Here is a 55,100-nt window from a genome sequence, read left to right as displayed (position 1 = left end):
AGGCCGGCGCGAAGTGCCCCGGTCCGCAGGCCGCCGCGCAATCGGAGGCCGGGCTGCCCATGCTGTGCCTGGGTGACCGCGGGTGGCAGGAAGGATGGTTCACCGGGGCAGGGTTCTTCCCGCCCAGCGGATGATCGGCGCCGCCATGAGCCCGGCCCCCTGTGAGCGCAGTCGGACCGCCGAGTCCGGCAAACCGCTGGTGCCTCGCTGGCTGCGGTTCGTGCTGGCCTCGGATCGCGCCGGGTCGGCCTGGTACATCGGCACCGGCTTCTTCTTCGCGCCGGTGCTGGCGGTGCTCTCGCCCTGGCCCGTCGTCACCGCTGTGCTGTGGGGTGTCATTGCCCTGGCCGGGCTGTGGCTGGGACTGCTGGGCATCGCGATGGCCGTCGGGCTGGCCCGGATAATGCGCTCCGGGGCCGAAATCCCCGAGGACTACTGGCGCTCCCTGGTGCACTACTAGGCCCACTGTCGGCCCGTTGCCTTTACCGATGGGCCCTCCGGCGCCGGCGAGAAATGCCCCCCCCCCGACCCGTCTAGAGTTCCGTCTAGGGTCAGGGCGACGGCCCTGCGATAAGTCCTGTGACAAAAGGAGACTCGAGATGGCCTTCAACCCCAAGGATGCGGTCGACGCGGCGCGGGACATCGCGACCAACGCGGTGGAGAAAGCCTCCGACATCGTCGAGCACGCCAGCGACATCATCCGCGGCGACATCGCCGGCGGCGCCAGCGGCATCGTGCAGAACTCCATCGACATCGGCACCTACGCGGTGGACCGGACGAAGGAAGTCTTCACCGGCCGGCACGACGTCGACGACGTCGACGAGGTCTAGCCCGTCGGTCAGACGGACGCGGCCTCGTTCAGCTCGTCCAGCCGGTTGGTCGCTTCCAGGTACTCCTGCACCCAGCGCTCGATGACGGTCGCCGTCTTCTCCACCTTGGTGAACTGCCCGACCACCTGACCGACCGGGTTGAACGCCACGTCGACCGATTCGTTCGGGTACTTGTTGGTGGCCCGCACTGCCATGCCGGAAACCATGTACTGCAACGGCATCCCGAGCGGCTTGGGGTTGCCCGGCGCCTCCCAGGCCTCGGTCCAGTCGTTGCGCAGCATGCGGGCCGGCTTGCCCGTGAACGAACGGCTGCGCACGGTGTCGCGGCTGCCCGCCTTGGCGTAGGCCGCCTGCTGGACCGGGGTGTTCGAGGACTCCTCAACCATCAACCACTGCGAGCCGGTCCACGCGCCCTGCGCGCCCAATGCCAGGGCCGCGGCGATCTGCTGGCCGCTGCCGATGCCGCCGGCAGCCAGCACCGGCAGCGGGGCGACCTCCTTGACCACCTGTGGCCACAGCACGATCGAGCCCACCTCGCCGCAGTGCCCGCCGGCCTCGCCGCCCTGCGCGATGATGATGTCCACGCCGGCGTCGGCGTGCTTGCGCGCCTGCGAGGGGGAGCCGCACAGCGCCGCCACCTTGAGCCCGGCGTCGTGGATGTGCTTGATCATGTCGGCCGGCGGGGTGCCGAGCGCGTTGGCGATCATCTTGACCTTGGGGTGCTTGAGCGCCACCTCCACCTGGGGCGTGGCCGTCGCCTCCGTCCAGCCGAGCAGCTGCAGGCTGTCGCTGTCGCTGTCCTCGATCGGCACACCGTGGTCGGCCAGGATCTTCTTCCCGAAGTCCAGGTGCTCCTGGGGCACCATCTTGCGCAGCGTCTCGGCCAACTCTTCGGCGGACAGGTGGGAGTCCATGCCCTCGTATTTGTTCGGGATCACGATGTCGACCCCGTACGGGTGGTCGCCGATGTTCTCGTCGATCCACTTCAGCTCGATCTCCAGCTGCTCGGGGGTGAAACCGACGGCGCCGAGCACGCCGAACCCGCCGGCCTTGCTCACCGCCACCACGACGTCGCGGCAGTGGGTGAACGCGAAGATCGGAAACTCGATACCAAGCTCATCGCAGATAGCGGTGTGCATGCCTACTCCCTGGGCGGTGGCGGAATTGAAACGTGTTCTAGTTTAGTACGGAGCGCACTGACGTGGCCAGCGGGTCCTGACCTGCGTTTTGGTACTACGGCCCGTCGCCATCGGCTGGCTTGTCGGCGCATCGAGTTACCATTCGCACATGCGTTCGATCATCGGCCGCGAGGACATCCAGGACGACTATGACGTCCTGCGCGCCGTGGTCGCACGCATCCAGCGGCATTCCTACGATGCGCTGACCAACCCGGAACGCATCCGGCTGCTCGAGGTCCTCGAATACCAGACGCGCCGACTTCAAGTTCCCGGTCACCAACTGATCAACCAGATCGAGCAGGACGCCACGCCCGCCGAGATCGGCGGCAAACTCGCCCATGTGCTGGCCGACCGATTGCTCATCACCCGCGCCGAGGCTGCCCGCCGCATCGACGACGCCCGAGATCTCGGCGTCCGGCGCACCCTGACCGGCGAGCCGTTGCCGCCACGGTATGCGGCCACCGCCGCCGCCCAGCGGGACGGGCGCATCGGCGCCTCGCACGTCGCGGTCATCCGCCGCTTCTTCGACCAGTTGCCATGCTGGGTGGACGCTCCCACCCGGGACGCCGCCGAGGCCGACCTGGCCCGCTGGGCCGGCGAGCACCGCCCCGAAAGCCTGCGCAAGGTGGCCGACCGGATCGCCTGCTACCTCAATCCCGACGGGGTGTTCCACGACGAGGATCGGTTGCGTCACCGCGGACTGACCCTGGGCGCCCAACAACCCGACGGCATGTCGCAGCTGCGCGGCTGGTTGACGCCCGAGGCCCGGGCGACCGTCGAGGCCGTGCTGGCCAAACTGGCCGCGCCGGGGATGTGCAACCCCGACGACGACGCGCCGGTGGTGGACGGGCCGCCGCCGGAAGCGGCGTCGCAGCGCGACAGCCGCAGCGCGGCCCAGCGCAACCACGACGGCCTCAACGCCGCCCTTCGTGCGCTGCTGGCCGGCGGAAAACTGGGGCAGCACAACGGGTTACCAGCATCGATCATCGTCACCACCACCCTGCGGGACCTCGAGTCCGCGGCCGGTAAGGGGCTGACGGCCGGCGGCACCCTGCTGCCGATGTCCGAGGTGATCCGGCTGGCCCGCCACGCCCACCATTACCTCGCCGTCTTCGACAACGGCAAGCCGCTGGCGCTGTACCACACGAAACGCCTGGCCTCGCCGGGGCAGCGAATCGTGTTGTACGCCAAGGACCGTGGCTGTTCGCACCCGGGCTGCGACGTTTCGGGCTATTACTGCGAAGTCCACCATGTCACCGGTTACGCCAAATGCGGCCGCACCGACATCGACCAACTGACCTTCGCCTGCGGCGGCCATCACCCGCTGGCCGAGCAGGGCTGGATCACCCGCAAGAACGGCCGAGGCGAGACCGNATGTCACCGGTTACGCCAAATGCGGCCGCACCGACATCGACCAACTGACCTTCGCCTGCGGCGGCCATCACCCGCTGGCCGAGCAGGGCTGGATCACCCGCAAGAACGGCCGAGGCGAGACCGAATGGATCCCACCACCGCATCTCGACCACGGCCGGCCGCGGACCAACGCCTTCCATCACCCCGAGAAGCTGGTCGCGGACAGCGATAACGACACCGGCGACGACACGTCCGACGCCCCCGACGACCCGCAGCCGCCGATCCCTTGATCCGGCGCCGAGCGACCGGGTAGCGTAGTGCTGCAATTACGAAACGATGCGTAGCGTAATTGGGGCTACGGGACCATCACGTATCCGACCATTACCTATGCGACCATCGAGAGGACATCGGCTTGATGCGCAGCCGCTACGCCGGCGAACCGTTCACCACCTCCACGGCCGAGATCGCCGCCGCCCTCGAGGATGTCAGCATCCCGACGCTGTTGCTCTCGCTCGTCCACATCACCGGCGACCCACGCTTCATCCGCGACTTCAAGCAGATGGGCATCTTCCTCAACGAGGTCCAGGGGTTCATGTCCGAGGAGGACAAGGCTCGGGCCCGCGCCGAGGCGCTCTCGGTCATCACCGACTACCGCGACCGCGGTTGCCCCGAACCCGAGCCGCTCAGCCCCGAGCTCATCCGGGAAATGATGGACTGGGCCGCCTGCGAACACGTGCCCGACGACTACCTACCGCTGATCTGCGAAGAGCTGGACCTCGACGGCGTCGACCCGCGCCGCCCCGCCGCCTTGCCGGCCGAACGCGCGGCCGGGCTCCCGGTGCTCGTCGTCGGCTGCGGCGAGTCCGGCATCCTGGCCGGCGTCCGCCTCAAGCAGGCCAACATTCCGTTCACCATCGTCGAGAAGAACGCCGGCCCGGGCGGAACATGGTGGGAGAACAGCTATCCCGGCGCCCGGGTGGACGTGGCCAACCATTTCTATTGCTACAGCTTCGAACCCAACAACGACTGGACCCATTTCTTCGCCGAGCAATACGAGCTGCAGGACTACTTCACCAAGGTCATCCACCAACACGACCTGGCCGGCCAGGTGCGCTGGCAGACCGAGGTGCTCGCGGCCGAATGGGACGACGGCCACGGCACCTGGACGGTGTCGCTGCGCTCGGCCGACGGCCACACCGAAACAATGCGGGCGCGGGCGCTCATCACCGCGGTGGGACAGCTGAACCGGCCCAACATCCCGGCCGTCGACGGCGCGCAGACCTTCCGGGGCCCGTCGTTCCATTCGGCGGTCTGGGATCACTCGGTGGAGCTGAAGGGCAAGCGGGTTGCTCTCGTCGGCGCCGGCGCCAGCGGATTTCAGATCGCACCGGCGATCGCCGCGGATGTCAAGCGGCTCACCGTGTTCCAGCGCACCGCGCAGTGGATGTTCCCCAACCCGATGTATCACGACGAGGTCGGCGACGGAGTGCGCTGGGCGATGCGCCATCTGCCGTTCTACGGCCGGTGGTATCGCTTCCTGGTGTTGTGGCCCGGCTCCGACAAGGGCCTGGACGCTGCCGAGGCCGACCCGAACTACGCCGACCAGGAGCACGCCGTCAGCGACGTCAACGCCGCTGCCCACATGATGTTCTCGCAATGGATCACCAGCCAGGTCGGCGAGGATTCGGAGTTGCTGGCCAAGGTGATGCCCGACTATCCCGCCTGCGGTAAAAGGACCCTGCAGGACAACGGCAGCTGGCTGCGCACCCTGCAGCGCGACAACGTCGAACTGGTGCGCACGCCCATCGACAAGATCACGCCGCACGGCATCGTCACCGTCGACGGGACGGCGTACGACGCCGATGTCATCGTGTACGCCACCGGATTCCGGCACACCGATGTGCTGTGGCCCCTGAAGGTGACCGGCCGCAACGGGGTCGACCTGCACCAAATGTGGGGGAGCCGGCCGTATGCCTACCTGGGCATCACCGTGCCGGAATTCCCGAACTTCTTCATCATCTACGGCCCGGGAACCCACCTCGCTCACGGCGGCAGCCTGATCTTCCAGTCCGAGCTGCAGATGCGCTACATCGACCAATGCCTGGCGCGGCTGTGCGAGCCTGGTGTGCATTCCATCGAACCGAAACCCGACGCCGCCATCGATTGGCACCGGCGCACCCAGGCCCAGATCAAGAAGATGGTGTGGTCACACCCGGCGGTCAAGCACTCCTATTTCAAGAACGCCGACGGCGAGATTCACAAGGTGAGCCCATGGCGTCTCAACGAGTACTGGTCCGCGGTGCGCGAACCCGATTGGTCGCAGTTCATGGTGCGGACGAACGATGCTGTGCCACAAGGAAATAGATAGGGAAAGCGATAAGGAAAGTGAGCGCGACACTATGCGCACCGTAGTCGTCGACGGGCCCCGCAGCATCCGGGTGGACACCCGCCCCGATCCCGTGCTTCCCGGTCCCGACGGGGCCATCGTCGAGGTGAGCGCGGCCGGTATCTGCGGATCCGACCTGCACTTCTACGAGGCCGACTTCCCGATGCCGGACCCGATTGCGCTGGGCCACGAGGCGATCGGCACCGTGGTGGAGGCCGGGCCGCAGGTGCGCAACGTCAAGGTCGGCGATCAGGTCATGGTGTCCTCGGTCGCCGGCTGCGGCAGCTGCGCTGGCTGCGCCACCCGGGATCCGGTGCTGTGCCACTCCGGTTTCCAGATCTTCGGGGGTGGTGTGCTGGGCGGCGCGCAGGCCGATCTGCTGGCGGTGCCCGCGGCCGACTTCCAGCTGCTGAAGATCCCCGAGGGCATCAGCACCGAGCAGGCGCTGCTGCTCACCGACAATCTGGCCACCGGCTGGGCCGCCGCGCAGCGGGCCGACATTCCCTTCGGTGGCACGGTGGCGGTCATCGGGCTGGGCGCGGTCGGCTTGTGCGCACTGCGCAGCGCGCTGTTCCAGGGCGCGGCAACGGTTTTCGCGGTCGATCAGGTTGACGGCCGGCTGGCGCGTGCCGCCCGGTGGGGGGCGACGCCCCTCAAGGCGCCGGCGCTCGAGGCGATCCTCGCGGCCACCGGCGGCCGCGGCGCCGACGCGGTGATCGACGCCGTCGCCACAGACGCCTCCCTGACCGAGGCGCTCAACGCGGTGCGGCCGGGCGGCACGGTCTCGGTGGTCGGCGTGCACGACATGAACCCGTTCCCGCTCAACGCGCTGGGCTGCCTGATTCGCAGCATCACGCTGCGGATGACCACGGCGCCGGTGCAGCGCACCTGGCCGGAACTGATTCCGCTGTTGCAGTCAGGCCGGCTGGACGTCGACGGAATCTTCACCACGACAATGCCTTTGGACGAGGCGGCCATCGGGTATGCGACCGCGGGGTCGCGGTCGGGCGACGACGTCAAGATCCTGCTGAAACCGTAGCGGTGTTCACCGGGCCGCGGTGATGTACTGCGACCGCATGAAGCCGTCGATCTTGACGTCCACCTCCGGCGGTGTCATGCCGTAACCGGCTTGCAGATCAAGCGTGTTGCGGACGGGGTCGACCACCCAGCCGTGCGCGGCCAGCCATTCCGCGGGGTCGGACTGCGGTTCGTACGTCAACGCCGAGAAATCGACATTCCCGGACACGTCGACCCCGGGGTGACTTTCCTCCAGGGCGTGCAACTGGTCGTGGTCCAGGCGCGACCCCAGCGCGCCGATGGCGATTCGGCTGCCCGGCGCGCTGAGCCCGCTGATTCGGGTGAACAGCGCGTGTTGGGCTTCGTCGGTCAGGTAGGGCAGCAGCCCCTCCACCGACCAGGCGCTCGGGCTCTCCACGTCGAACCCGGCCGCTTCCAGCGGCCGGGACCAGTCGGCGCGCAAGTCGGCGGCGACCTCGACCCTGCGCGCCTTCGGCACGGCGCCCTGCTCGCCGAGCACCCGCGCCTTGAACTCGAGGACCTTGGCTAAATCGACTTCGAAAACCGTTGTCGCTGGTGGCCATTCGAGACGGTAGGCCCGCGAATCCAGTCCGGCGGCGATGATGACCGCCTGTCGTATGCCCGCCGCGCCCGCGGCGTCGAAGAAGTCGTCGAAGAACCGGGTCTGCACGCCGTACAGGCGCGGGAAGGCAAGCTCGTCCTCCGACGTCCCCGGATTGGCAAGCACCCCAGTCAAATACGGATCCCCTGACGCGGCGATGAAGGTCTTCGCGTAGTCGTCGCGCACCAACGGCCGCGGGCTCACCGCGTGCAGGGCGCGCCATCCCGCCACGAGCAGCGCGGTGTATCCGACGCTGCTCACGATGTCCCAGTTGTCATCGTCGGAACGTTGGGAGCCGAACTGCGGTGTGGTCATAGCAGTCAAACCTACCCCGCGGCTGGGGCGCTCACAGCTCGAGAAGCACGGTGACCGGACCGTCGTTCACCAGCTCGACCTGCATGTTCGCCCCGAACACCCCGGTCTGCACGTCGGCGCCCAGTCCCTGCAGGGCCGCCGCGAACTCGGTCACCAGCGGCTCGGCGACCGCCGCGGGCGCGGCCGCATTCCAGGACGGGCGGCGGCCCTTGGCGGTGTCGGCGTACAGGGTGAACTGACTGACCACCAGAATCGGCGCACCGACGTCGGACGCGGATCGCTCATCGGCGAGAATCCGCAGCTTCCAGAGCTTTTCGGCGAGCCTTCGCGCCTTGTCGCGGTCGTCGGAATGGGTGACGCCGACGAACGCCAACAAACCCTGGGCATCGGGCCGGATGGCGCCGACCACCGCGCCCTCGACCGTCACCGCCGCCGACGAGACACGTTGCACCAACACCCGCATGGGCTTCGATGGTGCCAGACCGGGCCACCACCCCCAGACCCTTGGCGGCGACCCAGACCTCCCGTCGTTGGGTACGCTCGGTCGGGTGTCCGTGCTCGTCGCGTTCTCCGTCACCCCGCTGGGCGTGGGTGAGGGTGTCGGCGAGATCGTCGCCGAAGCGGTTCGGGTGGTTCGCGATTCCGGTCTGCCCAACAAGACCGACTCCATGTTCACCGTGATCGAAGGCGAGACGTGGGAAGAGGTCATGGCGGTCGTGCAGCGCGCGGTGGAGGCGGTGGCCGCCCGGGCGCCGCGGGTCAGCACGGTGATCAAGGCCGACTGGCGCGCCGGGGTCAGCGACGCGATGACGCACAAGGTCGCCTCGGTCGAGCGCTACCTGTCCGACGGCTAGCCTGACACCGCCGCGCGAAACGGCTGCTCGGCCGCGTCGGCACACCCATCAGTAGGCTCGTGCCGGTGAGCGCACGCGCAGGCATCGTTGTCACCGGAACCGAGGTCCTCACCGGCCGTGTCCAGGACGCCAACGGCCCCTGGATCGCCGATCGGCTTTTGGAGCTCGGCGTCGAGCTGGCGCACATCACCATCTGCGGCGACCGCCCGCACGACATCGAAGCCCAGCTGCGCTTCCTCGCCGACCAAGGCGTGGATCTGATCGTCACCAGCGGCGGACTGGGGCCCACGGCCGACGATATGACGGTCGAAGTGGTGGCGCGTTTCTGCGGCCGCGAGCTGGTGCTGGACGCCGAGGTCGAAGAGAAGATCGCGAACATCCTCAAGAAGCTCATGGCGCGCAACCCCGCGTTCCAATCCGCCTTGGATCCCGGCACATTCGAGTCGCTGCGGGCCGCCAACCGCAAGCAGGCGATGGTTCCGGCCGGAGCGCAGGTGCTCGACCCGGTCGGCACCGCGCCCGGCGTCGTGGTGCCCGGCAAGCCGGCGGTGATCGTGCTCCCGGGGCCGCCCCGGGAGCTGCAGCCGATGTGGCACACGGCCATCCAGACCCCGGCGGCGCAGCAGGCGATCGCCGGCCGGACGGTGTATCGGCAGGAGATGCTGCGCATGTTCGGGCTGCCGGAGTCCGGGCTTGCCGAAACGCTGCGCGAGGCCGAGGCGGCCGTCCCGGGGTTCGGGCAACTCGAGATCACCACCTGCCTGCGGCGTGGCGAGATCGAAATGGTCACCCGCTACGAGCCGACCGCCGCGACGGCCTACGCGCAGCTGACCAAGCTGCTGCGGGACAAGCACGGTGACCAGCTGTACTCCGAGGACGGTTCCCGGGTCGACGATCTGGTGGCGCGGCTGCTGGCCGGCCGCCGGATCGCGACGGCGGAGTCCTGCACCGCGGGGTTGCTGGCGGCGCGACTGACCGACCGGCCCGGATCGTCGGACTACGTGGCCGGCGGTGTGGTCGCCTACTCGAACGAGGCGAAGGCCGAGTTACTCGGCGTCGACCCGGCGTTGATCGAGACGCACGGCGCCGTGTCCGAACCAGTTGCTCAGGCGATGGCCGCGGGCGCGCGGCAACGCTTTGCCGCCGACACCGCCGTGGCGATCACTGGCATCGCCGGCCCCGGCGGGGGTACCGAGGAGAAGCCGGTGGGAACGGTGTGCTTCAGCGTGCAGGTCGGCCCACCCGGTGCCACGGCCCGCTCGGACACCCGCACCCTGCGGCTTCCGGGCAACCGGTTGGACATCCGCGAGCGCTCGACGACGGTGGCCATGCACCTGCTGCGGCGCCTGCTGACCGACGCCTGAGGCCGAGCGTCACGCCAGTGTGGCCGCGGCGGCCCGGCGTCACGCTGGCGTGACGCTCGGGGCCGGTTGGTGCGCCGTCACGTCATTTCGGTTGGCAGGAAAGCGCTTTCGCTGGTCGCGAAGCGTATGCCGGTGGCGTCCTTGCCGATCAGCGTCAGCACCGCGACGGTGATCAACACCGGCACGATCGTCGCCGCCAACGCGAACGGGTAGCCATGGGTCTCGGCGAGGCGCTCCTGAATCGGTAAATTGAACGCCGCCAACAGGTTTCCGAGTTGATAGGTCACGCCGGGGTAGAGGCCGCGGATCGCATCGGGCGACATCTCGGTGAGGTGGGCGGGAATCACGCCCCAGGCGCCCTGCACGAACAACTGCATCAAAAACGATCCCAGACACAGCATCGCCGCGGTGCGCGAGTAGGCGAACAGCGGCACGATCGGCAGCGCCAACATGGCGCAGAACACCACGGTGTAGCGGCGGCTGAAGCGCTGGGACAGCGTGCCGAAGACGAGTCCGCCGATGATGGCGCCGACGTTGTACACCACCACGATCCACTTGACCGTCGTGCTGGACAGACCGGCGCCGTGATTGGCGTGCGCCCCCAGGAACGTCGGGTAGACGTCCTGCGTCCCGTGGCTCATCCAGTTGAAGGCCGTCATCAGCAGGACCAGGTAGACGAATCGGCGGATGATCGCGCCGTTGCGCAGCACGTCGCGGATCCGGGTGCTGGTGAGCCGCAGCTGATCCTGCGCGGCCTCCCACACCTCGGACTCTTCCACCCGGTAGCGGATGATCAGGCTGATCAGCGCGGGCACGATGCTCAGACCGAACAGCCAGCGCCACGACAACTCCAGCCAGTCCATCACCACCAGCGAGGCGACGCTGGCCAACAGGTAACCGAACGCGTAGCCCTCCTGCAGCAGTCCGGAGAAGAACCCGCGCCGCTCGACCGGCACTTTCTCCATGGCCAGCGCGGCGCCCAGCCCCCACTCGCCGCCCATGCCGATGCCGTACAGCAGCCGCAGAATCACCAGCACGGTGAAGTTGGGCGCGAACGCGCACAGGAACCCGACGACGGAGTAGAACATCACGTCGACCATCAACGGCAGCCGCCGTCCTACCCGGTCCGCCCACAGCCCGAACACCAGGGCACCGACCGGCCGCATGATCAGCGTGGCCGTGGTGACGAAGGCGACCTCGGCCTTGCTGTGGTGGAACGTCTTTGCGATGTCGGCGTAGACGAGCACGACGATGAAGTAGTCGAAGGCGTCCATCGTCCAGCCCAACAACGCGGCGATGAAGGAATTACGCTGGTCGGCGGTCAACTTCCGGCCGGGACTTGGTTTGGTCACGTCAGCATCGTGGCCTACCCGGGCCGTCGGCGCGACCCGTTCCGCCGGGCGCGGCGCGGGAGTAAGTTCGCCAGACATGCGGATCATCGACGCCGACGGTCACGTCGCCGAGAATTCCTCGCTGGCGATCGAGGCGATCCAGCGGTGGCCGGAGCACGTCAAGCCCGGCCGGCACGGGCGACTCGGCCTGATGATCGAGGGCCGCAACTACCCCGAGGACGGCGGCCCGGGCGCCGGGTGTCCGCCCGAGCACGGCATCAGCGACGCCCCCGACATCAACTGCCGGTCCGCCGAAGGCGTGCTGGGCGACGCCGACCGCGATCACATCGACACCATGGTGCTCTATCCCAGCCTTGGCTTGTGCGCACCGAGCCTGCGCGACCCCGAGTTCGCCGCCGGGTTCGCCCGGCTGTACAACCGGTGGATCGCCGACTACTGCGCCCAGTCGGGCGGACGGCTGCGCGGCGTCGCGGTCACGCCGATCGAACACGGCCAACTGGCGATCGACGTCATGAGGGAAGCCAAAGACCTTGGGCTGGTGGCAACGTTGGTGCCGCCGGCGCTGCAGAGCCGCAACCTCGACCACCCCGATCTCGACCCGTTCTACGCCGCCGCCGTCGAACTCGGAATGCCGCTGGGCGTGCACGGCGCGCCCGGCATCCATCTGCCCAAGATCGGCGTGGACCGCTTCACCAATTACATTCAGGTGCACTGCATCAGCTTCCCGTTCGACCAGATGACCGCGATGACCGCGATGGTGTCCGGCGGTGTCTTCGAGCGGCACCCGAAGTTGCGGGTCGCCTTCTTGGAGGCGGGCGCGGGCTGGGTGCCGTTCTTCATCGATCGCCTGCACGAGCACTACGAGAAGCGCGGCGACTGGGTCGAGCGCGGCTGGCGCCGCGATCCGCACGAATACCTCAAGGCGGGCAACATCTTTGTGACGTGCGAGCCGGAGGAACCGATCCTGCCCGGGGTGATCGACGTGCTGGGCGCCGATTTCATCATGTTCGCCAGCGACTACCCGCACTGGGACGGCGAATGGCCGGAGAGCACCAAGCATCTGCGCACCCGCGCCGATATCAGCGAGGAAACCCGGGAGAAGATCGGCGGCTTGAACGCGCAACGCTTCTACAACCTGAACTGACCTGATCGGGGTGCCCACGCGGGCGACGGGTGACAGGATGGCGGCATGGGCCCTTTTGTGCTGCGCGCGGCATTGACCGGATTCGCGCTGTGGATCGTCACCCTGTTCGTGCACGGCCTGACGTTCGTCGGCGGTGACACGAAGCTGCAGCGGGTCGGCATCATTTTCGTCGTCGCCGTGATCTTCGGTCTGGTCAACGCGTTCATCAAGCCGATCGTCCAGATCCTGTCCATCCCGCTCTACATCCTGACGCTGGGTCTGATCCATATCGTGATCAACGCCCTGATGCTCTGGATCACCGCGTGGATCACCGAGCACACCACCCACTGGGGCCTGCAGATCGACCACTTCTGGTGGACCGCGATCTGGGCCGCCATCGTGTTGTCGATAGTGAGTTGGCTACTGTCCCTTGTGATTCGACGCACCGCCGGCTGAGGTCAGCGAGCGTCGTCCACCAGGGCCAGCACGTCACGCGCGCAACCCCAGGACAGGGTGACGCCGTTGCTGCTGTGCCCGTAATTGTGGATGCAGCGTGCCCGTCGGAGCGGTTCGGCCTGCAGGCGCACCGACGGACGGTCCGGCCGCAGCCCGGTGATCACCTCGATCACCTCGGCTTCGCCCAGTCGTGGCTCGATTCGGCGGCAGCGCTGCAGAATCCGTTCGGTCACGGCGGGGTCCGCGGTGGTGTCCCAGCGGCCGGCAATGCTGATGCCGCCGCACACCACCCGCTGCGGGTGCGGAAAGTAGCAGGTCCACTCGGGGCCGTCGTTGAGTTCCATAAACAGTTGGCGCACACCGGGATTGGTGAGCACGACGTGCTGACCGAACAGCGGCCGGACGGTGTCGTCTCCGGTGAGCGCGCCCGCGCGCAGGCCCGCGCAGTTGACGACGATGTCGGCGTGGTCGGCGACCTCGTCCAGCGAGCCAACCCGGTGCTCCTCGATCTCGCCTCCGGCCGCCGTCAGCCGCCGGGTCAGATAGCCGAGATAGTGCGGCATGTCGATCATCGGCACGGTGGCGTGAAATCCGGTTCGATAGCCGGGCGGGAGGTCGGCCGGGTCGGCCGGGCGCAGCTCGGGGATCAGCGAGGCCGCCGTCGACATCGCCTCGGAGGCGGTCAGCTCGCCGACAGCCAGCGCCGGCGCCAGCTGCACACCCGAATCGGGGTCGCGGGCGAGTTCGGTGAACACCCGCAACGAGTGCTCGGTCCAGCGCAGCGTCTCGGCCGCGCGTTCGGCGGGCCGCGGCGGTGCCCAGACGGCGCCGGCCACCGCCGAGGTCGTGTCCGCCGGCATCGTGTCCGCCCACACGCGGACCGGCCATCCCGCCTCGGCCAGACAGATGGCCGACGTCAGTCCGCTCACGCCGGCCCCGATCACGACGATCTGCTGGTTCCGGGCCATTGCGGGGCTCACCGGGTCGCGACGGGCCGGTCAGGGATGAGCGGCTTGCGGGGCCGGTGCGGCCGCGGGCGACTGCGCGCCGGACGGCGGAGCGGCGGGCGCCGATGGGGCCGACGGGGCCTGCTGTCCGGCTCCCCCCAGCAGGCCGTTGAGAATACCGAGCGTGCCCTGCACCCCGGCGGGCGGGGCGCTGGGCGGCGGAACCGCGTCCGGGGTCAGCTGCCAGGGCTGACAACCCGACGTCTTGAACGATTTGTCGCCCGGATCGATCTGGACGACCTGCGGCTTTTTGGTCATCGCGTTGTCGATCACGGCGCCGTCCGGGTTGCCCATCCGCTTCCAGTAGCAGGTGCCGTTGCCGACGGGTCCGCCGGAACTGTAGACGCCCGGCGCGATGTCGGTTCCCACCGCGTAGATGCCGTCCTTGTCGATGGTGGTCTTCGGTGCCGCCGGCGCGGGTGCGGGGGAGGCACTCGGCGACGGGGAGGCGGCGGGGGACGGGGAGGCCGAAGGCGCTGGTGACGGTGTCGCGGCGGGACCGGGCGCCGGTCCGTGCGTCTCGTCCGGGTCGGCGCCGGCAACGACCGTCGACGCGGCCCAGCCGGCCGCCATGAGACTGGCGGCGGCCGTCCTCGCCGCGATGGCTACTGCACGCATAGAAGTCGAGGGTACCGGGGCCGACGAGCTAATTCATGTCCCTGTGAAATCGCCCGCCGGCGGGCGGCCGCCGAGCCGACGCGCCTAATGGGGCCGGCTAATCGAGGCGCCTAATCGAGGCGCCGCACGCGCCCCGCATGGCCGAGCGCACGCTGATAGGTTTCGAGGTTGTCGCGGGAGATCTTCGCGTGCACGGGGCGCTCGAGGAGGAACCGCAGCACCGGGTTGTAGGCGTGGTAGGTCTCGTGGAAGGTGCTGTCTAGGGCGCGCCGTCGCGGTGCAGAATGCGCTGTGCTGCACGGACCATCTCGGCGACGATCTCCGCGGCGGGACGAACCTCTCGGATGACCCCCACCGCTTCGCCGATGAGGATCGCTGCGGTGTCGAAATCCTCTGCGGCTACCGCTTTTTCGTAGGCATCGATCGCTTCGGGCAGCCGCGCCGACAGCTCGGCCTCGTTGCCGTGCCAGGTACCCAGGAAGGCGTTGTTCAGGGCCCGCACCGTGTATCCGGCGGGCCAATCGAGGCGGCGCACAACGTCGTAGACCCGAGTGCGCACGGTGTCGTCGCCGCCGGCCGCCACGGCACGCTGCTGCGCTTTAGGCGAGACGAGCGCTTCCGGCGTCGCCCAGAACCGGGTCCCGACGACGGCGCCGTCGGCTCCCAACGCCAGCGCGGCGGCCAACCCGCGGCCATCGCCGACCCCACCCGCCGCCGCCACCAACGTGGCCGGAGAGCGGTCCGCCACGACGTCGACGACGTCGGGCACCAGGGTGAACGTCGACCGCACGCTCATGCCGTGTCCGCCGGCCTCGCAGCCCTGCGCCACGATGACTTCCGCGCCGGCATCGAGGGCGCGACGGGCCTGATCGAGGTTCTGCACCTGCGCGATCAGCGGAACGCCGGCCGCATGGATGCGATCGGCGAAGGGCGCCAACTCGCCGAACGACAGCATCACCGCCGCCGGGCCCCGGTCCAGCGCGAGGTCGAGCACCCCCGGGTTGCGGGCCAGGCTCCAGGTGATGAACCCGTATCCCACCCGGGCGCCCTCGGCCCGGTCGATCTGCGTCTGCAGCCATTCGGCGTCGGGATAGCCCCCACCGATGAGCCCCAGCCCGCCCGCCCGCGTCACCGCCGCCGCGAGTCGGCCCCCGGAGACCAGGGCCATCGGCGCGAGCAGGATCGGCTGCTCGATCCCGAATAGGTCGGTCAGGCGTGTCGGCAAACCCGTGGCGGCGCTCACGTGAGTTCACCGGTCAGGAACTGAGCCCTCCCGTGGCCGAAAGACCAGTCCTCGTCGTCGTTTTCGGTGATCGAGACGATCAGGTCGGCGGGGTCGAGCCCGCACCGGCCGGCGAGGCGCGACGCCAGCAGCTCATAGAACTTCTGCTTGAGCTCACGCGGCCGCCGTCGGCTCACCACGTGCAAGACCACCTGGCGAGACGACCGATCGATGCCCAGACCGGTGTCCAGCGTAACGATTTCGTGTGCCGGGTGGGTATGCACCACCTGGTAGCGATCCCGCGGCGGAACGCCGAACGCCTCGACGACCGTGTCGTGGATCGCGTCCAGCAGGGCACTGACCTCCGAGGGCGTCCGACCCTCGATGAGGTCGATATACAACAGCGGCATTTGTCCTCCTGCGAACAACAGCGCGGATTGCGCTTCCAGTGCAACCGACGTTAGGTCTCCGGGAATCCCGCGTGAAATGCCTTGTGTGAAGGATCTATGCTCATCGGGCATGGACGTGGTGCAGGCCGGCCGAGTCGAGTTGCGTCACCTCCGCGCGTTCGAAGCGGTGGCGCGCCTCGAATCGTTCACGCTGGCCGCGCAGGAACTCAGCATCACCCAGCCCGCGCTGAGCCGAACCATCAAACAGCTCGAAGACGCGCTGGAAGCGTCGCTGCTGGACCGCACTTCGCGCCACGTGGCGACCACCCCGGCCGGGCGGGTCTTCCTCGGTCACGTCGAGCGGATCCTGACCGAGCTGGGGCGTGGCGTCGACGCGGTCCGGCAACAGGCGAGCATGCGCCTCGGATTCAGCTGGCTGCTGCCCGATCCGTGGGCACAGGACACCGTCGCGCGGTTCGAGCGGACCACCCGGACCACCGTCAGCCTGATCCGCACTGACGACGCGCTCGGGGCGGTCCAGCAGGGCCGGGTGGACATCGCCCTGGTGCGCGGGCACGTGACCTCGACCGCCGTTCGCATCGTGCATCTTTTCGATGAGCCCCGGGTGGCGGTGTGTTCGGTGCATTCGCCCCTGGCCAAGCGGGCGAAGCTGGACTGGGCCGAGGTGCCGCGCTGGCCACTGGTGGTCAACACGGCCAGTGGCACCACCGGACCCTGGTCGTGGCCGGCGGGGGACAGGCCCGAAACCATAGTCGAGACAACGAATTTCGACGAGTGGATCGAATCCGTCGCGGCCGACCGCGGCATCGGGGTCATTCCCGACGTGGCGATCAGGCGCAACATCCACCCCGGCGTGCGGTTCGTCGCGCTGCGGGACGCGCCCGACATTCCCGTCGCGTTGGCGTTTGTGAAGCGGGCCAGCGGCCCCGTACTGCGGCGCTTCATCGAGGCGGCCGTGGACGCCGCGGCAAACCAGTGATTCGGGCGTGGGCGGCCGTCAGGCCAGCGGCGCCAGGCCGGAGCGGATCAGAGCCAGACTCGCGGTGACGTCGTCGCCGAGCTCACCGGAACAACCTCTGCGGCCCCAATTCTCCACCGCGGCAACCAGTGCCGCGGCGACCGCGGAACCCGCAACCTCGGCGAACAGATCGATGTTCGCTAGCTGCGGGTTGCGTGCCCTGACGAAGTCCGTGAGCACGCGGGCGAACGAGGACTGCACGACTCGCAGGTGACCGGCAATCCGCTCGGCGCTGATCAGTTCCGCACGGGCGGTCGCGGCTTGGCGCACCACTTCGAGGTCGTGCGGGAAGGCGGCGACGCTGGCCAGCACGGCATCGAACAGCGATTCCGACGGCGGGCGCTGGGCGAGCGCTTCGGCCAGCCACTCCAACTGGGTCTCGTAGTCCTGGAAGAGCACGGATTCCTTGGTCGGGAAATGCCGGAAGAAGGTGCGTTCGGTGACACCGGCCTCGCGGGCCAGCTCCGTGACGGTGACGTTGGCAAACCCCTTGCGCGCGAAGCTCTTCAACGCCGCTTGGCGAAGCGCCTCGTGCGTCGATCGTCGTCGTTGTTCATGACGGTTGCCCGGGCCGGTCATCAGCGGCGATCGTATCCCAGGCGAGCGGGTCAGAACTGACATCTTCCAATTGCGTCAGTACTGACATATCCTGGCACGCGGTTGCCGGATGGAAACGAGGGCCCGAATATGAGCGACACGAACTACGACGCGATCGTGGTGGGCGCCGGGCACAACGGGCTGACCGCCGCGGCGATCCTGCAGCGGGCCGGCTTGCGCACCGTTTGCTTGGAAGCCAACACGTATGCGGGCGGCATGGCGGCGACGGTCGAATTGATCGACGGCTTCCGGTACGAGATCGCCGGTTCGGTGTAGTTCCCCATGGCAGCCCAGCTCGCCAAAGACCTCGGGCTGGACACGCTGCCGGCGGTGGAGCCCGACGTGATGTCGACGAACATCGGTGAGCACGGCGAAGAGCCGATGATCTTCTACCGCGACCCGGTGCGGCTGATGACGCATCTGAGCGACAAGCACGGGCTGAACGCGGTCACCGGCATGGCCGACTTGATCGGCTGGAGTCGGGGACCGGCGAAGGCGCTGGGCCGCTTCGACGTCCGCCAACCGCCCAAGACCCTCGACGAGATGTATGCCTCCGCGGTCGACGACAACGAACGCCGGGCGATCCACGAGATGCTTTTCGGCTCGGCCATGGACGTGATCGACCGCTATCTGCCCGACCGGGACACGCACGCGGTCATGCGTGGGATGCTGGCATTCCTGGCCGTCAACTCGACGTACCGCGGCCCATACACGCCGGGCAGCGCAGCATGTTTGGCGTTCGCGCTGGCCGTACCGGACGACAGCACCGCGATGATGACCAAGCTGCGGGGCGGCATCGGCGCGCTCACCGAACACCTGCGTGAGCTCTTCGTCTCCCAGGGCGGCGAAATCCGGTTCCGCACCAAGGTCGAGGAGATCCTGGTCACCGGGCGGCAGGTGACCGGCGTGCGGCTACGCGACGAGTCGACGGTCTCGGCGCCGATCGTGGTGTCCAACCTGTCGCCCGACATCACGCTGACCGAGCTGATCGCGCCCGAACACGTTCCCGCACAACTGGTCTCGCGAGTCTCCGGCCGCGACCACCGGGCCTCGTTCGTGCAGATCCACTTCGCGCTAGACGGGCTGCCCGAATTTGCCCCGCCCCACGAGTTCCTCAATGAGGAAGGCATGCAACAGTCGGTCGGAATCTTCGGGTCACCCGAGGAGCAACAGCTGCAGTGGGAAAACTGCCGCCGGGGCGTCGTTCCGGACAACCCGTCGATGGGCATGCAGATTCCGTCGGTGCACGACCCCAGCATGGCTCCGCCCGGCAAGCACGCGGCCAGCGCGTTCGCTTACGCGTTCCCGGTCGAAGTCGCCCGCGACCAGCATGGCCATCTCAAAAACGCTATGGCGCAACGGGTTATCGACAAGATCACCCGGTTGGCGCCGAACTTCAAGGACATCGTGATCCGCCACATCACCTTCGCGCCCTACCACATGAACACCATGTTCGGCGCGCCCTCGGGCGACTTCTGCCACGGGCTGCTGCACCCCGACCTGATGGGCCCGAACCGGCCCGGCCCGAAGGGCTTTGTCGACATGCCCATCGAAATCGACGGTCTCTATCTCGCCGGCGCTGGATGCCACGGCGGGCCCGGCATCACGTTCACACCCGGTTACAACGCCGCCTATCAGGTTCTCGACGACGCATCGTGACGGGCCCGATCAGCCGCCGAACACCCCGGTGAGCTGAGCCTGCGCGGTCGCGGCGGCGCCGATCGTCTGCGCCGCCTGCGCCCCCGCCAGGCCGGCGGGCAGCTGATAGTCGTTGGGCAGCTGATAGAGGGTGAACCGGTAGTGGTGGGTGCCCGTTCCGGCGGGCGGACACGGCCCCTGGTAGCCGGCCTGTCCGGCGGTGTTCGGCAAAGTCGTTGTGCCGGGCGGCGTTTGGCCCGCGGACGTGCTGCCGGAGCCCGGGGCGATGCCGGTCACCACCCAGTGCACGTACGGCCCCGCCGGGGCGTCGGGGTCGTCGACGACCAGGGCCGCACCCGTCGGCGCCGACCACGCCAGCGGCGGTGCGATGCCCTCGCCCTTGCAGGTGTACCGCGGCGGGATCGGGGCGCCGTCGGTGAATGCCGGGCTGGTGATTGTCAACGGCCCGCCGGCCGGGGCGTTCGGCGCCGTGCGGCCCAGGGTGGTCACCCTGGGTGTCGACGGAGTCGTCGTCGGGCCATGACCGTGGCCGCCGCAACCGACCGCGCCCGCCGGCAGCGCCAGCGCGCAGATGATCGTGCCGATCCGGCGAGAGGTGTCCACCAGCGTCGCTTCCATACCGCACAGTCTGACGCGCCGGTGGGCGCCGCGGAAGCATCCCTTCCCGGCCGGGCGATGGCGCCGGGCCACAGCGAAGAGCAACGGTTATGAGGCCGCGCGCTTCTTGACCTCCGCCACCCGCTTGCGCAGGCCTTCGGTGGCGGTGTCCATCAGGCTCTTGGACCCCTTCTTGATGAGGAATCCCGGCACCGGCATCACCAGGTCGACGGTGAGCTCGAAGTGCACGCGCGTGGCGTCGCCTTCGGGCGTCAGGGTGTAGCGACCCTGTTGAGCGCGTTGCTGTTTGGAGCTGACCAGCGTCCAGCCCACACCGTCGTCGTAAATGGTGTACGCGAGTTCCTGTTCGTCGCTGATGCCGACGAGCTTGACCACCTGCCTGGACCTGATGGGGTGGTTCTCCTCGTCGCGCTCGAGCACCTCGACCTTCTGGTGTGCCGGCGACCACTCGGTCAGCGACTCGAGGTCGAACAGCACGTCCAGGATCTCCTCCGGTGTCGCTTCGATGACGACTTCGCGGGAATCGGTGATAGCCATGCCCGGGAGATAGCCGGTGCGGTGCCGCCCGAAACCCGTGGCATCGGCAGCTAGTCGACGGCGACCCGGGCGAGACGGGGGAGCACGGTGTCGCGCCAGCCCGGGCCCATCTGTTCGAAGGCCCGGGCCATGCGGGCGTCGTCAAGGTCAAATCCGCTGTGTTCCAAGAAGACTCGGGTTCCCTCGCCTTCGGCTTCCAGCCGCCAGGTCAATGTCCAGGCCGCGGTGAAGGTGTAGACGAAGCGGCGCGGCGGGTCAACCTCGAGCACCTGGCACGGCTGCTTGCCGTAGCCAGGCATGTCGAGCGTGAATCGATGTCCCACCACCGCGGCGACCTGCCCCTCGGCCCACCACAGTTTCATCAGCTCGGGTTCGGTCAGCATCCGCCACACCTTCGCCGGTGGCGCCGCCACGAATTGGTCCACCCGGATCGTCGCGAACCTGGACGTGTCCGTCATTCCAGCTCCTCTGCTACCTCGGCGAGCCGGCGCAGTCGTGTGCGCCAGAACTTCTCGAATGGATGCAGCCACTCGCCGAGCTCGGCCAGCGGCTCCGCGGTCAGGTGGTAGATGCGCTGGCGGCCGCGCCGCTCGTCGGCCACCAGGTCGGCCTCGCGCAACACCTTGAGGTGCTCGGCGACCGCGGGCCGGCTGAGCTCGAACCGTTCGCTGAGTTCCCCAGCCGAGAGCGGATGGCGGGCGAGGAGCTGCAGCAGTTCGCGGCGCACCGGGTTGGCCAGGGCGAGAAAGACGCGATCGACGCCGGTCACGACCACCAAGATACGTCGGACATTTCCGACATGTCAACTTTTTCCGACACATCGGCCGGGCGCGAACCCGGCGCATCGGCGGGGTGCGGACCCGGCGCGGGCGGCCCTGCTGCGGCTACCTTGCTGGTGTGCATTTCGCGTGGGAACGGCTGACCGGCAGTGTGCATCGCTGCCGGCTCCCGTTCTGCGACGTCACCGTCGGGCTGATCTGCGGCCGCAGCGGAACCCTCCTCGTCGACACCGGAACCACGCTGACCGAAGCGGCCGCGATCGACGCCGACGTCCACCGGCTCGCCCGACGGCCGGTGAGCCATATTGCCTTGACGCACAAGCACTTCGACCACGTGCTAGGTTCGTCGTTGTTCACCGGCGCCGAGGTCTACTGCGCGCCGGAGGTGGTCGAGTATCTCGGGGCGGCGACGGATCAAATCCGCGACGACGCGCTGCGCCATGGCGCCGACGCCGCCGAGGTGGATGCCGCCATCGCGGCCCTGCGGCCCGTGCAGCACGGGATCCGCGACGCCCGGATCGACCTGGGGGACCGCACGGTGACGATCACCCACCTGGGCGCCGGCCATACCGCGTCGGACCTGGCGCTGATCGTGCCCGCGGCGCGCGACGGCGAACCCACGGTGGTGTTCACCGGTGATCTGGTCGAGGAGTCCGGCGACCCCGCGATCGACGCCGACTCCGATGTGACGGCCTGGCCGGCCACCCTGGACCGGCTGCTGGCGCTCGGCGGGCCCGGGGCCCGTTACGTGCCCGGGCACGGCAGGGTCGTCGACGCCGCGTTCGTCCGTCGTCAGCGCGACTGGTTGCGCGCCCGCGCGGCCACCCGGTGAACGGCGCCCGCGTTCAATGCCGAAAGGCGTGGCGAAAAGTGTTGTGTCCCAAGGGTTGACGCCAACGACCGACCCGCCGTCGAACCCGACCGCACCGACGGCCGCAAGTACCGGATGCGGCAACAGTTTTGGTTCAACTCCTGCGACTCCTGATTGAACGGCCCTTTCCGGGGATAGACTCGCGGTCAGGGGAATCGTGCCGAGAGGAGCGTAAGACCATGGCGATCATCGACAAAGAGACGCAAGTCCGGCCATCGTTCGACGACGAGGTAGCCGCCACGCAGCGCTACTTCGACGACCCCCGCTTCGCCCGCATCACGCGCCTCTACACCGCTCGGCAGGTGGCCGAGCAGCGCGGCACCATCCGCACCGACTACACCGTGGCACGCGACGCGGCGGCCGCGTTCTACGAGCGGCTGCGCGAGCTGTTCGCCCAGAAGAAGAGCATCACCACCTTCGGCCCGTACTCGCCCGGCCAGGCGGTCACCATGAAGCGGATGGGCATCGAGGGCATCTACCTCGGCGGGTGGGCCACCTCGGCCAAGGGCTCCACCACCGAGGACCCGGGGCCCGACCTCGCCAGCTACCCGCTGAGCCAGGTGCCCGACGACGCCGCGGTGTTGGTGCGCGCGCTGCTCACCGCCGACCGCAACCAGCAGTACCTGCGGCTGCAGATGAGCGAACAGCAGCGCGCCGCCACCAAGGAGTACGACTACCGGCCGTTCATCATCGCCGACGCCGACACCGGCCACGGGGGAGACCCGCACGTGCGGAACCTGATCCGCCGTTTCGTCGAGGTCGGGGTGCCCGGCTACCACATCGAGGACCAGCGGCCCGGCACCAAGAAGTGTGGCCACCAGGGCGGCAAGGTCTTGGTGCCGTCCGACGAGCAGATCAAGCGGCTCAACGCCGCGCGCTTCCAGCTCGACATCATGCGGGTGCCCGGGATCATCGTCGCCCGCACCGACGCCGAAGCGGCCAACCTGCTGGACAGCCGCGCCGACGAGCGCGACCAGCCGTTCCTGCTGGGCGCCACAAACCTCGACATCCCGTCGTACAAGGCGTGCTTCCTGGCGATGGTGCGCCGCTTCTACGAGCTGGGTGTCAAGGACCTCAACGGCCACCTGCTCTACGCGCTGCCGGAGGCGGAGTACGCCGAGGCCACCGCCTGGCTCGAGCGTCAGGGCATCCAGGGCGTCATCTCCGACGCCGTCAACACCTGGCGCGAGAACGGGCAACAGTCCATCGACGACCTGTTCGACCAGGTGGAGTCGCGGTTCGTGGCGGCCTGGGAGGACGACGCCGGGCTGATGACCTACGGCGAGGCCGTCGCCGAGGTGCTGGAGTTCGCCGCGAGCGAGGGCGAGCCGGCCGACATGAGCGCCGACGAGTGGCGGGCCTTCGCGGCGCGCGCCTCGCTCTACTCCGCCAAGGCCAAGGCGAAGGAGTTGGGCTTCGACCCGGGCTGGGACTGCGAGCTGGCCAAGACCCCCGAGGGCTACTACCAGATCCGCGGCGGCATCCCGTACGCCATCGCCAAGTCGCTGGCCGCCGCGCCGTTCGCCGACATCCTGTGGATGGAGACCAAGACCGCCGACCTGGCCGACGCCAAGCAGTTCGCCGACGCCATCCACGCCGAGTTCCCCGACCAGATGCTGGCCTACAACCTGTCGCCGTCGTTCAACTGGGACACCACCGGCATGACCGACGAGCAGATGAAGCAGTTCCCCGAGGAACTCGGCAAGATGGGCTTCGTCTTCAACTTCATCACCTACGGCGGACACCAGATCGACGGCGTGGCCGCCGAGGAGTTCGCCACCTCGCTGCAACAGGACGGCATGCTGGCGCTGGCCCGCTTGCAGCGCAAGATGCGTCTGGTCGAATCCCCTTACCGCACACCGCAAACGCTGGTCGGCGGGCCGCGCAGCGATGCCGCACTGGCCGCCTCGTCGGGCCGCACCGCGACCACCAAGGCGATGGGCGAGGGCTCGACCCAGCATCAGCATCTGGTGCAGACCGAGGTGCCCAAGAAGCTGCTCGAGGAGTGGCTGGCGATGTGGAGCGAGAACTACCACCTCGGCGAGAAGCTCCGCGTGCAGTTGCGGCCCCGCCGGGCGGGTTCGGACGTGCTGGAACTCGGCATCTACGGCGATGGCGACGAGCAACTGGCCAACGTCGTCGTCGACCCGATCAAGGACCGGCACGGCCGCAGCATCCTTCAGGTGCGCGACCAGAACACCTTCGCCGAAAAGCTCCGGCAGAAGCGGCTGATGACGTTGATCCACCTGTGGCTGGTGCACCGCTTCAAGGCCGACGCGGTGATCTACGTGACGCCGACCGAGGACAACCTGTACCAGACCTCGAAGATGAAGTCGCACGGCATCTTCAGCGAGGTGTACCAGGAGGTCGGCGAGATCATCGTCGCCGAGGTGAACCGGCCCCGCATCGCCGAACTGCTGCAGCCCGACCGGGTGGCGCTGCGCAAGCTGATCACCAAAGAGGGTTAACCGCCGGCCCGGACCGGAGTTTGCACGCCCGCGCCCCCGGGTAAGAAACAGGGGGCGTCGCGGCGCGGCGCCCCTTCGAGATTGGGGTTGCGATGAGATCTGGACCGAGGACGACGGTCGCCGTGTTCGGCGGCGCGGCGATGCTCGTGCTGGCGGTCGGCTGCGGCGGCGGCCATAAGGGCGGCCCGAGCACCACCAGCACCACCACCCCGACGACGACGCCGTCGACGAGCGTCGTGCCGTCCACCACACCCGGCGGCGGTGGCACCGTGCCCGGCGGCCCGACCGGTGGCGGCGGCCCCGGCGGCGGCGGTGGCAGCATCCCCGGTGGCCCGACCGGTGGCGGCGGCCCCGGCGGCGGTGGCGGCAGCATCCCCGGTGGCCCGACCGGTGGCGGCGGCCCCGGCGGCGGTGGCGGCAGCATCCCGGGTGTCGGCGGGGGCGGCGGCGGACCGGGTGGCGGCGGCGGTTGCGTGGGCAACGTCTGCGGCGGCTACCCGTGATCGCCCACCGCCGTTGAGTCGGCGCGGTTGACCCCGCGCTTTCTGTAGCTCCCTCGCTTGTTTCGCTAGCCGGTGGGGCCATGTTCATCTGGCCCCACCGGCTGATACCTTTTCGGGTTTTTGCTTCCGGCTCGGCGTCGGGCACGGCTATGGTTCGGGGGACTCGACTGCAAGGGGAACCCCATGGGCAAGCTCAGGTTTGGTTACTTCATCGCCCCGTTCCACCGTGCGGGCACCAATCCGACGCTGGCCCTGCAACGCGACCTGGAATTCATCGAGCATCTCGATGCCCTCGGTTTCGACGAGGTCTGGTTGGGCGAACACCACTCGGCGGGCAGCGAAATCATCAGCTCCCCGGAGATCTTCATCGCCGCCGCGGCCGAGCGCGCGAAGCGCATCCGGTTCGGCACCGGCGTCATCTCGCTGTCGTATCACAACCCGCTGTGGGTGGCGGACCGGCTGATGCTGCTGGACCACCTCACGCACGGCCGCATCATCGGCGGGGTGGGTCCGGGCTCGCTGCCCACCGACTCGTCCATGATCGGGCTGACTCCCACCGACACCCGCGAGCTGCTGGAGACCAATCTCGACATCGTGGTCCGGCTGTTGGCGGGGGAGACGGTCAGCGCCAAGACGGCCACTCACCAATTGTTCGACGCCAAGTTGCAGTTGGGCCCGTACTCCGACGGCGGCATCCCGCTGGCGGTGGCCGCCGTCGCGTCGCCGACCGGCGCCCGGCTGGCGGGCAAGCACGGCATCGGGCTGCTGTCCATCGGGGCGACGCTGACCGTCGAGGGTTTCAATGCGCTGTCCTACCACTGGGGCATCGTCGAGGAGCGGGCGGCGGCCTTCGGCACCCAGGTCGACCGCACGAATTGGAGCCTGGTCGGTTTGTTTCATCTGGCCGAGACCGAGAAGCAGGCCCGCGAAGAGGTCAAGTTCGGCATCGAGCCGTGGTTCCGGTACTTCCAGAAGGTGGCCGCCTTCCCGCAGATGACGATGCCGGGCGATCAGCTCGACGAGATGATCGACGTCATCAACGAGAACGGGGCGGGCGTGATCGGCACGCCCGAGCGGGCGCGCGAACAGGTGCAGCGGTGCTGGGATCAATCCGGCGGGTTCGGCTGCATGCTGCAGATGGGTCACGAGTGGGCCAACCCGGCCGCGACCAAGCGCTCCGCCGAACTGTTCGCCGCCGAAGTGATGCCGCATTTCCAGGGCCAGGCGCAGCCGACGCTGGATGCGGCCGCGCGCGCCGGCCAGGCCCGCGACAGCCTCGCGCAGTCGCAGTTGGACGCCGTCGCGCACATGACGAAGAAGTATCAGGGCGAGGTCGAGTCCAAGTAGCCGCCGGTACACGAATTAGCTTGGGGCTGAACGAGACCGGGTCAGCGCGCCTGGCCGGCTTCCCGCTCGGCGGCCTTCACCAGCCGGCCCGCGAAAAACTTCACCGCGCCGCCCATGGCCGCCCGCATCAGCGGGCCCGTCCCGCGCACGCCCTCGGTGAACGAGCCGGTCCAGCGGATGTCGGTGCCGCCGGCCGGATTCGGCGTGAAGACCACCTCGCCGGTGTAGTCCTTGGCCGGGCTGGGCGGCCCCACCAGCTTGTAGGCGTGACGGCGATCGGGCTCGTACTCCGTGGTCTCCTCCTGAACCAGCACCGGCCACAGGCCGACCTTGCGGATCGCCCCCACCCCGCCCGGCGCGGGATCGCCCTGGCGGGCCCAGCTCGAATGCAGCACGATCGGCTTTGCCCACCGTGACCAATTCGCGCCGTCCGCCACGAGCCGGAACAGGGTCGCGGCGGGCGCGCTGCTGGTGCGGGTGACTTCGAAGGAGAACTTCCGGCCCGGCATGCCGGTAGGCTACCGCCCAACCCGCGCGGCCGGCGGATCGGGTGGATCGCTCGCCCACGAAGACCTGTCCACGAAGATACCGCGTTACCGCCGGAATGAGCGAATACGGCCGTCGCTCTTGCGGTTTGCCCGAACGTCACCGACCCCGGCCGGCCGCATCGCGTGCCTAGACTGCACGGTATGGATGACGCCCTTCGGCGCGACGATGGTGTGCCCGGCCTGCTGCGGATCGAGGACTGCCTGGACGCCGACGGCGGGGTCGCACTGCCGCCCGGCGTCAACCTGATTTCGCTCATCGACCGCAACATCGCCAACGTGGGGGACACCGTCGCGTATCGCTACCTCGACTACAGCGGTTCGGACGACGGCACCGCGCACGAGGTGACCTGGAGCCAGTTCGGTGTCCGGCTGGAAGCCATCGGCGCGCGCATCCAGCAGGTGGCCAGTCGCGGTGAGCGCGTTGCGGTGCTGGCGCCGCAGGGCATCGACTACGTCGCCGGGTTCTACGCGGCGGTCAAGGCGGGCACCATCGCGGTCCCGTTGTTCGCCCCGGAACTGCCCGGGCATGCCGAGCGGCTGGACACGGCGCTGCGCGATTCGCAGCCCAGCGTCCTGCTCACCACCACCGTCGCGCGGGATGCGGTCGAGCAGTTCCTGGCCGGCCACCCGCACCTGCACCGGCCGCGGGTGATCGCCATCGACGAGATACCCGACTCGGCCGCCGAGTCGTTCGCGCCGACCGAACTCGGCATGGACGACGTCTCGCATCTGCAGTACACGTCGGGCTCCACCCGGCCACCGGTCGGCGTGGAGATCACCCACCGCGCGGTCGGCACCAACCTGGTGCAGATGATCCTGTCCATCGACCTGCTGGACCGAAACACCCACGGCGTCAGCTGGTTACCGCTCTACCACGACATGGGGTTGTCGATGATCGGCTTCCCCGCGGTGTACGGCGGCCACTCCACGCTGATGTCACCCGCGGCGTTCGTCCGCCGGCCGCAGCGCTGGATCAAGGCCCTGTCCGACGGGTCGCGGCACGGCAACGTCGTCACCGCGGCGCCCAACTTCGCCTACGAGTGGGCCGCGCAGCGCGGGCTGCCCGGCGGCGGCGAGGACATCGACCTGCGCAACGTGGTGATGATCATCGGCTCCGAACCGGTCAGCATGGATGCGATCCGAACGTTCAACAAGGCGTTCGCTCCGTACGGGTTGCCGCGGACGGCGTTCAAGCCGTCCTACGGCATCGCGGAGGCGACGCTGTTCGTTGCGACCATCGCGCCGCGGGCCGAGGCGACGGCGGTGTATTTCGACCGCCGGCAGTTGGGCGCCGGACATGCGGTGCGGGTGCCGGCCAACGCCCCCGATGCCGTCGCCGCGGTGTCCTGTGGCCAGGTGGCGCGGAGTGAATGGGCGGTGATCGTCGCCGACGGGGCCGAGTTGCCGGACGGCCAGGTGGGCGAAATCTGGTTGCATGGCAACAACATTGGCCGCGGCTACTGGGGAATGCCGGAGGAGACCCGGCGGGTGTTCGGCGCCACGCTGCGGTCGCGGCTGCCGGACGGCAGCCACGCCGCGGGGGCCGATCCCGACGGCAGCTGGCTGCGCACCGGCGATTTGGGTGTGTATCTCGACGGCGAGCTGTACGTGACGGGCCGGATCGCGGACCTGGTGCGCATCGATGGCCGCAACCACTATCCGCAGGACATCGAGGCCACCGTCGCCGAGGCGTCGCCGATGGTTCGGCGTGGTTATGTGACGGCGTTCTCGGTGCCGGCCGTGGACGATCCCGAAGCGGGCCGGCTGGTCGTGGTCGCCGAGCGCGCCGCGGGCACCAGCCGTCAGGATCCGCGGCCGGCGATCGAGGCCATCCGCGCCGCCGTCGCGCAGCGACACGAGCTGGCCGTCGCCGACGTGCGGCTGCTGCCCGCCGGCGCCATCCCGCGGACCACCAGCGGCAAGCTGGCCCGGCGGGCCTGCCGCGCCCAATACCTCGACGGCAGCCTAGGCACCCGCTAATCGGGCGGGTCGACGGCACCGCACCGGCCCGACGCCGGTGGCATCCTGGCCAGGTGGGGTTGCTGATCAGAGTGGCCGAGCTGTTGATCCTGGTGCTGCCGCTGGTCGGCGCGACCGTCGCCGTGGTGCGGGCGTTCGGCGCGCAGCGGCGGCGCACCGACGAGCCGGCGCGGGAAGTCGACGGGGCCCGGCCGCCCGAGGCCCGCGCCGGCGCCGACAATCAGGCGGCCCGGTGGCGCTCGATCCGGCGGGTCCTCGACGAGCACAGCCGCACCGACGAGCGGTGGCTGGACTACGAACTCGACGTCGCCAAGCTGCTGGACTTCCCGCTGATGACCGACATGCGCGATCCGCTGACCATCGCGTTCCACAAGGCCAAGCTGCGCGCCGACTTCCTGCGACCCGCCAAGGCCGAAGATCTCCTGGACGATCCGGACGCGGCCTCGCACTACCTGGCCGCGGTCGAGGACTACGTAACGGCGTTCAACGCCGCCGAGGCCGAGGCGACCCGCCGGCGCCGCACCGACTTCTCCCGCACCGACCAGCAACGAATTGCCCGGGCGCAGAGCCTGTTCCGGGTGGCGGCGGACCCCGCGGCGGCGGCGCACGAACGCCAGCGCGCCTACGATGTGGCCCGTCACGAACTCGAGGGTCTGCTGGTGTTGCCGCCGGCGACCCGGGCGAACATCGAGCGCGCGATCTCCGGGGAGATCGAGAGTTGAAAACCCGAGTGCGCCAACGCTTTTCGTTCCGGGCTACGGGCAGCTGTATCCGCCGTCGATGACGATGTCCGAACCGGTCATGTAGCTGGACGCCGCGCTGGCCAGATACAGGTAGATGCCGGCGAGTTCGTCCGGCCGGCCCATCCGGCCGAGCGGGATCTTGGGCTGCCACTGCCGGTGGTATTCGTGCAGCGGTTCGACGAGCTCGGTGCGGATGTAGCCGGGGCTGACGCTGTTGACCCGGATGTCGTGCGGCGCGAATTCGACGGCCATGGCCTTGGTCAGCTGGATCACGGCCGCCTTGCTGGCGCAGTAGTGGCCGACCTGCTGCGGGACGTTGATGATGTGCCCGGACATCGAGGCGGTGGTGATGATGGCGCCGCCGCGGCCCTGCCGCACCATCGCCCGGGCCGCCGCCTGGGCGGTGAGAAACACCCCGGTCACGTTGGTGTCCTGGATGCGCTGGAATTCCGCGGCCGGCATCTCGAGCATCGGGGAGACCGAGATGATGCCGGCATTGCAGACCGCGATGTCGATGCCGCCGAGTTCGGCGATCATCCGGTCCACCATGCCGCTCACCTCATCGGGTTGGGTCACGTCGCAGCGGATCGCGACCACACCGCCGGTACCGCCGGCGGTGAGCTCGTCCGCGGTGCGTTGCAGCGCCTCGAAGTCGCGCGCCGCGATGGCCACCCGAGCGCCGGCTTGCAGATACGCCTGCGCCACCTGCTTGCCGATCCCGGTGGACGCCCCGGTGACCAGCGCCCGCCTGCCGCGCAGGTCGAACAGATCCAACACGCTCATTTGCCATCCCCATTCGCCACGACCGACCCGATGAACTGACCCGAAAAACGGGAGAACACGTTCTAGTGTGTCCGCTATGGGCCGATTCACCAGGGCAGAAATCGAGAACGCCGTCGACAATTACACGCGGGTGGTCGAAGGATGCAGCGCCTCCGGCGACTGGCGCCCCTTCGCGGACCTGTTCACCGAGGACGTCGTCTACACCGAGCATCACTACGGGGTCTTCCGCGGCCGTGAGGCGGTGCGGGACTGGATCGTCGCGGTGATGGCGCCGTTTCCGCACATGCGATTTCCGTCCGGCTGGACCGCCTACGACGAGGACAACGACGCGGTCGTGGTGATGATCAAGAACCTGCTGGATCACCCGACCGACCCGCAGGGCGAGCCGTTCTGGTTCCCCAACTGGACCCGGCTGGTCTACGCCGGCGACGGGCTGTTCAGCAGCGAGGAGGACATCTACAACCCGAACCGTGATGCGCCCGGGGTGATCGCGGCCTGGTTGCAGGCCGGCGGCCGGCTCGCCTCCAACGAGATCCTGCAGCCCAACCCGTGATCAGGCCGGCGACAGATCCGGTTGCCGCCTGCGCCGCCGGGACCTGACCCTGTCCAGCGCCTGATCCCAGGCCAGCAGGGCGGTGGCCTTCAGGTAGGTGGGGGACAGGCTGTCCCGCGAAAGCAGCGCCGTCGCAGCGGCTTTCGTGCTCGCCGACGCCTTGGACAAATGACCCGAGTCGAACGGCGGCTGCGGGTCGTACTCCAGGGCGAGCTGGATGGCCTTGGCGCGGCCGTCGCCGCCGATCTGCGCGGCCAGCCACAGCGCCAGGTCGAGCCCGGCGGACACACCGGCACTGGTGACGATGCCGTCCTCGTGCACGATGCGTTCGTCGGGCACCGCGGTGACGCCGAACGCCTTGAGCGCGGGGATGGTCAGCCAGTGCGACGTCGCGCGCCGCCCGTCCAGCAGGCCCGCGGCCGCCAGGATCAGCGAACCCGTGCACACCGACGTCGTCCAGGTGGCGGTGCGGTGCGCCGTGCGCAGCCAGTCGAGCAGCGCGTCGTCACGGGCATGGACCGCGGTGCCCGGGCCGCCCGGCACCAGAACCACGTCGGGAGAAGGTGTTTCGGCCAGCGAATGCGTAGCACCGATGACCAGCACACCGGAATCGGCGGTGATCGGTCCGGTTTCGTGCCAGACGAACCGGACCTCGGCGCCGGGCAGGTTGCGCAGCACCTCGTACGGGCCGATCATGTCCAGCGCGGTGAATCCCGGATAGGCCAGGAACGCGATCTGAGTCATCGGGGTGGTCCTTTCTCCATCAAGCCCGGGGCATCACGCGAATGCCTTGCGGTATTGGTCGGGTGAAATGCCAACGCGGCGAATGAAATTGCGCCGCATCGTTTCCGCGGTGCCGAAACCGCACCGGGCGGCGATGGTGACGACGGTGTCGTCGGTCTCCTGCAATTGACGCCGCGCCGCCTCGGTGCGAATGCGTTCCACGTACTGGCCGGGCGCCTCACCGATTTCGGCGGTGAACACCCGGGTGAAATGGCGCGGGCTCATCGCCGCCCGGCGGGCCAGCTCGTCGACGGTGTGCGGGCGCCCGGGCTCGGCCTCGATGATCTCCTGCACCTCGCGGATCGAGTCCCGCCGGGCGCGCGGCATCCACACCGGCGCCGCGAACTGCGTCTGCCCGCCCGGCCGGCGCAGATACAGCACCAGCCAGCGGGCAACCGTCTGTGCGACCTCGGTGCCGTGGTCGTCCTCGACCAGCGCCAGCGCCAGGTCGATGCCCGCGGTGACCCCGGCCGCGGTCCACAAGGTGTCCGAGCTTCGGACGAAGATCGGGTCGGCGTCGACGTCGACGGCGGGGAACTCGCTCGCCAACCGATCGGCGAAGGCCCAGTGGGTGGTCACCCGGTGCCCGTCCAGCAGTCCCGCCTCGGCCGCAAGGAACGCGCCGGTGCACACCGTCACCATCCGCCGGGCACGCCCGGCGACAGCCTTGATCCAGGCGATCAGCTCGGCATCGCCGCGTGCGGCGTCGACGCCGGCACCGCCGGGCAGCACGACGGTGTCGATCGGTCGGCCCGGGTCCGGCAGCGCGGTGGCGACGAACCCCAGCCCGGCAGGCGTCGTGACCGGCTGCCCGTCGACCGAGGCCAGCACCACCTGATACCCGCCGCCGGTCAACAACGATGCGCCGGAGAAGACGTCGTGCGGTCCCACCACATCGAGCGCCTGCACTCCGGGAAACCCGGCGATCACCACCTGGCGCGGCACCAACTCCGGCATGAACTCAGTGTTGGGCACCCGGGCCGCGTCGTCTACGCCATGCACCCCATGAATCAGGACACGGGGACCTGCCCCACGACGGCCGCGGCGGGCTTGGCAGACTGTGCCCCATGGCACAGATAACGTTGCGTGGAAACCCGATCAACACCGTCGGCGAGCTGCCCTCCGTCGGCTCCAAGGCCCCGGCCTTCAGCCTGACGGGCGGCGACCTGAGCCCGGTCACCAGTGATCAATTCAGCGGTAAGCCGTTGGTGCTCAACATCTTTCCGTCCATCGACACGCCGGTGTGCGCGACCAGCGTGCGCACCTTCAACGAGCGGGCCGCCGGCGCCGGCGCCACCGTGCTGAACGTGTCCAAGGACCTGCCGTTCGCGCAGGCGCGATTCTGCGGCGCCGAGGGCATCGAGAACGTCAAGACCGCGTCGGCCTTCCGGGACAGCTTCGGCGACGACTACGGGGTCACCATCGCCGACGGGCCGATGGCCGGGCTGCTGGCCCGGGCCATCGTGGTGGTCGGCGCCGACGGCAACGTCGCCTACACCGAGCTGGTGCCCGAGATCGCCCAGGAGCCCAACTACGACGCGGCGCTGGCCGCGGCGGGCTAGCGGCACGGCTACCTAGGCGTCGTCGGCCCAGTCCAGTCGCGCCGAGGTGGCCGCCAGCACCTCGCGGCAGCCTTTCCACATCTGCTTGATGATGTCGGCGGCCGGCGGGAGGTCGCGGATACGCCCGGCCACCTGGCCGGTGTTGGCCACGCTGGCGTCCAGGTCGCCCTCGAAGTAGAGCCGCTGCACGCGTTGCAGCGCCGCGGCGCCCTCGCCGGCGGCGCCCGCGGCCTCCAGCCGCTCCGCGGCGGGCGTGCGAATGACGCGCATCATGCGTTTGCCGTCGAGGGGGAGCAGGACGGTCGCCGTCTCGTCGGCCGCGACGACCGCCTGCTTGAGGTTGACGTGCACCGGCGAGTCCGCGGAGGCGAGCAGCCGGGTGCCCATCTGCACGGCTTCGGCGCCGAGCACGAACGCGGCCGCCATCGATCGGGCGTCGCAGATCCCGCCGGCGGCCACGATGGGGACGTCGACGTGGGCGGCCACCAACGGCAGCAGCACCATGGTGGAGGCGCCGAACCGGTTCTTGAATCCGCCGCCCTCGACGCCCTCGACCACCAGGCCGTCCACCCCGGCGTCGACGGCCTTCTTGGCCGCGGCCAGCGTGCCCACCACGTGGAACACGGTGATGCCCGCGTCGTGCAGCCGATCGGTGAACAGCGCCGGATCCCCGGCCGAGGTGGTGACGAACCGAATGTCGTTGGCGACAAGCAAATCCAGCATCGCCGGGTCACGGTTGAACAGCAGCGCGATGTTGGCGCCCACCGCGCCGGCGGTCAGCTCGCGCACCCGTCGCAGGTCGGCCCGGCCCTGATCAGACGTGGTCTCGATGATGCCCAGCGCGCCGGCGTTGGAGACCGCGGCCGCCAGCTGAGCGCCGGCGATGTAGGTCATCGGGGCGCCGAGGATCGGGATGTCGATGTGTGCCAGGCGGCAGACCCGGTTGGCAGCGGGGACTGGGGCGTCGGTACTCATCGGTGCCGCGGCTCGATCAGGTCACGGAAGCTGTCCGACCCCTGCACGCGGGCGCCCAGATTCCGCACCCGTTCGGCCAGGGTGCGGTCGGAGGTCACCACGCAGATGCCGGGCGGGTCGGGGTCGGCCGTGACCAGCCGGACGATCTCGTCGTCGGCCGAATTCGCCGCCGCCCGGGGTGCGTGGGCGATGCCGATCACCGACGAGGTGACGACGGCCGCCGGTGGCCGCTCGAAGACCACGGTGACGTCGTCGTCGCGGCCCGACGCCCAGCGGTCCAGGCGCTGTACCAATGCGACCATGGCGCCGTCGCGGTCCTTCCACCAACCGTCCGGGCGGCTGCCAATCACATTCATTCCGTCGACTATCCACCGCACAACGCTTACCGTAAGGCTGCTGCTGCCGTCGCACCCAGCGATGAGGCCACGATGGGAAGGGCCACATGACATCGATCGCCGACACCGATGACCGGGTGGTCGCCCTGGCCCGCGGGATGCGGGACCTGGTGCAAGACCAAGCTGCCGAATCGGAGCGGATGCGCACGCTGACCCCGGCGATCGTCGACGCGATGTGGGCGAGCGGGCTGATGTCGGCGTTCAACACGATCGAAGCCGGCGGGGTGGAGCCGTCGTTCACCGAGATGATCGAGACGTGGATCGAAATGGCTTGGCAGGACGGCTCATTCGGCTGGGTGGGCATCGCCAACCTGCCGTCGTCGTTCGCCGCGGCGGCCTATCTGCCCGACGACGGCTTCGCCGAGGTGTTCACCGCGCACGACAACCACGTCACCATGGGCGGCCAGTTCTTCCCCAACGGGCAGGGCGCCGCCGTCGACGGCGGTTACCTGGTGAGCGGGGCGTGGAACTTCGGCTCGGGGATCGGGCACTCCCAGTACGTCGCCGCCGGGTTCCTGCCGATGGACGACGGCGAGATGCGTTGGATCAGTGAGGGTTTCCCGGAGATGCGGGTTGCCGTCATTCCCCGCGAGCAGATCAGCTTCGACGACGGCTGGTACGTGCAGGGCCTCAAGGGCACCGGCTCCTACGACTACAGCGCCCGGGACGTGTTCGTGCCCGCCGCCCGCACCTTCGAGCTGTTCACCCGGGCGCCGTTCCGCGGCGCCTCGCCGGCCACCCGGATGGGGCTGATGCCCGTCACCGCCGCCGGGCACGCGTCGTGGGCGCTGGGGGTGGCCAAGAGCATGCTCGACGACGTGCAGGAGCTGGCGGCGACCAAGTTCCGGATGAGCGACATGGCGTCGCTGGCCAGCCGCCCCACCTTCCAGAAGGGGCTGGCGCATCACCGCGCGGCCTGGCGCGCGGCCCGGCTGTTGGTGCTGGATGCGTTCACGACCGCCGAGGCGGCGGTGGCGGCCGGGCAGGAGCTGACACCGGCGCTGCGCGCCGACATGCGGGTGGCCGCCGTCTACGCCACCGACACGGCCCGCGGCTGTGCCGAGTGGGCGCATCTGGTCGCCGGCACGAGCTCGATCCGCGAGGGCAGCCGGCTGGAGCGGGCCTTCCGCGACATCTACACCGGAACCCAGCACGCCTTCATCAGCGAGAAGGTGGCCATCGACGTCGCGCAGATCTGGCTGGGCATCATCGAGGACCAGCCCGGCTTGTGAGTCCCCGCCTTTCGCCCCTGCGGTGACGTCGTGTCCCGCTACCATCAGCGGATGCGTGGCTCGAAAATCCTGATCACCGGCCCGACCGGTCAAATCGCCACCCCCGTCGCCCGGGCGCTGGCGGCCGACAACGAGGTGTGGGGCATCGCCCGCTTCACCGATGCCGCCGCGCGAGAAAGGCTCGAGCAGGCCGGGATCCGGTGCCAGACGGTGAATCTGGCCGCCGGCGACTTCACCGGTCTGCCAAGCGATTTCGATTTCGTCCTCAACCTCGCGGTGGCCAAGAGCGGAAGCTGGGACAAGGACCTGGCGGCCAACGCCGAGTCGGTGGGTGTGCTGATGGCCCACTGCCGCAACGCCAAAGCCTTCCTGCATTGCTCGTCGGCCGCGGTCTACGACCCGCCCGGCGACGAGCCGCGCAGCGAGCGCTCCGCCCTGGGCGACAACCACAAGCCGCTGTTTCCCACCTATTCCATCTCCAAGATCGCCGGGGAGGTGGTCGCCCGGTCGGTGGCGCGCATCGTCGGGCTGCCCACCACGATCGCCCGGCTCAACGTCCCCTACGGCGACAACGGCGGCTGGCCGTTCTACCACATGGAGATGATGCTGAGCGGCATCCCGATCCCGGTGCCACCCGGAGAACCCGCCCGCTACAACCCCATTCACGAGGACGACATCATCGCCACCATCCCCAAGCTGCTCGACGTGGCGTCGGTTCCGGCGACCACCGTCAACTGGTGCGGTGACCAGACCGTCAGCCTGCAGGAGTGGTGCGGCTACCTCGGCTCGCTGGTGGGCAGGGAACCGGTCTTCGAGCCGAGCGAGCGCGCGCTGCGCGGCAACCCGACCACCGTCGACCGGATGCACGAGCTCATCGGCGGCACCACGGTCGACTGGCGCGACGGCATGCGCCGGATGGCGGCCAAGTTCCACCCGGAGCTCGTCGGCGTCTGAGCCCGGCCACCCCCGGCGGATGCTTGACCACGCAGCGCGCACAATGCTAAGCAAGTGCTCAGCACCGAGCGCAGCGGGCGCTGGGCGCGACGGCTCGCCAGAGGACTCGCCAGAGGAAAGGGATCAGATGACGGTGCAGGCGGTATTGGACGACATTCGCAAGCGCCCCGGAACGGGTGACGTCATCGCGGTCATCGATCCCGCGACGGAGGAGAAGATCACCGAATTCACCGACTGCGGCGCCGAAGCGGTCGACGAAGCCGCCGCCCGGGCGAAGGCGTCCTTCGAGTCGGGCGTCTGGTCGCAGCTGCCGGGCCGGGAGCGGGCCAAGATCCTGTGGCGGATCGGGGATTTGATCGACGAACACGCCGAGGAGTTCGCCCAGCTGGATTCGCTGAACACCGGTATGCCGTTGCTGCAGGCGCAGCTGCAGATGTCGACGTGTTCGGAGTTCTTCCGCTACTACGCCGGCTGGTGTTCGAAGATCAACGGCACCGCCTACGACGTGAAGACCGACGGCATCGCGACCGACACGTTCGTCAACATGCACGCCTACACGCTCAAGGAGCCCTACAGCGTGGTGGGGCTGATCTTCCCGTGGAACGGCCCGATCTTCAACGCCAGCGCCAAACTCGCGCCGGCGCTGGCCGCCGGATGCAGCCTGCTGGTCAAGCCCGCCGAGGAGACGCCGCTGTCGGCGCTGCTGCTGGACCGGCTGGTGCACGAGGCCGGGGTTCCCGAGGGTGTGGTCAACCTGCTGACCGGCTACGGCCACACCGCGGGCGCGGCGATCACCGCGCATCCCGACGTCGAAAAGGTCGCCTTCACCGGGTCGACCGAGGTCGGCAAGGAGATCGTGCGGGCGTCGGCCGGCAACCTGAAGAAGGTCACGCTCGAGCTCGGCGGCAAGTCGCCGGTGCTGATTTTTGACGACGCCGACCTGGACAAGGCCATCCTGATGGCGTCGCTGGGCATCTTCGTGCACTCCGGGCAGGGCTGCGTGTGCGGGTCGCGGATCTTCGTGCAGCGCGGCGTGTACGACCGCGTGGTCGAGGGCATCGCGATGATGGCCAACACGTTCAAGCTGGGCGCGCCCAGCGAGGAGGGCTGCGTGAGCGGGCCGCTGATCAGCCAGAAGCAGCTGAACCGCGTGATGGGCTTCATCGACGAAGGTAAGAACGACGGCGTCGAGGTGGTCACCGGCGGCTACCGGCTGGACCGCAAGGGTTACTTCGTGCACCCCACGGTGCTCACCAACGTGGACCCCGGCATGCGGCTCTACCAGCAGGAGATCTTCGGTCCGGTGGTCGCCATCCTGCCCTTCGACGACGAGGACGAGGCGGTGGCGATGGCCAACGACACCACCTACGGCCTGGCCGCCACCGCCTGGACGGAGAACCTGGGCCGCGCCCACCGGATCGTCAAGCGGCTGCAGGCGGGCAGCGTCCAGGTGAACTGCCAGTTGGTGTTCGACCACGACGTGCCCTTCGGCGGATACAAGCAGTCCGGCTGGGGCCACGAGTTCGGTAAAGAGGGCCTGGAGATCTACCTGAAGACGAAATCGGTCTGGGCGCAGCTGTAGACCAGTCGCCGCAGCGACGAGAGTTAGTGAACTGCAAGCACATTCGCCAACTCTCGTCGCCGGTTGGTCGGTTACGACCCCTTGGTGTAGCGGCTCAGGAACCCGATTGCCGCAATCCCGGCGACCACGCCGATCACCCCCCACAACACCACCTGGAAGACCATCGCGCCGAACAGCCAGCCGAATGTCATCCCGAGGTAGAGAAGCCAGAACAGCCGAAAGACGCTCCACGCCGCCACGGCGCCGGCGCCGAGCCCGATGTAGAGGCTGCGCTGCCGATCCACGCGGTTGATCTGTTCTTCGATGCTGGCGGGCACGATCTTCATTGGTGGCTTCCTTTCGGTGGGGCGGCGCCGGAGTGGCGCCGTCGTTGCGCCCAGTGCAAGCCCGGCCGGCGGCTACCGATCCCAACCACGTCCGGCACGCACTACCCTGCACGGCAGGGGGCTGTCGAAAGGGTTCGCCGGTGAACGTGTCGCGAGTTGCCCTGGTCCCCATCGCCGTCCTGGCCTGGGCGCTGTTCCTGCCGGCGGGATCCGCGGCGGCCGATCCGCCACCCACCCAGGTGATCACCGTCGTGGCGGTCGGGCCGGACGGCCAAGCCATCAACGGCTATCGGGTGGCGGCCGGGCCCGACAGCGTCGGGCACGCATCCGAGTGTTCGCAACCGTCACCGTCGGCGGTCGACGACAACGTCTACTACTGTTCGCCGAGCGCCGCCGGTGCCGGCACCTGCTGGCCGTCCACGCCGGGATCCCTTCTGTGCGTAGACAATCCGTGGGACAGGCAGATGCACCGGGTGACGTTCGACGGGCAGCTGGCACCCGTGCGCGCGCCCGCCGACCCGGACCCGTTCGCGCTGACCCTCGACGACGGCACCCGCTGCCTGCTGCGCAACGGCGGCGCGTGGGGCGGGCGGGCCGACGGGTACGTCGGCGTCTACGGATGCGGCGGCGCCGGTTCGGATCTGGCCGTGCTGTGGCAGCCCAGCCAGGGCCGCGGCTCCTGCATCGACCGCTCGGCACCGGCGTGGACCGTCAAGGTCGGCCGGCTCGGGGCGCCGGACGCAGTGCTGCCGCCGCCGGCGACCCGCACGGTGACCGCCGCCTGGCTGGCCGGCGGCAGGGCCGGTCAGTAGCGCCGCCGCCGTACTGCTATAACGCACGTATGTCAGGCCCAGGGCACACCATCACCCATGTTTCCGACACGGCGCGCTGGACGGCGTTGCACCGGGCCACCGAATCCGCGCGGCCCGACGCGATTTTCTGTGACCCGCTGGCCGAACGTCTCGCCGGTGACCACGGCCGCGCGATCGTCGACCACGTGCCGCGCACGACGCGCAACGGGTGGTGGCTTGTCGCGCGGACCAAGATCATCGACGACGCCATCGCCGAGGCCATCGCCCAGGGCTGCGACCGGGTGCTGAACCTGGCCGCCGGGCTGGACACCCGGCCGTATCGGTTGAACCTGCCGCCCGATCTCACCTGGGTGGAGGCGGACCTGCCGGCGTTGCTCGCCGAGAAGACGCAGGTCCTCGCCGACGAGGTGCCGCGCTGCCGGTTGACCCGAACCGCAGTCGACCTGGCCGACGGGGTCGCCCGGGACGCGTTTTTGAACGAGGCGCTGGACGGTGCGACCAAGGCGCTGGTGCTCACCGAGGGCCTGTTGATGTATCTGGACGACAGCGACGTGTCCGCGCTGTCGGCGGCGCTGCAGCGGCCCGAGGTCCGCTGGTGGATGCTCGACTTCGCCGGACCCGGCCTGAAGAAGATGATGAACAAGAAGATGGCGGGCATGCTGGCCAACGCGCCGTTCAAGTTCGCCCCGGACAACGGGTTGGCCTATTTCGAAAACCTGGGTTGGCGAACGGTCCAGGTGGAGGCGCTGTATTCGGCGGCCCGCCGGCTGCGGCGCTTGCCGCTGGTGATGCGCCCGCTCGGCTGGCTGCCGCAGCCGGATCCGCGCCGTCCGGGTCGCCGGGCGTGGAGCGCGGCCGCGCTGCTGACGCACTGACGGCGCCGGCGGGCATTGCTACCAGACGCGGATCCAGTCGATGAGCATGTCCGCGGGATAGCTGCCCGGGCCGGGGTCGCCGCCGCCGGACCCGGCCACCGCCAGGTTGAACACCGGAAAAACCGTGTAGCCCGGGCCGTTGAACGGCCAATCCGGCAGCGAACTGGCGGGCACGTCGAAGTACGGTTGCGCGCCGTCGACGTAGTCCTTCCAGAACCGGATGCCGGCCTCGTCCCACTGGCATCGCCAGGTGTGCCAGGCGCTGTCCACCGCGATGTTGTGGGTCTTCCACTCGCCGCCGTTGGCTTTGGCATGCACGGTGGTGGCCGAGGGCCAGTTGCCGTTGCCGTACCACTCCATGACGTCGATTTCGCCCTGGTCGTCATTACCCAGCCAGTAAGCCGGCCAGGCGCCGGCGGTCAGGCAGTCCAGTTTGATCCGGGCCTCCCAGGTGTGGCCGACGCCGCCGCGCCACAGACTCTGCACCTTGCCGCTGTAGTAGGTGGGGCCGTCCTTGGCGGCGCGCAGCACCAGGTTGGACTTGCCGTCGAGGAAGACGTTGCGGCGGTCGTCGCGGTACTGCCCGATGTTCTCCGGGCGTTCCCAGTAAGTCGGATCCTTAATCGTCTCGCGGGCTTTGGCCACCGCCCATTTGGACGCGTCCGGCGCCGAGCCGGCCGGACCGTCGAACTCATCCTGGAAGAGGTAGGTCCCGGATTGGCCGCTGGGCGCCGCGGGCGGCGGGGCCGGACTGGCCCCGGCTCTCGGGTTCGGCAGCGCCGCTGCCAGCACTCCGATTCCGGTGGTCACAATCATGCGGCGGCGATCGATCTCCGGCATAAGCAAGGGACCCTAGCAGCCCGCCGGCGCGGATTCGAAACGGCAAATGTGTCGGTGGTCGTCGCTATCGTTCGGTCCGGCCGGCATGGACGGCGGCGGGCAGTGGCACCGGATTGCGCATATGCGAATTCACGGCCAATTCTCATCCTGGCGGATGGTTTGGTCTCAGGATTCGGCGGGCATTCTGGAATCACGATCCGATAACCACTGTCCCGGCTTTTGCGAGTGGTGCTGAGAGGAGTGACGATCGTGGCGAATACATCAGAAGGCACGGTTATTTTCCTTCAGTCCCATCCGCTATGGGCCGCCGCTCAGCGCCGCGAGCGTGAACGCAGTGAAGCGATGCGTCGCCACCCGTCCTACCGCGCCCGGCAGCGCGCCGCGGCCTCGGGCACCGGCAATCCCGTCGTTCCGATGACCCGCAACTTCAAGCTGTATTCCAGCGGTAACACTCCGGCGTGAATTCGAAGCCCTGAACTGTGGGGGCCGGAATTCGGCTTCGCCGATCTGCCAAGCCTCGCGCGCCCCGGAATTGAGACTTGCCACCGCGATTTGCGCGCGACCCGACACCGAATTCCGCACGTGCCCGGATAACCGCGCCGCGACTGCGGGCGCCGCGGCGATCGGCTCGGCAACGCCGGTGCCGTCGATCAGAGCTTGCCGGCCACGAAGTCGGCGGCCTGGTCGGCCATGCCCGCGTCGATGTAGGCGCCGGCGAGATGCTGCGGCCAGTTCTGCTTCCACGTGTTCGGGTCGGCCGGGTTGCAGATCGGGTCGGCGCCGTGGCACAACTCGATGGTCCGGTCGTTGTAGGTCGGGTTGAAGTTGGTGATCGGACCCACCCACTGGCTTCCGTTGCCGAACAACGCGACGGCGGCGATGTGCTGGTCTACGCCGGGCGGCAGCGGGCTGTCGAATCCGAATGCGCCGATGGGTGCCGCGAGCACCACGTCGGTGACCGCCGCGCCGAGCGAGTAGCCCCCCAGCACCAGCCGGGTGTCCGGGCAGCTGTTGACCATGTCCTGAATGTGGCGGCTCATGTCGTTGGCGCCCTGGGCGACCTCAGTGTCGGCCGGGTACTGCACGGCGTAGACGCCGACGGTCCTGTTCACCCTGGACCGCAATGCGCTGATGAACGCATTGCCCAGCACGCCCGGTCCGGGGGACTCGTTGCGGCCGCGGGCAAACACGACCTGCACCGGGGTGCAGTTCGCGGCGGACGCGGGCGCCGCCGCCCCAGGGGTGCCGGGCGGGAGCAGCAGGGCGGCCGCCATGGCAACGGCCGTCATGGCAACAGCGGCGGTCACGACGGCCGGGCGGACGGCACCGGGATCACGGGTCAACGAGGCGCGCACACCGATGATGTTAAGGCGCGGTCGCTTCGCCCGCCGGACAGCCGGTGCGCCGGCCCGCGGTGATCGCTCAGCGCGAACATCGACCACGGTGACGGCGGTGTCGCGCAAGGCGATAGGTTCGGCTGATGAATCACGTCGACGAGCGTTTGTTCGCCCTGGCCGAACAGGTCCAGGGTTTCATGCCCGCCGAGGAGGGACGCGCGCTCTACGACACCGCGCTGCGCTACCTCGACGGCGGCACCGGCGTCGAAATCGGCACGTACTGCGGCAAATCCACCCTGTTCCTCGGCGCCGCGGCCCAGCAGACCGGCAGCGTGCTGTACACGGTCGACCACCATCACGGCTCCGAGGAGCACCAGGCCGGCTGGGAATACCACGACGCCTCGTTGGTGGACGAGGTGACCGGCCTGTTCGACACGCTGCCGACGTTTCGTCGCACCCTGGACGCCGCCGGGCTGGACGACCACGTGGTGGCGGTCGTGGGGAAGTCACCGATCGTGGCCCGGGGCTGGCGATCACCGCTGCAGCTGTTGTTCATCGACGGCGGCCACAGCGAGACCGCCGCGAACCAGGACTTCGACGGATGGGCCAAGTGGGTGACGCCCGGCGGTGCGCTGGCCATTCACGACGTCTTCCCCGACCCCAGGGACGGCGGCCGGCCGCCGTATCACATCTATTGCCGGGCAATCGATTCCGGTCAGTTCAGGGAGGTGTCGGCCACCGGGTCGCTGCGCGTGCTGGAGCGGATCGGCGGCCGGGCGGGCGAGCCGGTCGAACAGGACTAAAGCGTCAGCGGCCGCTGGCCACGCATTCGCAATCGAAGTCGGTCTGCAGGCCCACCGGCAGCGCCTCGCCGCGGAAGATCCCGGCGCCGGCGGTGGCATCCGACAGGGCGTCCGCCGCCAGGATCATCGCCGCGCCCGTCCACGTGGTGCGCTCCTCGGGCCAACGTTTTCCGTCCGCGAAAACCAGTCCCGTCCAATATGATCCGTCGCCCTCGCGCAGGTGTTGCATCGCGGCGAACTGGCGATGAGCCTCGGAGCGCCGGCCCAGTGCCTCCAGCGCCATCACCAGCTCGCAGGTTTCGGCGCCGGTCACCCACGGGCGATCGCCCACGCACCGGATGCCCAGGCCGTCGACCACGAAGTCGTCCCAGCGCTGCTTGATCCGGGCGGCCGCCGCCGGACCGCGCACGGCGCTACCGAGAATGGGGTAGTACCAGTCCATCGAGTAGCGGTCCTTCTCGGTGAACGCCTCCGGGTGCGCGGTGATCGCGTGACCCAGCCGGCCCAGCGCCAGCTCCCACTCCGGCTGCGGGTCGTCGACCAGGCCGGCCAGCGCCAGCGCACACCGGATGCTGTGGAACACGCTGGAGCACCCGGTCAGCAGAGCCTCCGGCAACAGGCCGGCTTCGCTTCGCGCCCAAGCGATCTCGCCGTAGCCGACCTGCATGTCGATGACGAAGTCGATGGCCTTGCGCACCACCGGCCACATCTCGGCGGCAAACGAGTCGTCACCGGTGACCAGCACGTGATGCCACACCCCGGCGGCGATGTAGGCGCAAAAGTTGCTGTCGCTGTTGGCGTCTTCGATGACGCCCGCGCGGAATTGGATGGGCCAGGAGCCGTCGGGCCGCTGGGTGCGACGGCTCCATTCGAAGGCCGCCCGGGCCGGCTCGAGCAGCCCGGCGGTGGTGAGCGCCATCGCGCACTCCACGTGGTCCCACGGATCGGTGTGGCCGCCGTCGAACCAGGGGATGGCGCCCGACGGTTCCTGCTCGGCCGCGATCGACAGCGCGGTCTGCCGGCATTCCTCGGGTGTGAGCACCCCGGGGACCGCGGGCAGGCTAGACCGATGCAATGGAATATCCCGCGGTCGCTTGGCTTTTCGCGTCCTGTCGTTTGACGAAGTACATCGCCACGCTCTTGCCCACCAGCGGGTTGAGCAGCGACTCGGCCAGCTGGGTGATCTTGGGTCGCCGCATCAGGTCCCAGACCAACAGCTTGTGGTAGGCGGCCACCGCGCGGTGATCGGTGTTGTGTACGCCCACAGCGCATTTCAGCCACCAGAATGGGGAGTGCAGGGCATGGGCGTGATGCGCGTGGGTCAATGTCATTCCCCCGCTGAGGATCTTGGCGCGCAGGTCGCTGGCCCGGTAGATGCGGACGTGGCCGCCTTCGTTGCTGTGGTATTCGTCGGACAGCAGCCAGCAAACCCGCTCCGGCAGCCAGCGGGGCACACTGACCGCCAGCGTGCCGCCGACCTTGAGCACCCTGATCAATTCGGCGATGGCGGCGTCGTCGTGCGGGATGTGCTCGAGGATCTCCGACGCGATGACGCAGTCGAATGTCTGGTCGGGGTAGGGCAGCTTGAGTGCGTCACCGACGACCACCGTGGCCGACGCGCCGGCCGGCGCCTCGCCGCTGTCGGCCATCGCGCGCAGGACGGTGTCGACCGAACGCAATTCGGCCTCGTTCTGGTCGAAGGCGACGACGTCGGCGCCGCGCCGGTAGGCCTCGAACGCGTGCCGGCCCGCGCCGCAGCCCACGTCGATGACCTTGCTCGACGGCCCGATGCCCAGCCGGTCGAAATCGACCGTCAGCATGGCGCCCGGCCCGCTGCGTTGCGCGCGATCGCGCGCTCGTAGACCCGAACGGTCTGCGCCGCCACGGCTTCCCAGCTGAACACGTCGACCGCTCGGGTGCGGCCCGCCCGGCCCAGGCTGCGGCGCTTTTCCGGCGAATCCAGCAGCTCACCCAGGGCGCGGGTGAGGGCGTCGACGTCGGCGGGCGGCACCAGCTCGGCGCAGGCGCCGTCCGTGCCGAGTACTTCCGGCAGTGCGCCGACCCGGCTGGCGACGATCGGGGTGCCGCTGGCCATGGCTTCCACGGCCGGCAGCGAAAACCCTTCGTACAGCGAGGGGATGCAGGCGACCTCCGCGGAAGCGAACAAGGCGGCCAGCTCGGCGTCGGACAGCCCGCTGGTGATGTGCACGATGTCGGAGATCCCGAGCTCGGCGATGAGTTTGTGGGTGGGGCCGTTGGGTTCGACCTTGGCCACCAGCCGCAGCTCGAGGTCCCGCACGGTGCGCAGCCGGGCGACCGCGTGCAGCAGGGTGCGGACGCCCTTGAGCGGCGTGTCGGCGCTGGCGATGGCGATGATCCGGCCGGGCTGGCGCGGGCCCGAACCCGGCTTGAACAGCTCGGTGTTCACCCCGAGCGGCACCACGTGCAGTTGCTCGGGGGAGACCCCGAAATCGGAGATGATGTCGGCCGCCGACGACGACGAGACCGTCAACAGGTCGGGGATGTGGCGGGCGACTTCCTGCTGCATGGCCAAAAACCCATACCAGCGGCGCACCAACGGTTTTCGCCACCATCGTGCAGCGGCCAGATCCAGCACCCGATCCCGGGTGATCGGATGGTGCACGGTGGCCACCACGGGAAGTCCCGAGCCGGCGATGCTGAGCAGGCCGGTGCCCAGGCTCTGGTTGTCGTGCACGACGTCGAAATCGGCTGTGCGCCCGGCAAGTAACCGCGCGGCGCGCAGCGTGAACGTCCGCGGTTCGGGGAAGCCCGCCGTCCAGGTGGTCAGCAGTTCCAAAAGGTCGATGGAGTCCCGGATTTCGCTCGGCCGCGGCACCCGGAACGGGTCGGGTTCGCGATACAGGTCGAGGCTGGGCACCTCGGTGAGCCGGACCCGCGGGTCGAGCAGGTCGGGATACGGCTGCCCGGAGAACACCTCGACGTCATGACCGAGCTCCACCAGGCCGTGGCTGAGATGGCGCACGTAGACGCCCTGTCCGCCGCAATGGGTCTTACTACGGTAGGACAGCAGGGCAATTCGCATACTCAACTCTTCTTTGCTGGAAAATGACCGCGGAATGGCGCCGAATCCATCGCGGTCAACGGACTCCCGAACTCCGCGACAGCAAACTGGACATGTGTCCAGACTATAGTTCGATCACCTAAGCGAGCGCAACGAGTCCGGAATCCGCCGTCCCGCGCGTAGGCGGCTCCCGGGATGTCCGACACGCAAAGATCATGCCACTGGCTCGTGGGCGTCCTCCGTCCGACCGGTCGGTGGCCGGCGCGCGGCGCGCCCGGCGGCGCACCGGCCGCGCCCGGCTGACCGGCGGCGACGACCCGAAACCGCGACCGCGGGTTTTGCTACCATCGCGCGGTGCGGGATTCGGCCGGACCGGGTGCACGCGGCGATCGACGACCGCCGTCACGGCGCGAGGTCCTCGGCTACGCCGCCGGCTGTGCCCTGGCGCCGGTGCTGCTGAGCCTGGGAGCGGTGGCCGGCGCGGGCGGTCCGACCGCCCGCGCCGCCGGGTTGAAGCTGATCGACTTTGCCGAGCGCAGAATCGCGCCCGAGGAGATCAAGGCGGCCGGCTACGACGGCGTGGTGAACTACGTATCGCTGTCGCGGCCGGGCGCCGACTTCGAGGCCAAACCGCTGACCCGGGACTACGCCGACGCGCTGCGCGCCGCGGGGCTGCACATCGTCAGCAACTTCCAGTACGGCAAGCCCGGATGGCCGGACCCGTCGGATTTCACCCGCGGCTACGACGGCGGCGTCGCCGATGCGCACACGGCGACGCAGTTGCACGCCGCGGCCGGCGGCCCGGACTCGGCGCCCATCTTCTTCAGCGTCGACGACGACATCGACGCCGACACGTGGAACAACGTTGCGGTGCAATGGTTTCGGGGGATCAACTCGGTGCTGGGCGTCGGCCGCACCGGCATCTACGGGCATGCCCGGGCGTGCGGGTGGGCGATCCGTGACGGCGTCGTCGGGCCGTCCAGCACTCCCGGCCACCGGTGGGCGTGGCAGACCCGGTCGTGGTCGCATGGCGAGCGGGAGCCCGCGGCGGTGCTGTACCAGGCCGTGGTCAACAGCCCGGGCAGCCCGGGCCCGCTGCTGGGCGGCATCAACGTGGACGTCGACGACGTCCTCGCCGCCGACTACGGGCAGTGGGACTTCGCGCGGTGACCTAAATGCACGACACCCCGCGAGCCGGTGACTCGCGGGGTGTCGCCCGGTGTCACTTCAGGTCGAAGCGGTCGTTGTTCATCACCTTGACCCAGGCCGCGACGAAGTCCTCGACGAACTTGCCCTGGTTGTCGTCCTGGGCGTAGACCTCGGCCAGCGCCCGCAGCACCGAGTTCGAGCCGAACACAAGGTCGTTCGCGGTGGCGGTCCACTTGAGCGCGCCGGTGGCCCGGTCGTGTCCCTCGTAGACGTTCTCGGCGGTCTCCGACGCCTTCCACTCGGTGCCCATGTCGAGCAGGTTGACGAAGAAGTCGTTGGTCAACGCGCCCGGCCGGTCGGTGAACACGCCGTGCTTGCTGCCGCCGTGGTTGGCGCCGAGGGCGCGCAGCCCGCCGACCAGCACCGTCATCTCGGGGCCCGTCACACCGAGCAGGTAGGCCCGCTCCAGCAGCAGCTGCTCGAGCGGGGCCTTCTCGCCCGGCCGCGCGAAGTTGCGGAATCCGTCGGCCCGCGGCTCGAGCACCGCGAACGAGTCCACGTCGGTGCTCTCCTGCGAGGCGTCGGTACGCCCGGGCGCGAAGTGCACCGAGATCTCGTAGCCGGCGTCCTTGGCCGCCTTCTCGACCGCGGCCGAGCCGGCCAGCACGATCAGGTCGGCCAGGGAGATCTTCTTACCGCCGGACGCCGACGCGTTGAAGTCCTGCTGGATCTTTTCCAGTACGGGCAGCACCTTGTCCAGCTCCGAGGGCTCGTTGGCCTCCCAGTTGCGCTGCGGCTGCAGGCGCAGCCGTCCGCCGTTCGCGCCACCGCGCTTGTCGGTGTTGCGGTAGCTGCCGGCTGCCGACCACGCGGTCTTGACCAACTGCGGGACCGAGAGCCCGGAGGCGAGCACTTTGTCCTTCAGGGCGGCTACGTCGTTGTCGTCGACCAGCGGGTGGTCGACGGGCGGAACCGGGTCCTGCCACAGCTGCGGTTCGGGGACCCACGGCCCCAGGAACCGCGAGACCGGTCCCATGTCGCGGTGCAGCAGCTTGTACCACGCCTTGGCGAAGGCGTCGGCCAGCTCCTCGGGGTGGTCGAGCCAGCGCCGGGTGATGTCGCGGTAGATCGGGCTCTCGCGCAGCGAGATGTCGGTGACCAGCATCGTGGGCGCGCGGCCCGGCCCGCCGAACGGGTCGGGAATGGTGCCCGCGCCGGCGCCGTCCTTGGCGGTGAACTGCCAGGCCCCGGCGGGGCTCTTGGTCAGCTCCCACTCGTAGCCGTACAGGGTCTCCAGGAAGGTGTTGTCCCACTTGGTCGGGGTGGGCGTCCAGACCACCTCCAGGCCGCTGGTGATGGCGTCCTTGCCCACGCCGGTCCCGTACGAGCTCTTCCAGCCCAGACCCTGTTGTTCGATCGGGGCCGCCTCGGGCTCCGGGCCGACCAGGTCGGCGTCGCCGGCGCCGTGGGTCTTGCCGAAGCTGTGGCCGCCGACGATCAGGGCTGCGGTCTCCTCGTCGTTCATCGCCATCCGGCCGAAGGTCTCACGGATGTCGATGGCCGCGGCGATCGGATCCGGCTTGCCTTCGGGCCCTTCGGGATTCACGTAGATCAGACCCATGGTGGTGGCCCCGTAGGGCTGTGCCAGCTCGCGCTCGCCGGTGCCCGGGTAGCGCTTGTCGGTGCCCAACCATTCGTCCTCTTCACCCCAGAGGATCTCCTCGGGCTCCCAGACGTCCTCGCGGCCGAACGCGAAGCCGAAGGTCTTGAATCCCATCGACTCCAGCGCGCAGTTGCCGGCGAAGATGATCAGGTCCGCCCAGGAGATCTTGTTGCCGTACTTCTTCTTGACCGGCCACAGCAGCCGCCGGGCCTTGTCCAGGCTCACGTTGTCCGGCCAGCTGTTGAGCGGGGCGAACCGCTGCATGCCCTGCCCGCCGCCGCCGCGGCCGTCGTGGATGCGGTAGGTGCCCGCGGCATGCCAGCTCATCCGGATGAACAGGCCACCGTAGTGGCCGTAGTCGGCGGGCCACCAGTCCTGCGAGGTGGTCATCACCGAGATCACGTCGGCCTTGAGCGCCTCGACGTCGAGCTTGGCGAATTCCTCGGCGTAGTCGAAGTCTTCGCCCAGCGGATTGGCTTCGGCGACATGGGGGTGCAGCCTGGACACGTCGATCTGGTTGGGCCACCAGTCCCGGTTGGTCAGGGGGGCATTCGACTTCGGGTGCGGCGAAGGGATTGCTGGGTTTTCGCTTTCGCTTTTGCTGGCCGTCCCGGTGTCTGGTTGGGGTGGGCGGCTGGCGGATGTATCAGATGACACAGCATTCCTTTCGAGGGTGGGTGAATCGGGCTGCGATCAAGAACCTGCCGTCGAGCAATCGGCGCACAGGCCCCAGTAGATGACTTCGGCCTCGTCGAGGACGAAGCCGTCGAGAACGTTGTCGTCGTCCGACGGCGTCAGGCAGGGAGCCTCGCCGACCGCGCAGTCGACGTCGGCGATGGTCCCGCAGGACCGGCAGACGACGTGGTGGTGATTGTCGCCGACCCGCGACTCGTAGCGGGCGACCATGCCCAGCGGTTGGATGCGCCGGACCAGGCCCACGGCGGTCAGCGCGTTGAGCACGTCGTACACGGCTTGGCGGGACACGTCGGGCAGGGCCATTCGCACCGCCGAGAAGATCGTCTCGGTGTCGGCGTGCGGGTTGGCGTCCACGACTTCCAGCACGGCAACCCGGGGCCGGGTCACCCGCAGATCGGCCATCCGCAACCTGTCCGCGTAATCGGCCGTCGATGACACCGCACCAGAATGACGCACTTATTTGGAACGAGTCAAGAGTTTATTGTGAAGTGGAGCACAACAGCGGATGTCCAATGAGCTGCATCACCCACCTCAGGTGGGTTTGAGCGCGGAGCCCCGACGCCACTGATCCCAGCTCAGCGTCCAATCGCCGTTCTGCGCCAGCGTCAGCGGCGGCCCGCCGCTGTTGCGGACCTCGACCACGTCGCCGGGCACCGAGAAGTCGTAGAACCATTTCGCGTTGTCGGCGTTGAGATTCAGGCAGCCGTGCGAGGTGTCCTGGTGGCCCTGCGCCCACACCGTCGCGTCGAGCTCGTGCAGATAGATACCGTCCGAGCTGATCTTGGTTGCGTAGTTGATGGTTTCGCGATACCCGAGCCGGGAATTCTTGGGCAACCCGAACGTCGAGGAGTCCATGACGACCGGGTTGCCCTTGTCGAGCACGGTGTAGACGCCCGGCGGGGTCCACAGCGAAATCGACCGACCGCCGATGTTCTCGGTGCCGCCCATCCCCATGGACGTGGGCATGGTGCGCACCAGGACGCCATTGTCGAACACGCTGACCTGGTGGGTGGCGTCGTCGGCGATCGAGACGTGCGCGTCGCCGATGCGGAATGACACCCGGCTGTCGTCCTGCCCGAACAGGCCGTCGCCCAACGCAATTCCGTAGATCTTCGCCTCGGCAGTGACGGTGGTGCCGGGCGCGTAGTAATGCTCGGGGCGCCAGTGCGCGTTTTGGCCGTCCACCCAGAACCACGAGCCCGTGACCTTCGGATTGGTGGTCACGGTCAGGTGCCGCTCGGCGGCGGCCCGGTCGGCGATCTGCTCGTCGAAGTGCGCGACGATCACCGTCCCGACGCCGTAGCTCGCGCCGTCGCGCAGCGGCGATTCCGACGTGGTGGTGAACGACACCTTGGTCTGGTTCGAGGGCCGCAGCGTGGAGAACGTCGAAACCTGTTTGGTCTCAACACCATCGGTGCCGCGGCTGGTGATCGTCAGCGTGTAGTTGCGGCCGTAGCCCAACGCGACGGTGGGTTTCCACACCAGGTTGTCGGGGGTCATCACGCCCTGCACCGCCGTGCCGCCCTCGTTGACCATTTCGACGCCGGCCAGGGTGCCCGTCTCGGCCTTGACCAGCACCGGCGCGATGGGGTCGACATTCCGCGCGCCGGGGCCCGGGGTGATCCTCACGCGCGCCGGCCCAGTGGTTTTCGGGGCGGCACCGCCGGGGCAACCGCCGTGCGGGCACGGTGCGGCCTCCGCCAGTTGGATAGCGCCGGCCACCGCGACGACGACGAACACCGCGGCCAGGAATCGGCGCGGCCGGCGGACGCCGAGGATGCGGCCGACGAGCCGATCGCTGCTCTTGGACGCCATGACGCTGTTCGAATCCCGCTTCCTCATCACCCGCCGACGATGGTGTGCTCGATGTTGTAGGTCAGGTATCCCGGGACGTACCGTTTTTAAACCGACCGGCATCCGCGGGAGAGCATGGCTTCATGGCCGACGAGGACCTCGACACTCTCTACTGGGCGCCGCCGCAGCAGTTCACCGCCGAGCGCGCCCGGCTGGCCGCGGCGGCCTCGGCGCGTGGCGACGATGCCGGGGCCCAACGGATTTCGGCGGCCCGCAAACCCACCGCGGCGGCCTGGATCGTCAACCGGTTGGCCTTGCGGCACAAGGACGCCCGACAGCGACTGGCCGACCTCGGTGAGGGGTTGCGGGCCGCGCACGCCGCTTTGGACGGGACGCGCATTCGCGAATTGTCCGCCGAGCAGCACCGGCTCATCGACGAACTCACCGGCGCCGCGCTGCGGGCGGCCGACGTGCGCACGCCGTCGGCCGCCGTCCGCGAAGACGTGACCGGCACGCTGCAAGCCGCCGTCGCCGACCCGCAGGTGCGGGCGCGCCTGGGCCGGCTCACCCGGCCCGAGCGGTGGTCGGGCTTCGGTGACTTGGGTGACTTGGCTGACGTGGGTGACGCCCCGAGCCCCGACCGAAAGCCGGCGCGCGCCGCCGCGCAGAATCGGCACGCGCAGCGGCTGCGCGCCGCCGTCGCCGCCGCCGAAGACGCCAAAGCCCGGGCCGACGCAGAGTTGTCCGAGGGCAAGGCCCGACGCGATGCGGCCCGGCAGCGGCGCGACGCGGCGGCCCGGGAACTGCGGGACGCCGAGCGGGAACTGCGCGGCGCCGAGGGCGACTACGACACGGCGGAAAAGGCCAGCCGCGCCGCCGCGGAAACGCTGCAGCAGGCCAGGGCCCGGCTACGACAGGGCTGAGCCCGCGGCGTTTCTTCCGGCCGGGCCGGGGTATCAGCACAGCCGTGACTTCTTTGTGGATGAGCGAGCGCACCGAACGTCCTTGGGCCGCAAGCCAGCTTGACCAGGGGCCGGCGTCCGCCGACGTGATCGTGGTGGGCGCCGGCATCACCGGCCTGATGACGGCGGCGCTGCTGGCCCGCGCGGGCAAGGACGTGCTGGTGCTGGAGGCGCGCACGGTGGGCGCCTGCGCGACCGCCAACACCACCGCGAAAATCAGCCTGCTGCAAGGCAGCCAGCTGTCCAAGGTGCTGCCGCGGCACGGCCGGGAGGTGACGCGCGCGTACGTGGACGGCAACCGCGAGGGCCAGGAATGGGTGTTGGGCCACTGCGAGGCGCACGGCGTGGCGGTGCAACGCGAAGACGCCTACACCTACGCCCAGTCCGTCCGGGGCGTGCCGTCGGCGCGCGCCGAGTTCGAGGCCTGTCAGGCGGTCGGGCTCCCGGTGGTGTGGCAGGACGACGCCGAGGTGCCGTTCGCCTATCACGGCGGGGTGCGCCTGGCCGACCAGGCGCAGTTCGACCCGATGCCCTTCCTCGACTCGCTGGCCGTCGAACTGCTCGGCCGCGGCGGCCGGCTGGTCGAGCACACCCGGGTGCGGCGCGTGTCCTGGCGCGGCAAGGGGGTGCGCGTCCACGCCAACCAGGGCAGCGATGCCGCCGGCCACGACGTCGAACTGCACGCCGACCAGCTGGTGCTCGCCACCGGCATCCCGATCCTGGATCGCGGCGGCTATTTCGCCCGGGTCAAGCCCAGCCGGTCCTACTGCCTGGCCTTCAAGGTCCCCGGCAACATCACCCGGCCGATGATGATCTCCACCGACTCGCCGACCCGTTCGGTGCGGTACGCGCCGGTGCCCGACGGGGAGCGGCTGATCGTGGGCGGCGCGGGTCATACCGTGGGCCGCGAGAAGAGCCCGTCCGCTGCGCTGGACGAACTGTCGGCGTGGACCCGCAAGCATTTTCCGGGTGCGGTGCAGACTCACTTCTGGTCGGCCCAGGACTACACGCCCATCGACCACCTGCCCTACGTGGGCCCCATCCTGCCCAACAGCGAAACGATTTTCGTGGCAACGGGTTTCAACAAGTGGGGGATGACCAACGGGGCCGCGGCGGCGTTGGCGCTGTCCAGCCGGATCCTGGGCGGGCGAATGGACTGGGCGCGCGCGTTCGCCAGCTGGAGCCCGCACGAGCTGTCGGGTCTGGCCACCGCCGTGCAGGCCAACCTCGAGGTCGGCTTCAACCTGACCAAGGGCTGGATCACTCCGGCGGTGCGGATCGGGCGCCGCAGCCCGGTCGACGGTGACGGCGGTGTGGTCAGCGGCCCGCCGTGGCACCTACAGGCCCGCTGCCGCGTCGACGGCACCGAGCACCGCGTGTCACCGGTGTGTCCCCATCTGGGCGGCATCGTGAACTGGAACGACGCCGACAAGGCGTGGGAATGCCCGCTGCACGGGTCGCGCTTCGCACCCGACGGCACCCTGCTGGAAGGACCGGCGACCCGGGACCTGACCGCGTCGCGCTGAGCGACTCACCCGGCGCGCGTCTTGGCGAAGACGATCCAGCGCAGTTCGATCGGGGAGTCGTCCCGTTCGACGTCGAACACGTCGAGGCCACCGGCCCAACCCTCGAACCACCCGGTGGGCGGCCAGGATTCGGCGGGCGAATGGGTCTTCTCGTACTCGTAGGCGGAGTCGTCGGCGACGAGCGCGAGCGGCAGCCCGCCCGCCGCGCCCATCACCTCGTCGCGGGTGAAGACCATGCTGTTGCACTGCTGACTGAATTGCACCGCGGCGGCGTCGGGAACGTAGCCGTCGCGGGCCAGGAAGGTGTTGAAGACCAGCCGTCCGCCGGGCGCCAGGCATTCGGCGGCGAGTTCGAACATGCCGCGCAACTCGTGGGCGGTGCGGAAGTCGGGCACCACCTCGGAGAGCACCATCAGCTGGTAGCGGTCGCGGGTATTCTCCATCGCCGTGAACACGTCGCTTTGAATAACGTTGACGCCCAAGGATTCCCGCTCGGCATCGGCGCGCATCGCCTCGGCGAACTTCGCGGTCATCTCCACCGCGTCCACCGGGTGACCGCGCCGGGCCAGCGCCAGCGCGTTGCGCCCGGTCCCCGCGCCGACGTCGAGCACCCGATAGGTGGCGGGGTCGTCGGCCTCGGCGGCCAGGGTCAGCACCCGCGCGTCGGGCTCGGTGCCGAA

General features: G+C 69.1%; 57 protein-coding genes and 4 pseudogenes (2 of these 61 cut by a window edge). 31 read left to right on the top strand and 30 right to left on the bottom strand.

Annotated features, from left to right (window positions below; genetic code table 11):
• The 3 genes from H7I87_RS13975 to H7I87_RS13965 all read left to right on the top strand — a co-directional run.
• Positions 1-134, top strand: the final stretch of a protein-coding gene (locus H7I87_RS13975) for a hypothetical protein (RefSeq protein WP_023869200.1). 265 nt of this gene lie to the left of the window's left edge; the window shows 134 of its 399 coding nt (coding positions 266-399); its start codon lies off the left edge, out of view; the stop codon is at positions 132-134.
• An 11-nt stretch (positions 135-145) separates the two neighbouring features.
• A complete protein-coding gene (locus tag H7I87_RS13970) occupies positions 146-460 on the top strand; it encodes a hypothetical protein (protein ID WP_044544380.1) in 315 nt (104 codons plus the stop codon).
• 139 nt (positions 461-599) lie between these two features.
• Positions 600-830: an Rv1893 family protein gene (locus tag H7I87_RS13965; RefSeq protein WP_003876583.1), complete on the top strand. Its 231-nt coding sequence runs from the start codon at positions 600-602 to the stop codon at positions 828-830.
• Positions 831-838: 8 nt separating this feature from the next.
• Here the strand turns inward: H7I87_RS13965 and H7I87_RS13960 are convergent, their stop codons facing one another.
• Positions 839-1,969 carry a nitronate monooxygenase gene (locus H7I87_RS13960; protein WP_003876584.1) on the bottom strand — a complete coding sequence of 377 codons (1,131 nt, stop codon included), beginning with the start codon at positions 1,967-1,969 and terminating at the stop codon, positions 839-841.
• Positions 1,970-2,117: 148 nt separating this feature from the next.
• Here H7I87_RS13960 and H7I87_RS13955 point away from each other — a divergent pair.
• The 4 genes and pseudogenes from H7I87_RS13955 to H7I87_RS13945 form a co-directional block, all read left to right on the top strand.
• Positions 2,118-3,368, top strand: a pseudogene (locus H7I87_RS13955) (HNH endonuclease signature motif containing protein); the annotation flags it as partial.
• 16 nt (positions 3,369-3,384) lie between these two features.
• Positions 3,385-3,651, top strand: a pseudogene (locus H7I87_RS29320) (HNH endonuclease signature motif containing protein); the annotation flags it as partial.
• Between the two features lie 125 nt (positions 3,652-3,776).
• The gene (locus H7I87_RS13950) at positions 3,777-5,729 is read left to right on the top strand and encodes a flavin-containing monooxygenase (RefSeq protein ID WP_011725059.1); all 1,953 of its coding nucleotides are present in this window, start codon (positions 3,777-3,779) and stop codon (positions 5,727-5,729) included.
• A gap of 31 nt (positions 5,730-5,760) precedes the next feature.
• Positions 5,761-6,786: an alcohol dehydrogenase catalytic domain-containing protein gene (locus tag H7I87_RS13945; protein ID WP_011725058.1), complete on the top strand. Its 1,026-nt coding sequence runs from the start codon at positions 5,761-5,763 to the stop codon at positions 6,784-6,786.
• 6 nt (positions 6,787-6,792) lie between these two features.
• On the opposite strand, the gene H7I87_RS13940 is transcribed toward H7I87_RS13945, so the two are convergent.
• Positions 6,793-7,701, bottom strand: coding sequence for a class I SAM-dependent methyltransferase (locus tag H7I87_RS13940; protein ID WP_011725057.1), 909 nt, complete (start codon positions 7,699-7,701; stop codon positions 6,793-6,795).
• Between the two features lie 31 nt (positions 7,702-7,732).
• Complete coding sequence (gene dtd, locus H7I87_RS13935) at positions 7,733-8,164, bottom strand: D-aminoacyl-tRNA deacylase (RefSeq protein ID WP_011725056.1); 432 nt, start codon at positions 8,162-8,164, stop codon at positions 7,733-7,735.
• A gap of 85 nt (positions 8,165-8,249) precedes the next feature.
• On the opposite strand from dtd, the gene H7I87_RS13930 reads away from it, so the two are divergent.
• Together H7I87_RS13930 and H7I87_RS13925 are read left to right on the top strand one after the other, a co-directional pair.
• Complete coding sequence (locus H7I87_RS13930) at positions 8,250-8,555, top strand: MTH1187 family thiamine-binding protein (protein WP_003876604.1); 306 nt, start codon at positions 8,250-8,252, stop codon at positions 8,553-8,555.
• A gap of 65 nt (positions 8,556-8,620) precedes the next feature.
• Positions 8,621-9,919 (top strand): competence/damage-inducible protein A, encoded by a 1,299-nt coding sequence (locus H7I87_RS13925; protein ID WP_448941159.1) that lies wholly within the window; start codon positions 8,621-8,623, stop codon positions 9,917-9,919.
• A 77-nt stretch (positions 9,920-9,996) separates the two neighbouring features.
• Here the strand turns inward: H7I87_RS13925 and H7I87_RS13920 are convergent, their stop codons facing one another.
• On the bottom strand, positions 9,997-11,349 hold the full coding sequence (locus H7I87_RS13920) for a sialate:H+ symport family MFS transporter (protein ID WP_011725054.1): 1,353 nt from the start codon (positions 11,347-11,349) through the stop codon (positions 9,997-9,999).
• Here H7I87_RS13920 and H7I87_RS13915 point away from each other — a divergent pair.
• Together H7I87_RS13915 and H7I87_RS13910 are read left to right on the top strand one after the other, a co-directional pair.
• Entirely contained in the window at positions 11,348-12,415 is a 1,068-nt protein-coding gene (locus tag H7I87_RS13915; protein WP_011725053.1) for an amidohydrolase family protein, read from the top strand. The two genes, H7I87_RS13920 and H7I87_RS13915, sit on opposite strands and share 2 nt — an antisense overlap.
• Positions 12,416-12,460: 45 nt before the next feature.
• Positions 12,461-12,850, top strand: a complete 390-nt coding sequence (locus H7I87_RS13910) for a phage holin family protein (protein WP_003876608.1) — start codon at positions 12,461-12,463, stop codon at positions 12,848-12,850.
• 2 nt (positions 12,851-12,852) lie between these two features.
• On the opposite strand, the gene H7I87_RS13905 is transcribed toward H7I87_RS13910, so the two are convergent.
• The 5 genes and pseudogenes from H7I87_RS13905 to H7I87_RS13890 all read right to left on the bottom strand — a co-directional run bounded on the left by H7I87_RS13905 (position 12,853) and on the right by H7I87_RS13890 (position 16,107).
• On the bottom strand, positions 12,853-13,818 hold the full coding sequence (locus H7I87_RS13905) for an FAD-dependent oxidoreductase (RefSeq protein ID WP_011725052.1): 966 nt from the start codon (positions 13,816-13,818) through the stop codon (positions 12,853-12,855).
• Positions 13,819-13,848: 30 nt separating this feature from the next.
• A complete protein-coding gene (locus H7I87_RS13900; RefSeq protein ID WP_167549385.1) occupies positions 13,849-14,475 on the bottom strand; it encodes an Rv1352/Rv1906c domain-containing protein in 627 nt (208 codons plus the stop codon).
• A gap of 110 nt (positions 14,476-14,585) precedes the next feature.
• A pseudogene (locus H7I87_RS28975) lies at positions 14,586-14,729 on the bottom strand (SRPBCC family protein); the annotation flags it as partial.
• 5 nt (positions 14,730-14,734) lie between these two features.
• A complete protein-coding gene (locus H7I87_RS13895; RefSeq protein WP_023861617.1) occupies positions 14,735-15,718 on the bottom strand; it encodes an NAD(P)H-dependent flavin oxidoreductase in 984 nt (327 codons plus the stop codon).
• Positions 15,715-16,107 carry a tautomerase family protein gene (locus tag H7I87_RS13890; protein WP_011725047.1) on the bottom strand — a complete coding sequence of 131 codons (393 nt, stop codon included), beginning with the start codon at positions 16,105-16,107 and terminating at the stop codon, positions 15,715-15,717. The genes H7I87_RS13895 and H7I87_RS13890 overlap by 4 nt, the downstream gene beginning before the upstream one ends.
• 109 nt (positions 16,108-16,216) lie before the next feature.
• Here H7I87_RS13890 and H7I87_RS13885 point away from each other — a divergent pair, with 109 nt between their 5' ends.
• The gene (locus H7I87_RS13885; protein ID WP_031347941.1) at positions 16,217-17,086 is read left to right on the top strand and encodes a LysR family transcriptional regulator; all 870 of its coding nucleotides are present in this window, start codon (positions 16,217-16,219) and stop codon (positions 17,084-17,086) included.
• Positions 17,087-17,104: 18 nt separating this feature from the next.
• On the opposite strand, the gene H7I87_RS13880 is transcribed toward H7I87_RS13885, so the two are convergent.
• Complete coding sequence (locus H7I87_RS13880) at positions 17,105-17,704, bottom strand: TetR/AcrR family transcriptional regulator (protein ID WP_011725045.1); 600 nt, start codon at positions 17,702-17,704, stop codon at positions 17,105-17,107.
• A gap of 108 nt (positions 17,705-17,812) precedes the next feature.
• On the opposite strand from H7I87_RS13880, the pseudogene H7I87_RS13875 reads away from it, so the two are divergent.
• A pseudogene (locus H7I87_RS13875) lies at positions 17,813-19,381 on the top strand (phytoene desaturase family protein).
• Between the two features lie 9 nt (positions 19,382-19,390).
• Here the strand turns inward: H7I87_RS13875 and H7I87_RS13870 are convergent.
• The 4 genes from H7I87_RS13870 to H7I87_RS13855 form a co-directional block, all read right to left on the bottom strand.
• Positions 19,391-19,999 (bottom strand): YbhB/YbcL family Raf kinase inhibitor-like protein, encoded by a 609-nt coding sequence (locus tag H7I87_RS13870; protein ID WP_023861614.1) that lies wholly within the window; start codon positions 19,997-19,999, stop codon positions 19,391-19,393.
• 87 nt (positions 20,000-20,086) lie between these two features.
• Entirely contained in the window at positions 20,087-20,536 is a 450-nt protein-coding gene (locus H7I87_RS13865; RefSeq protein WP_003876620.1) for an SRPBCC family protein, read from the bottom strand.
• Between the two features lie 50 nt (positions 20,537-20,586).
• Entirely contained in the window at positions 20,587-20,994 is a 408-nt protein-coding gene (locus H7I87_RS13860) for an SRPBCC family protein (RefSeq protein ID WP_003876621.1), read from the bottom strand.
• Positions 20,991-21,314, bottom strand: coding sequence for a metalloregulator ArsR/SmtB family transcription factor (locus tag H7I87_RS13855; RefSeq protein ID WP_009976897.1), 324 nt, complete (start codon positions 21,312-21,314; stop codon positions 20,991-20,993). Before H7I87_RS13855 ends, H7I87_RS13860 begins: the two co-directional genes overlap by 4 nt.
• A gap of 119 nt (positions 21,315-21,433) precedes the next feature.
• Between H7I87_RS13855 and H7I87_RS13850 the strand changes: the two genes are divergently transcribed.
• The 4 genes from H7I87_RS13850 to H7I87_RS13835 all read left to right on the top strand — a co-directional run bounded on the left by H7I87_RS13850 (position 21,434) and on the right by H7I87_RS13835 (position 26,504).
• Complete coding sequence (locus H7I87_RS13850) at positions 21,434-22,147, top strand: MBL fold metallo-hydrolase (RefSeq protein WP_023861613.1); 714 nt, start codon at positions 21,434-21,436, stop codon at positions 22,145-22,147.
• A gap of 218 nt (positions 22,148-22,365) precedes the next feature.
• Entirely contained in the window at positions 22,366-24,654 is a 2,289-nt protein-coding gene (aceA, locus tag H7I87_RS13845; RefSeq protein WP_009976895.1) for an isocitrate lyase ICL2, read from the top strand.
• Between the two features lie 92 nt (positions 24,655-24,746).
• The gene (locus H7I87_RS13840) at positions 24,747-25,157 is read left to right on the top strand and encodes a hypothetical protein (protein ID WP_062909352.1); all 411 of its coding nucleotides are present in this window, start codon (positions 24,747-24,749) and stop codon (positions 25,155-25,157) included.
• Positions 25,158-25,340: 183 nt separating this feature from the next.
• Positions 25,341-26,504 carry an LLM class flavin-dependent oxidoreductase gene (locus H7I87_RS13835; RefSeq protein WP_011725038.1) on the top strand — a complete coding sequence of 388 codons (1,164 nt, stop codon included), beginning with the start codon at positions 25,341-25,343 and terminating at the stop codon, positions 26,502-26,504.
• Between the two features lie 41 nt (positions 26,505-26,545).
• Here the strand turns inward: H7I87_RS13835 and H7I87_RS13830 are convergent, their stop codons facing one another.
• The gene (locus H7I87_RS13830; protein WP_011725037.1) at positions 26,546-27,013 is read right to left on the bottom strand and encodes an SRPBCC family protein; all 468 of its coding nucleotides are present in this window, start codon (positions 27,011-27,013) and stop codon (positions 26,546-26,548) included.
• 180 nt (positions 27,014-27,193) lie between these two features.
• On the opposite strand from H7I87_RS13830, the gene H7I87_RS13825 reads away from it, so the two are divergent.
• Both H7I87_RS13825 and H7I87_RS13820 read left to right on the top strand, forming a co-directional pair.
• A complete protein-coding gene (locus H7I87_RS13825) occupies positions 27,194-29,032 on the top strand; it encodes a fatty acyl-AMP ligase (protein ID WP_033726333.1) in 1,839 nt (612 codons plus the stop codon).
• 53 nt (positions 29,033-29,085) lie between these two features.
• Entirely contained in the window at positions 29,086-29,754 is a 669-nt protein-coding gene (locus tag H7I87_RS13820) for a hypothetical protein (protein WP_011725035.1), read from the top strand.
• Positions 29,755-29,787: 33 nt separating this feature from the next.
• On the opposite strand, the gene H7I87_RS13815 is transcribed toward H7I87_RS13820, so the two are convergent.
• Positions 29,788-30,558, bottom strand: a complete 771-nt coding sequence (locus tag H7I87_RS13815; RefSeq protein ID WP_023861610.1) for an SDR family oxidoreductase — start codon at positions 30,556-30,558, stop codon at positions 29,788-29,790.
• A gap of 76 nt (positions 30,559-30,634) precedes the next feature.
• Here H7I87_RS13815 and H7I87_RS13810 point away from each other — a divergent pair, with 76 nt between their 5' ends.
• A complete protein-coding gene (locus H7I87_RS13810) occupies positions 30,635-31,111 on the top strand; it encodes a nuclear transport factor 2 family protein (RefSeq protein ID WP_031347937.1) in 477 nt (158 codons plus the stop codon).
• Here H7I87_RS13810 and H7I87_RS13805 read toward each other — a convergent pair whose 3' ends face one another.
• Positions 31,112-31,855, bottom strand: coding sequence for a DJ-1/PfpI family protein (locus H7I87_RS13805; RefSeq protein ID WP_011725032.1), 744 nt, complete (start codon positions 31,853-31,855; stop codon positions 31,112-31,114).
• Positions 31,856-31,888: 33 nt separating this feature from the next.
• Positions 31,889-32,839: a GlxA family transcriptional regulator gene (locus tag H7I87_RS13800; protein ID WP_033713188.1), complete on the bottom strand. Its 951-nt coding sequence runs from the start codon at positions 32,837-32,839 to the stop codon at positions 31,889-31,891.
• Between the two features lie 122 nt (positions 32,840-32,961).
• Here H7I87_RS13800 and tpx point away from each other — a divergent pair, with 122 nt between their 5' ends.
• Positions 32,962-33,456, top strand: coding sequence for a thiol peroxidase (tpx, locus tag H7I87_RS13795; protein ID WP_009976879.1), 495 nt, complete (start codon positions 32,962-32,964; stop codon positions 33,454-33,456).
• Positions 33,457-33,468: 12 nt separating this feature from the next.
• Here the strand turns inward: tpx and H7I87_RS13790 are convergent, their stop codons facing one another.
• Positions 33,469-34,431, bottom strand: a complete 963-nt coding sequence (locus H7I87_RS13790; RefSeq protein ID WP_003876634.1) for an NAD(P)H-dependent flavin oxidoreductase — start codon at positions 34,429-34,431, stop codon at positions 33,469-33,471.
• Positions 34,428-34,808 (bottom strand): NYN domain-containing protein, encoded by a 381-nt coding sequence (locus H7I87_RS13785; protein ID WP_010949295.1) that lies wholly within the window; start codon positions 34,806-34,808, stop codon positions 34,428-34,430. The genes H7I87_RS13790 and H7I87_RS13785 overlap by 4 nt, the downstream gene beginning before the upstream one ends.
• Positions 34,809-34,873: 65 nt before the next feature.
• On the opposite strand from H7I87_RS13785, the gene H7I87_RS13780 reads away from it, so the two are divergent.
• The 3 genes from H7I87_RS13780 to H7I87_RS13770 all read left to right on the top strand — a co-directional run bounded on the left by H7I87_RS13780 (position 34,874) and on the right by H7I87_RS13770 (position 38,594).
• Positions 34,874-36,058, top strand: coding sequence for an acyl-CoA dehydrogenase family protein (locus H7I87_RS13780; RefSeq protein ID WP_009976876.1), 1,185 nt, complete (start codon positions 34,874-34,876; stop codon positions 36,056-36,058).
• Between the two features lie 51 nt (positions 36,059-36,109).
• Positions 36,110-37,012 carry an NAD-dependent epimerase/dehydratase family protein gene (locus tag H7I87_RS13775; protein WP_009976874.1) on the top strand — a complete coding sequence of 301 codons (903 nt, stop codon included), beginning with the start codon at positions 36,110-36,112 and terminating at the stop codon, positions 37,010-37,012.
• 127 nt (positions 37,013-37,139) lie between these two features.
• Positions 37,140-38,594, top strand: a complete 1,455-nt coding sequence (locus tag H7I87_RS13770; RefSeq protein WP_011725029.1) for an aldehyde dehydrogenase family protein — start codon at positions 37,140-37,142, stop codon at positions 38,592-38,594.
• A gap of 71 nt (positions 38,595-38,665) precedes the next feature.
• Here the strand turns inward: H7I87_RS13770 and H7I87_RS13765 are convergent, their stop codons facing one another.
• Positions 38,666-38,920 carry a hypothetical protein gene (locus H7I87_RS13765; RefSeq protein ID WP_009976871.1) on the bottom strand — a complete coding sequence of 85 codons (255 nt, stop codon included), beginning with the start codon at positions 38,918-38,920 and terminating at the stop codon, positions 38,666-38,668.
• A gap of 140 nt (positions 38,921-39,060) precedes the next feature.
• On the opposite strand from H7I87_RS13765, the gene H7I87_RS13760 reads away from it, so the two are divergent.
• Together H7I87_RS13760 and H7I87_RS13755 are read left to right on the top strand one after the other, a co-directional pair.
• Positions 39,061-39,732 carry a hypothetical protein gene (locus H7I87_RS13760; RefSeq protein ID WP_011725028.1) on the top strand — a complete coding sequence of 224 codons (672 nt, stop codon included), beginning with the start codon at positions 39,061-39,063 and terminating at the stop codon, positions 39,730-39,732.
• 29 nt (positions 39,733-39,761) lie between these two features.
• Positions 39,762-40,607 carry a class I SAM-dependent methyltransferase gene (locus tag H7I87_RS13755; RefSeq protein WP_011725027.1) on the top strand — a complete coding sequence of 282 codons (846 nt, stop codon included), beginning with the start codon at positions 39,762-39,764 and terminating at the stop codon, positions 40,605-40,607.
• A gap of 18 nt (positions 40,608-40,625) precedes the next feature.
• On the opposite strand, the gene H7I87_RS13750 is transcribed toward H7I87_RS13755, so the two are convergent.
• On the bottom strand, positions 40,626-41,447 hold the full coding sequence (locus H7I87_RS13750) for a glycoside hydrolase family 16 protein (RefSeq protein ID WP_011725026.1): 822 nt from the start codon (positions 41,445-41,447) through the stop codon (positions 40,626-40,628).
• Between the two features lie 240 nt (positions 41,448-41,687).
• Between H7I87_RS13750 and H7I87_RS13745 the strand changes: the two genes are divergently transcribed.
• The gene (locus tag H7I87_RS13745) at positions 41,688-41,909 is read left to right on the top strand and encodes a hypothetical protein (RefSeq protein ID WP_085988254.1); all 222 of its coding nucleotides are present in this window, start codon (positions 41,688-41,690) and stop codon (positions 41,907-41,909) included.
• 188 nt (positions 41,910-42,097) lie between these two features.
• Here the strand turns inward: H7I87_RS13745 and H7I87_RS13740 are convergent, their stop codons facing one another.
• The gene (locus H7I87_RS13740) at positions 42,098-42,736 is read right to left on the bottom strand and encodes a cutinase family protein (RefSeq protein ID WP_370445545.1); all 639 of its coding nucleotides are present in this window, start codon (positions 42,734-42,736) and stop codon (positions 42,098-42,100) included.
• 191 nt (positions 42,737-42,927) lie between these two features.
• On the opposite strand from H7I87_RS13740, the gene H7I87_RS13735 reads away from it, so the two are divergent.
• Positions 42,928-43,587, top strand: coding sequence for a class I SAM-dependent methyltransferase (locus H7I87_RS13735; RefSeq protein ID WP_009976859.1), 660 nt, complete (start codon positions 42,928-42,930; stop codon positions 43,585-43,587).
• A 4-nt stretch (positions 43,588-43,591) separates the two neighbouring features.
• Here H7I87_RS13735 and mmpH read toward each other — a convergent pair whose 3' ends face one another.
• From mmpH to manT, 3 genes are read right to left on the bottom strand one after another with little or no spacing between them, the layout of a single operon-like run.
• On the bottom strand, positions 43,592-44,662 hold the full coding sequence (mmpH, locus tag H7I87_RS13730) for an MMP endo-(1,4)-3-O-methyl-alpha-D-mannosidase (RefSeq protein ID WP_033725091.1): 1,071 nt from the start codon (positions 44,660-44,662) through the stop codon (positions 43,592-43,594).
• Complete coding sequence (locus H7I87_RS13725) at positions 44,649-45,407, bottom strand: class I SAM-dependent methyltransferase (protein WP_011725023.1); 759 nt, start codon at positions 45,405-45,407, stop codon at positions 44,649-44,651. Before H7I87_RS13725 ends, mmpH begins: the two co-directional genes overlap by 14 nt.
• On the bottom strand, positions 45,401-46,651 hold the full coding sequence (gene manT / locus H7I87_RS13720; protein ID WP_023861605.1) for an MMP alpha-(1->4)-mannosyltransferase: 1,251 nt from the start codon (positions 46,649-46,651) through the stop codon (positions 45,401-45,403). The genes H7I87_RS13725 and manT overlap by 7 nt, the downstream gene beginning before the upstream one ends.
• Before the next feature lie 333 nt (positions 46,652-46,984).
• Here manT and H7I87_RS13715 point away from each other — a divergent pair, with 333 nt between their 5' ends.
• On the top strand, positions 46,985-47,800 hold the full coding sequence (locus H7I87_RS13715; RefSeq protein ID WP_010949301.1) for a DUF1906 domain-containing protein: 816 nt from the start codon (positions 46,985-46,987) through the stop codon (positions 47,798-47,800).
• Between the two features lie 52 nt (positions 47,801-47,852).
• Here the strand turns inward: H7I87_RS13715 and katG are convergent, their stop codons facing one another.
• The 3 genes from katG to H7I87_RS13700 form a co-directional block, all read right to left on the bottom strand.
• The gene (gene katG / locus H7I87_RS13710; protein ID WP_009976853.1) at positions 47,853-50,099 is read right to left on the bottom strand and encodes a catalase/peroxidase HPI; all 2,247 of its coding nucleotides are present in this window, start codon (positions 50,097-50,099) and stop codon (positions 47,853-47,855) included.
• A gap of 36 nt (positions 50,100-50,135) precedes the next feature.
• Entirely contained in the window at positions 50,136-50,576 is a 441-nt protein-coding gene (locus H7I87_RS13705) for a Fur family transcriptional regulator (protein WP_023861604.1), read from the bottom strand.
• 93 nt (positions 50,577-50,669) lie between these two features.
• Positions 50,670-51,953, bottom strand: coding sequence for a L,D-transpeptidase (locus H7I87_RS13700; RefSeq protein WP_011725021.1), 1,284 nt, complete (start codon positions 51,951-51,953; stop codon positions 50,670-50,672).
• A gap of 122 nt (positions 51,954-52,075) precedes the next feature.
• Here H7I87_RS13700 and H7I87_RS13695 point away from each other — a divergent pair, with 122 nt between their 5' ends.
• Positions 52,076-52,855: a hypothetical protein gene (locus H7I87_RS13695; RefSeq protein ID WP_011725020.1), complete on the top strand. Its 780-nt coding sequence runs from the start codon at positions 52,076-52,078 to the stop codon at positions 52,853-52,855.
• Between the two features lie 59 nt (positions 52,856-52,914).
• Positions 52,915-54,420, top strand: a complete 1,506-nt coding sequence (locus tag H7I87_RS13690; protein WP_033722679.1) for an FAD-dependent oxidoreductase — start codon at positions 52,915-52,917, stop codon at positions 54,418-54,420.
• 5 nt (positions 54,421-54,425) lie between these two features.
• On the opposite strand, the gene H7I87_RS13685 is transcribed toward H7I87_RS13690, so the two are convergent.
• Positions 54,426-55,100 carry the 3' portion of a class I SAM-dependent methyltransferase gene (locus tag H7I87_RS13685; RefSeq protein ID WP_019732651.1) on the bottom strand. The gene runs 375 nt beyond the window's last position, so only the last 675 of its 1,050 coding nucleotides appear in the window; the start codon falls outside the window, past its right edge; the stop codon is at positions 54,426-54,428.

Origin of the sequence: Mycobacterium timonense, from assembly GCF_025821985.1 — a bacterium.
In the GTDB taxonomy this organism is placed as follows: Bacteria; Actinomycetota; Actinomycetes; order Mycobacteriales; family Mycobacteriaceae; genus Mycobacterium; species Mycobacterium avium.
Note: the sequence above shows the minus strand (reverse complement) of the source record. Positions and strands in the feature narration are given on the sequence as shown.

Bases quoted from the DNA above. Each gene is read 5' to 3' on its own strand.
- H7I87_RS13690 (WP_033722679.1), top strand. From the start codon at position 52,915: ATGAGCGAGCGCACCGAACGTCCTTGGGCCGCAAGCCAGCTTGACCAG.
- H7I87_RS13775 (WP_009976874.1), top strand. From the start codon at position 36,110: ATGCGTGGCTCGAAAATCCTGATCACCGGCCCGACCGGTCAAATCGCC.
- H7I87_RS13915 (WP_011725053.1), top strand. From the start codon at position 11,348: ATGCGGATCATCGACGCCGACGGTCACGTCGCCGAGAATTCCTCGCTG.
- H7I87_RS13790 (WP_003876634.1), bottom strand. From the start codon at position 34,431: ATGAGTACCGACGCCCCAGTCCCCGCTGCCAACCGGGTCTGCCGCCTG.
- H7I87_RS13830 (WP_011725037.1), bottom strand. From the start codon at position 27,013: ATGCCGGGCCGGAAGTTCTCCTTCGAAGTCACCCGCACCAGCAGCGCG.
- tpx (WP_009976879.1), top strand. From the start codon at position 32,962: ATGGCACAGATAACGTTGCGTGGAAACCCGATCAACACCGTCGGCGAG.
- H7I87_RS13755 (WP_011725027.1), top strand. From the start codon at position 39,762: ATGTCAGGCCCAGGGCACACCATCACCCATGTTTCCGACACGGCGCGC.
- H7I87_RS13890 (WP_011725047.1), bottom strand. From the start codon at position 16,107: ATGCCGCTGTTGTATATCGACCTCATCGAGGGTCGGACGCCCTCGGAG.
- H7I87_RS13735 (WP_009976859.1), top strand. From the start codon at position 42,928: ATGAATCACGTCGACGAGCGTTTGTTCGCCCTGGCCGAACAGGTCCAG.
- H7I87_RS13940 (WP_011725057.1), bottom strand. From the start codon at position 7,701: ATGACCACACCGCAGTTCGGCTCCCAACGTTCCGACGATGACAACTGG.
- H7I87_RS13965 (WP_003876583.1), top strand. From the start codon at position 600: ATGGCCTTCAACCCCAAGGATGCGGTCGACGCGGCGCGGGACATCGCG.
- H7I87_RS13700 (WP_011725021.1), bottom strand. From the start codon at position 51,953: ATGGCGTCCAAGAGCAGCGATCGGCTCGTCGGCCGCATCCTCGGCGTC.
- H7I87_RS13870 (WP_023861614.1), bottom strand. From the start codon at position 19,999: ATGGAAGCGACGCTGGTGGACACCTCTCGCCGGATCGGCACGATCATC.
- H7I87_RS13765 (WP_009976871.1), bottom strand. From the start codon at position 38,920: ATGAAGATCGTGCCCGCCAGCATCGAAGAACAGATCAACCGCGTGGAT.
- H7I87_RS13810 (WP_031347937.1), top strand. From the start codon at position 30,635: ATGGGCCGATTCACCAGGGCAGAAATCGAGAACGCCGTCGACAATTAC.
- H7I87_RS13750 (WP_011725026.1), bottom strand. From the start codon at position 41,447: ATGCCGGAGATCGATCGCCGCCGCATGATTGTGACCACCGGAATCGGA.
- H7I87_RS13910 (WP_003876608.1), top strand. From the start codon at position 12,461: ATGGGCCCTTTTGTGCTGCGCGCGGCATTGACCGGATTCGCGCTGTGG.
- H7I87_RS13725 (WP_011725023.1), bottom strand. From the start codon at position 45,407: ATGCTGACGGTCGATTTCGACCGGCTGGGCATCGGGCCGTCGAGCAAG.
- H7I87_RS13770 (WP_011725029.1), top strand. From the start codon at position 37,140: ATGACGGTGCAGGCGGTATTGGACGACATTCGCAAGCGCCCCGGAACG.
- aceA (WP_009976895.1), top strand. From the start codon at position 22,366: ATGGCGATCATCGACAAAGAGACGCAAGTCCGGCCATCGTTCGACGAC.
- H7I87_RS13835 (WP_011725038.1), top strand. From the start codon at position 25,341: ATGGGCAAGCTCAGGTTTGGTTACTTCATCGCCCCGTTCCACCGTGCG.
- H7I87_RS13780 (WP_009976876.1), top strand. From the start codon at position 34,874: ATGACATCGATCGCCGACACCGATGACCGGGTGGTCGCCCTGGCCCGC.
- H7I87_RS13865 (WP_003876620.1), bottom strand. From the start codon at position 20,536: ATGGCTATCACCGATTCCCGCGAAGTCGTCATCGAAGCGACACCGGAG.
- H7I87_RS13740 (WP_370445545.1), bottom strand. From the start codon at position 42,736: ATGACGGCCGTTGCCATGGCGGCCGCCCTGCTGCTCCCGCCCGGCACC.
- H7I87_RS13885 (WP_031347941.1), top strand. From the start codon at position 16,217: ATGGACGTGGTGCAGGCCGGCCGAGTCGAGTTGCGTCACCTCCGCGCG.
- manT (WP_023861605.1), bottom strand. From the start codon at position 46,651: ATGCGAATTGCCCTGCTGTCCTACCGTAGTAAGACCCATTGCGGCGGA.
- H7I87_RS13905 (WP_011725052.1), bottom strand. From the start codon at position 13,818: ATGGCCCGGAACCAGCAGATCGTCGTGATCGGGGCCGGCGTGAGCGGA.
- H7I87_RS13825 (WP_033726333.1), top strand. From the start codon at position 27,194: ATGGATGACGCCCTTCGGCGCGACGATGGTGTGCCCGGCCTGCTGCGG.
- H7I87_RS13920 (WP_011725054.1), bottom strand. From the start codon at position 11,349: ATGTCTGGCGAACTTACTCCCGCGCCGCGCCCGGCGGAACGGGTCGCG.
- dtd (WP_011725056.1), bottom strand. From the start codon at position 8,164: ATGCGGGTGTTGGTGCAACGTGTCTCGTCGGCGGCGGTGACGGTCGAG.
- H7I87_RS13880 (WP_011725045.1), bottom strand. From the start codon at position 17,704: ATGACCGGCCCGGGCAACCGTCATGAACAACGACGACGATCGACGCAC.
- H7I87_RS13945 (WP_011725058.1), top strand. From the start codon at position 5,761: ATGCGCACCGTAGTCGTCGACGGGCCCCGCAGCATCCGGGTGGACACC.
- H7I87_RS13860 (WP_003876621.1), bottom strand. From the start codon at position 20,994: ATGACGGACACGTCCAGGTTCGCGACGATCCGGGTGGACCAATTCGTG.
- H7I87_RS13805 (WP_011725032.1), bottom strand. From the start codon at position 31,855: ATGACTCAGATCGCGTTCCTGGCCTATCCGGGATTCACCGCGCTGGAC.
- H7I87_RS13900 (WP_167549385.1), bottom strand. From the start codon at position 14,475: ATGCGTGCAGTAGCCATCGCGGCGAGGACGGCCGCCGCCAGTCTCATG.
- H7I87_RS13970 (WP_044544380.1), top strand. From the start codon at position 146: ATGAGCCCGGCCCCCTGTGAGCGCAGTCGGACCGCCGAGTCCGGCAAA.
- H7I87_RS13950 (WP_011725059.1), top strand. From the start codon at position 3,777: ATGCGCAGCCGCTACGCCGGCGAACCGTTCACCACCTCCACGGCCGAG.
- H7I87_RS13960 (WP_003876584.1), bottom strand. From the start codon at position 1,969: ATGCACACCGCTATCTGCGATGAGCTTGGTATCGAGTTTCCGATCTTC.
- H7I87_RS13695 (WP_011725020.1), top strand. From the start codon at position 52,076: ATGGCCGACGAGGACCTCGACACTCTCTACTGGGCGCCGCCGCAGCAG.
- H7I87_RS13840 (WP_062909352.1), top strand. From the start codon at position 24,747: ATGAGATCTGGACCGAGGACGACGGTCGCCGTGTTCGGCGGCGCGGCG.
- H7I87_RS13815 (WP_023861610.1), bottom strand. From the start codon at position 30,558: ATGAGCGTGTTGGATCTGTTCGACCTGCGCGGCAGGCGGGCGCTGGTC.